Raw genomic sequence first — 57,309 nt, forward strand, 5'->3', positions numbered from 1 at the left:
CGCGCACCGCAGCCCAGGCGGACGCGCTCGACGCGATCCTCGCGCGCAACGACCGCTCGCTCGATCATGTCATCGAACTCGAAGTGAACGAAGACGCGCTGGTCGAACGCATTACGGGCCGTTTTTCCTGCGCCAAATGCGGCGCGCTTTACCACGATACCGCCAACCCGCCCCGCGTTTCGGGCGTGTGCGATGTATGTGGCAGCACCGAATTCAAGCGTCGTCCGGACGACAACGAGGAAACCGTGCGGATGCGGATGCAGGAATATCGCGCCAAGACTGCGCCAATCCTGCCCGGCTATGAAGCGCGCGGCATCGTCAGCCGTATCGACGGTATGGCCGCGATCGACACCGTGGCGAACGCGATCGACGCCATTCTGCGCAGCTGAGTTGTTCGCGGCGCTTTCACAGCATCGGTGTTTGGCCTAGAGCCTCTCTCACCTGAGGGAGGTTTCCGCGATGCCGAATTTCCGCCTATTCAATGTGCTTTGCGCGGCCCTGCTGCTGCCTACGGTTCCGGCTGCGGCTGAAATTAGCGGCACTGGCCCCAACGGTTTCGTCTCGCGCCACGAAGCGGTGGTGGAAGGCAGCCCGAGGGACGTGTGGCTTGCCCTGATCACCCCCTCTGGGTGGTGGGCTTCTGAGCATACCTGGTCGGGGGAAGCGGCCAATCTCACACTCACGCCTCAGGCGGGCGGATGCTTCTGCGAAAAAATTCCCGAGATGGAAGATGCCGGCCGGTTCACGCTGGAGGGCAGTGTAGAACACATGCGCGTGGTTCACGCCTATCCCGAACGGGCGCTCAGGATGCAGGGCGCACTCGGGCCGCTCCAGAGTGAGCCGGTGACCGGCATTCTCACCATCACCATCAGCAAGGTGGAGGGGGGCACGCGGATCGTGTGGGAATATAATGTCGGCGGAGCGATGCGTTATGAGGTGCCGGTGATCGCGCGGGCGGTCGATGGGGTCATGGGCATTCAATTGACTGCGCTCGCTGATTTGCTCGGTCCGGTCGAGACCGCGCCGCAGCCGCAACCCGCGCCTGCCGCCGTCAGCGACGAGACGGCGGGGTCCGATCAGGACGAGGTTCCACCAACGGATCGTGAAGCGCCGCCCGAGGGGGACGCGCCCGAAAGGAAAACTCCGTCAGTGAGCGACGTGTTCAGCGATCTCGCTGACGAAGACTAAGGGCGGACGTGCGATCATTTGTCCCACCCGGTAATTCTCCGGAACGAGCGCCATAATGCTGGCACGGCGGTTGACCCGCCGGCCGAATCATCCTATGCGCGCGTCTCATTCGACATGCTCGAACCAAGTTCGGCAGGCACAGCCCTCGCGCGTGCCGACCGGACTTTTTGCCGTTTCCTAACTTGCTTGTGTGCAGGGCGGTGCGGTGAGCGGGCAAATCGGTGAATGAGCGTTGAGATAGGGGGCTGGCCTTTTGGCTGTCAAACCCCTGTGGAGCATGGAGAAATAAGTGGCTCGTATTGCCGGGGTAAATATCCCCACCAACAAGCGCGTGATTATCGCGCTCACCTATATTCATGGGATCGGTCGCTCGAAGGCTGTCCAGATTGCTGACAAGCTCGGCATTGCGCATTCCGCGCGCGTGCAGGACCTCACCGATGAGGAAGTGCTGCGGATCCGTGAGACAATCGATGCCGATTTCACCGTGGAAGGCGACCTGCGTCGTCAGACCGCGATGAACATCAAGCGTCTGATGGACCTGCGCGCCTATCGCGGCCTGCGTCACCGTAACGGTCTGCCCGTCCGCGGCCAGCGCACCCACACCAATGCCCGTACCCGCAAGGGCAAGGCCAAGCCCATCGCGGGCAAGAAGAAGTAAGTCGGCATCTGCCTGCTTTTTCCTTCTGACGAGCTAAAGGACATATAACGATGGCACGCGAACCAGGCCGTATCCGGCGCCGTGACAAGAAAAATATCTCGAGCGGCGTTGCGCATATCAACGCCAGCTTCAACAACACCATGATCACCATCACCGACGCACAGGGCAATGCGATCAGCTGGTCCAGCGCCGGGGCGATGGGATTCAAGGGCAGCCGTAAATCGACTCCCTATGCCGCGCAGGTTGCCGCCGACGATGCCGGCAAGAAGGCAGCCGAGCACGGTGTGCGCACGCTCGAAGTCGAAGTGAAGGGCCCGGGTTCGGGTCGTGAAAGTGCGCTACGCGGTCTTGCCGCAGTGGGCTTCAATATCACTTCGATCCGTGATGTGACCCCGATCCCGCACAACGGGGTCCGTCCGTCCAAGCGTCGCCGCGTCTGATCCGCCGGGGTGCGGCGGCCAGTTTGCCGTCGCCACCCGAACGGGTCAGGTGCCGCGCCGCTTCGCAGAGCATCCGGCCCGCCCAAGTTTGAACCGCCCGCCCAGGGCGAATTAGGGGAAATCCATGTCCGTCAACACGAAGAACTGGCAGGAACTCAAGAAACCCAACACCCTCGAAATCAAGGATGGCGGCGATCGTCAGCGCAAGGTGACCTTCGTTGCCGAACCGCTCGAGCGCGGCTTTGGCCTCACGCTCGGCAATGCGCTGCGGCGGGTTTTGCTGTCCAGCCTGCAGGGTGCGGCGATCACCTCGATCAAGATCGAGAACGTGCTGCATGAATTCTCCTCGCTCGCGGGCGTGCGTGAAGACGTGACCGACATCGTCCTCAACGTGAAGCAGATCGCGCTGCGCATGGAAGGCGAAGGCCCCAAGCGTCTTCAGCTTTCGGCCACCGGCCCCGGTGCTGTCACCGCGGGCGATATTGCTGTTTCCGGCGATATCGAGGTGATGAACAAGGATCTGGTGATCTGCCAGCTCGATGAAGGCGCGACGCTCAACATGGAGCTGACGGCCGACACCGGGAAGGGCTACTCGCCCGCCGTGCAGAACCGTCCGATCGATGCACCGATTGGCCTGATCCCGGTCGACTCGCTCTATTCGCCTGTTCGTCAGGTGAGCTACAAGGTCGAGAACGCCCGTGTCGGGCAGGAACTCGATTACGACAAGCTCTCGCTGACCGTCGAAACCGATGGCACTGTAACCCCGGAAGATGCCGTGGCCTATGCCGCGCGCATCCTGCAGGATCAGCTGACGTTGTTCGTCCACTTCGAGGACGGCATCCCGCAGCCGCAAAGCGCGATGATCGGTCATGCCGTGCAGCCGGAAGAAAGCGACGCCAACCAGCTCAACCGTTACCTCCTCAAGAAGGTGGACGAGCTGGAACTGTCGGTGCGTTCGGCCAACTGCCTCAAGAACGACAACATCATCTATATCGGCGATCTGGTTCAGAAGACCGAAGCCGAGATGCTGCGCACGCCGAACTTCGGCCGCAAGTCGCTCAATGAGATCAAGGAAGTGCTCTCCAGCATGGGTCTGCGTCTCGGCATGGACATTCCGGGCTGGCCGCCCGAGAACATTGAGGAAATGGCCAAGAAGCTCGAACAAGAGCTTTTGGGCTGATGAGTTGGTGAGCCCCTGCGCAAGCGGGGGCTTACACATTGGGCGAAGGTGGCGGCCCGCAATGGCCACCGGGATGGAGCTACCTCGCACGGGCTCCTTACGAACGAAGGAAGTATACAATGCGTCATGGTATTTCGGGCCGTAAGCTTGGCCGCAAGACGGGTCACCGCAACGCCCTGTTCCGCAACATGGCCGCCGCGCTGATCAAGCACGAGCAGATCAAGACCACGCTGCCCAAGGCAAAGGAACTGCGCCCCTACATCGAAAAGCTGATCACGCTGGCGAAGCGCGGCGGGTTGTCGAACCGTCGTCTCGCCATGAGCCGCTTGGGTGACGAAGCGCAGCTGAAGAAGCTGTTCGAAGTTCTGGCCGAGCGTTATTCGGACCGCGAAGGTGGCTACACCCGCGTGCTGCGCGCCGGCGTGCGTGCTGGCGATGCCGTGCAGATGGCGATCATCGAACTGGTCGACCGTGACGAAAGCGCCCGCGGTCAGGACAGCGGCCCGGTGCAGTCGGAAGACGAATACGAAGACGCGTAAGCCGCGCTTCTCACAGGATCAAAAAGGGCCGGGGCGGAAACGCTTGCCGGCCCTTTCCTTTTGCGCGCCGCGGGGTAGTGTCGCTCGCATGATCCGCACCGCCATTGCAGCGACCGCGCTGCTTCTCGCCGCTCCCGCCGCATCGCCCGCCTTGGGCCAGAGCCAGCAGGAGGCGCTCGATGCCCGCTACGACCGCGCGCTCGCGGCAGGTTACAAGGCGCTGATGCTGTGCAGCGCGATTGTCAGTTCGGAGGCGACTGGCATGGGTGCGCGAACGCCCGAGAGCGTTCATGAGTGGGAGCTCGCCGGGATCCAGCAGCCGCTTAATGCCATCGTACGAGAGCTGCCCTATGAGATTGTACGGGAGGCGGAGGAAGTTGGTGCACGGATCAACCGGGTCGAGGTGACCTGGGCTGATGATATGCCGCCACGCGTTGCCAGGCATAATCCCGGCTCTGGCTGCGCGGTTTGGCCCATTGGCATGAAGCCGCTGGAGTGGGCTTCGCCGAACCTCCAGGATTACCGCTCTCCTGCCCTCGCATTTGCTCCGCCAGAACCGCGCGTGTCCACCGTGCGACCGATCCGGGAAGCGGCGTTCGATGGTACCTATGGTCAGGGCTCCCGCACCACTGTTGTCCTGATTAGCAAAGATGCGAAGTTCGTCGATTGGGGGGGCGCACCGGGCTTCGGCCCATTCACCCCGCAGCGCACATGGTCGGTGGCCAAAAGCATCGCTGCTACATTGGTCGGGGCCGCGGTACATAGGGGCGACGCCGATGTGCAGGGCAGCTTGGGGCTTGGCGGAGGCAACCTGGCAGATCCGCGCCATGCGATCACGATAGATCAAGCATTGCGGATGGCCTCTGGACGCTACTCGGACACGCCGGGCAACCGCACCGATCCCCTCTATTGGGGCGGAACCACTGTGGATGAGCGGGCGCAGAACTGGCCGCTGATCGCCCGGCCGGGCAGTGTCTATCGCTACGCCAACAATGACACGCTCGCTGCGGTGAAAGCAATCGAGGGCACTTTTGCAGCCAATGCGCCCAATGATGTGATTTTCGCCATGGGCATGGAGGACACGGTCGCAGAGACCGACTGGCAGGATAATTACATCTTATCTTCGCAGGTGTGGACCACTGCCAATGACCTCGCGAAGTTCGGACAGCTTTACCTCAACGACGGCAACCTTCCCTCAGGCGAGCGCATCCTGCCTGAAGGCTGGGTGCAATACGTCTCCAAGCCCAGCGGCCCGCAGCCTGACGGCCCGTTCGGCTATGGCGCGGGGTTCTGGCTGATGAACAAATCAGACGGCGTGCCGCCCGACACCTTCGCCGCCTTCGGCAATCGCGGGCAATATGTCGTGATCGTGCCGTCCCGCAACGTGGTGATCGTGCGCCGCGGCGAAGACCCGGTGGGGGCGCGGTTCGACATCGCTGCCTTTACCCGCGATGTGCTGGCGGCATTGGAGTCATAAGCGTTCCGTTCATCCCAGAGGCAATTTGGATTAACAATTCCTGTCAGCACAATTCAGCTTCGTCTCAGCGTAAATCGTCCACCTTGGCTTCAACACCGGCGCTATCCCGCATCGGTGCGAAGCGAGGATGAGACCCATGACGACCTTCACCACCAAATTCGGGCGGACCACGCTCGGCACGCTTGCGGCCGGTGCACTGGCCGTCGCTGCAACCCCTGCCATGGCTGACGACCACCGCGACCGCGGTATCGGCGCGGGCGAGATTATCGCCGGCGCGGTCGTGATCGGTGGCATCGCGGCGCTCGCCGGAGCCTTTGATGGCGACCGCGACCGCTGGGATCGCGGCGACCGCTGGGACCGGCGCGGCGACCGGCGCGGCGACCGGCGCGGCTATGACCGCGGCTTTCGCGGCGGTGCGCGCGGCGCGGTTGAGCGGTGTGTGCGGGCCGCTGAAAATCAGGCGCGACGTTATGGCGGCTACCGCTTTGCCGATGTCACCGACGTCCGCGATGTCGATCGCAAACGCTTCGGCTTCCGCGTTGAAGGCCGTATTCAGGTCGAAGGCCAGCGTGGATGGCGCGGACGTGGCCGCGATTTCGACCGCGGGCGGTTCACCTGCCGCCTGGACGGACGCGGCGCGCCGCTGATCGATTTCGACGGGATTCGCGGCCTGCGCTGATTGCCCGGCGCCGCACCCGGTCGCCCCGTTGCTTCGCAAGAAGCGGCGGGGCGATCCATGTCCGGCAACGCGGTTCATTGCAGCGCAAGCCTTGCACGGCTAGGCTGAAACCATCAGGGCGTTTGGTGGGCGCTCGACAATTTGAGGAGGGAGCATCAATGGCTCTGCGTATCCCCGCGCTCGCATTGGCTGGCGCATTCGCTGTAACCACCGCCCTTTCGTCTGCCCCTGCGCACGCGGCGGATCTGCCCGCCGCGCCTGCGTCTGCCAGCAGCTTTGCGGGGGCGTTCGATCACAGCCGGTTCGATCCTTCCGCCGCCACCGCCGATTGGCGCTGCCGTGGCTGGCGTTGCGGCCGCAGGGGCTGGGGTCGCCGCGGATGGGGTGGCGGTTGGCGCCGTAACCGGGTCGATGCCGGGGACGTGCTGATCGGTGCGGCAATCCTTGGCGGGGTTATCGCCATCGCGAATTCCAACAACCGCCGCGAACGCGATCGCGATCGCGATGTCGTGGTGATAGAGCGCGACCGTGATTTCCGCGACCCCGATCGCCGGTATGACGACCGCCGGGTCGAGCGGCGCAGCACAGGGTCTTCGGGTCTCGACAATGCGGTCGATCAGTGCCTTGCCCGGATCGAGCGCGATGTTCGCGTCGAAGGTGTCGACAATGTCCAGCGCACGGGTCGCGGTTGGTTGGTCAGTGGCTCGCTGTTCAATGGGTCGCCGTTCCTGTGCCGGATCGGCAATGACGGGCGCATCGATGGCGTCGATTTCGGCGGTGGCTTCTCCGGCGTTTCCGGAAACGGGGCAGTTGAAGGCGATTGGGGCGCGGCTCCGGCTAATTCCTATGACAACCGCGCCGAAGGGCAGTGGAACGATACGCGCTATGCCGATGCGCGGCTGGCGATGGGCGGCATGGCTCAACCCCAGGCGACCGCTCCGCAGAGCTTTGCGGCTGCTCCGACCCAGTCACCCGTGACGGATCGGATGCCGGCCTATCCCGGTGGGCCGATTCCCGGCGAGGTAATCCCCGAAACCATCGACGGCGATCTGTAATGCGGTAGGGTGAGGGGCTTACCTCTCAACCCTGCCTCCATAACTCGGCAGGCCCAATTCCCACCGGATTGCAGCGGAGCGCAGCGCGAAGCCGCAGGCGAACCCGGCGCCCCATGCCCATTCCTTGTCGATGCCCAGCAGCGGCGCGGCGAGCATTCCCGCAACTGTCAGCACGGCGGTGAGCGCCGCAGGCGTAACGTAAAGTTCGGGGCTCATGATGATCGAAGGGCGGCCCGCCACCACGTCGCGGATAATCCCGCCGACAGTGCCGGTGATGACGCCCATCAGCGCGGCAGGCACCGGCGGGACGCCGTAGGCCAGCGCTTTGGCGCTGCCCAGCACGGCATAAGCGGCAAGGCCCGCGCCATCGGCATAGGCGATCCCCTTGCCCTCCCACAGCCTGACCGGGGTGAACCACGCGATCAGCGCCGTGGCGAGGCACACCGCCGCCACCCAGCGATCGCCAATCCAGAAGACCGGCGCTCCGATCAGCAGATCGCGCACCGTGCCGCCGCCCACACCCGTCACCAGCGCGAAGAACGCCATGGTGACGAATGTCTGGTGCAACCGCGCCGCCAGCACCGCGCCTGACAACGCGAACACCGCGATGCCGGCGAGATCGAGCCAGTCGAGGATCGGGGTGAGAACGGTGGGGGTCATGCTGCGGGCGGCATCGCAGGCCGCGCACGGCGACGGCGGAACATCAGGACGCAGCCGATCAGCGCGCCTGTCAGCGACAATGCGGCAAACAGGATCAGCAGCGGGTGGCTAGTATCCTCGCGTTCAGAAAGATCCATGATGTGCAGCCCCCAGGCAATGTCGAATGCGCGCCACCATCGGGTGCGCACTGCCTCAATCGTGCCAGTATCGCGCCCGACATAGACACAGGTGCCGTCCGCCAGCGTAACCTGCCACACGGCCAGTGGACGGCGGAAATCGAAAGGCGTCCGATCCGCTTCGAACAAGGTGACGGCGGTGACATTATCGCCGCCCACGATAGTCTCGGCCACCAGCGTCCGCGCGGCGGCGGCATCGAGCGCCGGTAGCGACGCTCCGGTGGCGAAATCGACGCGGCGTACCTCACCACCGAGCGCGGTGAGGATCGCCACCGCGCGGCCTTGCTGCATGACAACGCGCATTTCCTTCAGGTTCGCCTCTGCTGCGGCAATCGTGCTACCTTCGAGCACCAGCGCCTCGGCTGGCATTTCGCGGCGAAGGTGGTCGCCGCGCACCTCCTCGATCGGGCGCAGGGTCATGAACAGGCCCGATGCGACCCAGATAACAATCGGCACGCCGACCAGCCAGCCGAGCCAGATGTGCCATTTGGCAAGTGCGCGCATGGTGAGGTTTCGGGCCATATTCCGCGCCATGGCGAAGCCGCGTCAGCCGTGCAAGATATTGCCGATGGCCTCGGCCGCGGCGATGCAATCCAGATCGCTCCAACGCGGACCGATCACCTGCATGCCGCAGGGCAGGTCTGCGCCCAGATAGGTGCCGCTGCCAATCGGCAGGACAGTGGCAGGCAGGTTCGGGAAGGTCGCCAACCCGGCCCAGGCGAGCGCATTGCCGCCGGGTTCCTCTGCGCCGTTGATGGTGATCGTGCCGCGAAATACCGCCATGTCGCTATGTGGTACCGCCAGCACCGGAGCGGGCGGGGCGAGGACGAAGTCGTAGGTTTCGAACAAGGCTGCCCACTGCGCCATGCACGCGGCCTGCGCATCGAGCAGGTCGAACCAGTCGGTCGCACTTGCATGCGTGCCGTCCGGCGCCGGGGCACCGCGCGCCATCACCACATTCATCATCTTGAGATAGTGGCGATATTGCCGCGTTTGATCGGGGATCAGATCGCTTGTCCGGTCGATCCGCACCCCGGCACGCGCGAGCGTTGCGATTGCCGCCTCGGTCGGCTCCAAGACGCTGGCGTCGACCGGCGCTTTGGGCAATTGCGTGATCGCCAGCAGGCGGCAATCCTTCAGCGGTCTGGCGCGGCGGCGCAGCGGCAGGTCCGCGCCCACTTCAGTCAGTACCGCCAGATCGGCGGCGTTCCGCGCCAGCGGTCCGGCAATGTTAAGCGGGCTATCATGCGCGGCGATGAACCCCTTGGCGCGCGACATGGCGGGGAAATCGTGGCCCTGCTTGGAAATCAGCCCCCAGGTGGTCTTGTGCCCCCAAACCCCGCAGAAATGTGCCGGCACGCGCACCGATCCGCCGATGTCCGTGCCGAAGTCGCACGGCACCATCCCGCTTGCCACCGCTGCCGCGCTGCCGCCGGACGATCCCCCGGGTGAGCGGTCAAGGTTGTGCGGGTTAGAGGTACGGCCATAGACCGGGTTGAAGCTTTGCCAGTCGGTGAGGTCGACCGGCACATTGGTCTTGCCGATGATCACCGCGCCTGCCGCCTTCAGTCGCCGCACCAGCGCTGCATCATGCGGCGCGATCTTCCCGCGATAGGCGGCGTGGCCGAAGGTGGTGGGCAGGCCTGCGACGTCGAAGCTTTCCTTGATCGTCATCGGCACGCCGAACAATGGCTGGCCGGCCCCTCCGTCCTTCGGCGGCCCTGCAGCGTCCATTGCCTTGGCCGTGCCAAAGGCGCGTTCGAAATCAGGAACGGCGAGCGCATCGATGCTGGAATCCAGCTTCTCGATTCGGACGATTGCCGCATCGACCGTTTCGGCAACACTGCGCCGCCCTTCGCGGATGGCTGCGGCTGTGGCGAGCACGCCGGGCTTGTCGGTCAGTTGCGGGTAAGTCATGCGTTAGTTCCCCCTCGGCCGCGAGGGTCTAGCCGGTCAGGGCGCGGCAAGAAAGCGGTCCTCCGCTGTCTTTTGCGGAGAATTCCACGGTCTTGTCCTTCAGCCTGCAGCTCGCTGCGCCATTTGCCGACCCGCATCCGCGGGATCGGAAACGCGCCAGAGATTAACCACGGCCTCACATATGGATCGGCTTGCCCGTCACCGCCATCGCCGCTTCCTTGAAGGCTTCGGCGTGCGTGGGGTGGGCGTGGCAGGTGTAGGCGATGTCTTCGCTGGTGGCGCCGAATTCCATCGCCTGCGCGGCCTGTGCGATCATCGTTCCGGCGAGGCTGTTGATCATCCACACCCCGACGACGCGGTCGGTTTCAGCGTCGGCGATGACCTTGACGAAGCCTTCGGTGTCGCGGTTCGCCTTGGCGCGGCTGTTGGCCATCATCGGGAACTTGCCGACCTTGACCGCGAGCCCGCGTTCCTTGGCCTGTTCCTCGGTCAGGCCCACGCCTGCGATTTCCGGCGCGGTGTAGACCACGTTGGGGATCACATCATGGTTCACGATGCCGGTCTGGCCTGCGATGTTCTCGGCCACGGCGATACCTTCATCCTCTGCCTTGTGCGCAAGCATAGGGCCGGGGACGACATCACCGATGCCCCAGATGTTCGGGACTTCAGTCCGGAAATCATGGCCGATCTCGATCTGCCCGCGATTGTTGACGCTGAGGCCCGCCTTGTCGAGCGCCAGACCTTCGGTGTTGGGACGGCGGCCGATGGAAACGAGCACGTGGCTGGCTTCCAGCGTCTGCTCATCGCCGCCTGCGGCTTTCTCGATGGTGAGCGTGACCTTCTTTCCGTCCACCTTCGCACCGGTGACCTTGTGGCCGAGCATCATTTCCATGCCCTGCTTCTTGAAGATCTTCTGCGCTTCCTTGCGCACTTCGCCGTCCATGCCGAGGAGCAGCTGGTCAAGGAATTCGACCACCGTGACCTTCGCGCCGAGACGCCGCCATACCGAGCCGAGTTCAAGCCCGATCACGCCGCCGCCGATCACCACTAGGTGTTCGGGAACTTCGTCGAGATCGAGCGCGCCGGTGCTGTCGACGATCCGCTTGCCCGCGTTGTCGACGTCAACGCCGGGGAGCGGGGTGACGCTTGACCCGGTGGCGATCACGATGTCCTTGGCGGTGACCTTGTCGCCGCCGACGGTGACGGTGTGCGCGTCTTCGAACGCGGCATGGCCCTTGAGCCAGGTCACCTTGTTCTTCTTGAACAGGAATTCGATCCCGCCGGTCAGTTCGCCGACCGCCTTGGTCTTTTCCTGCATCATCCGCCCGAGATCGAGCGTCGGGGTGGCAGTGATGCCCCAGGTCGCGAAATGGCCGTTGCGCGCTTCGTCGAACAGCTCCGAACCGTGCAGCAGCGCCTTCGACGGAATGCATCCGACATTGAGGCAGGTACCGCCGAGCGTCTCGCGGCTTTCGACGCAAGCTGTCTTCAACCCCAGCTGCGCCGCGCGGATCGCCGCGACATAGCCGCCGGGGCCGGCACCGATGATGAGGACGTCGTAATCGTAGGAATGGTCAGCCATTTCCAAAAAACTCCGTTCGCCCTGAGCTTGTCGAAGGGCTGTACTTTACTTGGGGTCCGTCGCTCCAAAAGTAAGAGCAGGGCTTCGACAAGCTCAGCCCGAACGGAGAAATGGTTACAAATCAATCAGCATCCGCGTCGGATCCTCGATCGCTTCCTTGATGATCTTGAGCGCGGTCACCGCCTCGCGCCCGTCGATCAGACGGTGGTCGTAGGACAGAGCGAGATACATCATCGGGCGGATGACGATCTGACCATTGCGCACGACCGCGCGATCCTCGATGCGGTGGAGGCCCAGCACCGCGCTCTGCGGCGGGTTGATGATCGGGGTCGACATCAGCGACCCGAACACCCCGCCATTGGAGATGGTGAAGGTGCCGCCGGTCATGTCTTCCATCTTGAGCGTGCCTTCCTTGGCGCGCTTGCCGAAGTCGGCGATGTCCTGTTCGATGCGGGCAAAGCCCTTCTTGTCGGCATCGCGGATCACGGGGACGACGAGGCCGTTGGGTGCAGACACTGCGACCGAAATATCGACATAGTCGTGATAGACGATTTCATCGCCCTCGATATAGGCGTTGACGCTCGGCACGTCCTTCAGCGCGAGGCAGGCGGCCTTGGCGAAGAAGCCCATGAAGCCAAGGCGAATGTCGTGCTTCTTGGCAAACAGGTCCTTGTACTTGTCGCGTGCTTCCATGACCGCGCTCATGTCGCAATCGTTGAAGGTGGTGAGCAGCGCGGCCTGATCCTGCGCGCCCTTCAGCCGCTTGGCGATGGTCTGGCGCATCCGGGTCATCTTGACGCGCTCTTCACCGCGCGCGCCGCCGGTTGCTGCCGGAGCAGCGCTCGGGGTCGGTGCAGGGGAGGGCGCTGGCGCCGCGCCGCCGGACTTCTTGGCTTCGGCCGCGGCCAGCACGTCTTCCTTGGTCAGGCGGCCATCCTTGCCGGTGCCCTTGATGGTCGAAGGATCGACCCCGTGTTCGAGAACCGCGCGGCGCACCGCGGGCGACAGCGTCTGCGCGGCGGCGAGCAGTTCCTCGGACGGACCCGAAGTGGGGGTAGGGGCGGGCGCGCTGGCCGCAGGTGCGGGCGTATCGGCCTTGGCAGCGGCGGGAGCGGGCGTAGCGGACGCGCTCGCGCCTTCTTCGATCACCGCGATCACTGCGCCGACTTCGACATTATCGCCCACCGCCACGCGGTGTTCGGACATTACGCCCGCAACCGGCGAGGGCACGTCGACCGCGACCTTGTCGGTTTCGAGGCTGCAGATCGGCTCGTCCGCGGCGACCGCTTCGCCGGGCTGCTTGAGCCATTCGGCGATGGTGCCTTCGGTAACGGATTCGCCGAGCGCGGGGACGGTGATTTCGGTGGCCATTTTTGCGGGTTCCTGAAACTTGGCTTATGCTCGTGTGAATGAAGGAGGGCCGTTACAGCCCCAGCGCGTCGGCGATCAGGGCTTCCTGCTGCGCCTTGTGGCGGCTGGCGAGCCCGGTCGCAGGCGAAGCGGCGGCATCGCGTCCGGCATAACGCGGGCGCTTGCCCTGATGCCCGGCGGCGGTCAGCGAATCCTCGATCTGGTTCTGGACGAAGAACCACGAACCATTGTTCTTCGGTTCTTCCTGACACCAGACCACGTCTTCGAGGTTGGTCATGCGGCCCAGCCGCAGCGCCAGCGGATCGCCGGGGAACGGATAAAGCTGTTCAACGCGGACGATCGACACGTCGTCGATCCCGGCGGCATCGCGCGCTTCCATCAGATCATAGGCAACCTTGCCCGAACACAGCACCACGCGCCGCACCTTCTCGTCGGGAATTGCCGTGGTGTCGGACAGGATGCGCTTGAACTGCGATTCGCCGAGGAAAGCGGCCCGGTCGCTCTTGGCCAACGGGTGGCGCAGCAGCGACTTGGGGCTCATGATGACGAGCGGCTTGCGGAACGGGCGCAGCATCTGACGGCGTAGCACATGGAAGTAATTGGCCGGCGTGGTGATGTTGCAGACCTGAATATTGTCGTTCGCGCACAATTGCAGGAAGCGTTCGAGCCGCGCCGAGGAGTGTTCCGGCCCCTGACCTTCATATCCGTGCGGTAGCAGCATCACGAGCCCGTTGGCGCGCAGCCACTTGGCCTCGCCCGAAGCGATGAACTGGTCGATCATGATCTGCGCGCCGTTGGCGAAATCCCCGAACTGCGCTTCCCACAGCACCAGAGTCTTGGGATCGGCCATGGCGAACCCGTATTCGAAGCCGAGCAGCGCATATTCGGACAGGGTGCTGTCATGCACTTCGAACTTGCCGTGGGGCAGGGTGTTCAAGGGCACGTATTTGCGCTCGGTCTTCTGGTCGACCCACACCGCATGGCGCTGGCTGAAGGTGCCGCGGCCGCTGTCCTGTCCCGACAGGCGCACGCCGTAGCCTTCCATCACGAGGCTGCCGAAGGCGAGCGCTTCGGCCGTCGCCCAGTCGAAGCCTTCACCGGCGCCGAACATTTCGCGCTTGGCGGCGAGCACGCGGTCGAGTGTCTTGTGAACATCGAGATCGCCCGGCACCTCGGTCAGCACGCGGCCGAGCGAATCGAACGCCTTGGGTTCGATCGCGGTGGCGACGTTGCGGCGCGATGTTTCCGGGTCGGCGGGCTTGTTCAGCCCCGCCCAGCGCCCGCCGAACCAGTCGGCCTCGTTGGGCTTGTAGCTTTTGCCCGCCTCGAACTCGTCTTCCAGCAGGCGCACGAAATCCTCGGCCATCGTCTCGCGGGTGCCGGGCTGGACCACGCCTTCATTGACCAGACGGCCTTCGTAGATCTTGGAGACCTTGGGGTGAGCGCGGATCTTGTCGTACATCAGCGGCTGGGTGAACTTGGGCTCGTCGCCCTCGTTGTGGCCGAAGCGGCGATAGCACCACATGTCGATCACCACATCGCGGTGGAAGGTCTGGCGATATTCGACCGCGAGCTTGCAAGCGAAGGTCACCGCTTCGGGATCGTCGCCGTTCACGTGCAGGATCGGCGCCATCACGCCCTTGGCGACATCGCTGGGATAGGGCGAGGACCGCGCGAATTTGGGGCTGGTGGTGAAGCCGATCTGGTTGTTGATGATGAAGTGGATACAGCCGCCGGTGTCGTAACCGGGGACGCCGGAGAGCGACAGGCTTTCCCACACCACGCCTTGCCCTGCGAAGGCGGCATCGCCGTGGATCAGCACCGGCAGCACCTGGTCCTTCTTCGCCAGGTCATCGCGGATCGCCTGCTGCGCGCGGCTCTTGCCGAGCACCACGGGGTTCACCGCTTCGAGGTGGCTGGGGTTGGGCACAAGGCTCATGTGCACCGAAATGCCGTCGAACTCGCGGTCGGTACTGGTGCCGAGGTGATATTTCACATCGCCCGATCCGCCGACATCATCGGGGTTGGCCGAGCCGCCGGAAAATTCGTGGAAGATAACGCGATAAGGCTTCGCCATCACGTTGGCGAGCACGTTCAACCGCCCGCGGTGAGCCATGCCGTAAATGATCTCGCGCACGCCCGAAGAACCACCATGCTTGATCACCGCTTCCAGCGCCGGGATCATTGATTCCCCGCCATCGAGGCCGAACCGCTTGGTGCCGACGTACTTCTTGCCGAGGAATTCCTCGTATTGCTCGCCGCGCAGCACGGCGGCGAGGATCGCCTTCTTGCCTTCGGGGGTGAACTGGATCGTCTCGCCCGGGCTTTCGAACTTGTCCTGCAGGAAGCGGCGTTCCTCGGTATCCGCGATGTGCATGTATTCGAGGCCTACCTTGCCGCAATAGACCTCGCAAAGCCGGTCGTGGAGCTTGCCCACGGTGGTCCACTCCATGCCGAGCACGCCGCCGACATAGACGTCCTCGTTCTCCTTGCCCGCCAGCCCGTGCCACGCCAGCGTCAGATCTTCCGGCCCTTCGCGGTTGCTGAGGCCGAGCGGATCGAGCTGCGCCGCCATGTGCCCGCGCACACGATACAGCCGCACCAGCGTCATCGCCGAAATCGAAAGGGCGGCGGCCTTCTCTATCGCCTTGGGATCGAGCGCCTTGCCCGCATCTTTCGCCGCCGCCTTGACCGCCAGCTTCATCTCGGTCGGGTCCATCGCCGCGACCAGATCGGAGGCGCTATCGCTCAGCGTATCGAGCCAGCCGCGCCGCTCCCACGAAGGGCCGGGCTGCGGGCCTTCCTGATCGGACAGTTGCGGGATGAGGCTATCGGTCTGCTTGTTCATATTGATTGCGAGTCCCCGCGCAGGCGGGGACCTCCCTCGTTTCAGAGCGACATCCCGCTCAGATAATATGCGGAATGGTTGAAGTCAGATCGTCCCACGTCGGATTGCGGTCCTCGATCCGTGTCACTTTCCATTCCCGGTTCCACTTCTTCATGCGCCGTTCGAAACGCTGCGCATCGTTCAGATCATCAAACCATTCAAACCAGACAGGGCGGTGGCAATTGTATGTCTTCGTAAAGCTTGAAACCTTGCCGAGGCGGTGTTGTTCAATCCTTGTCGCCAGATCGGTGGTAACCCCGATGTAGAGCACTCCGTCCGGCTTGTTGCTCAGGATGTAGACGAACCCGCCTTTCAATTGCCTGTCTCGTTTTCCTTCTTGTGAGTCCCCGCGAAGGCGGGGATCTCAGGCTGTGTTGCACTACCCCGACTGAGGTCCCCGCCTGCGCGGGGACTCACAATCGTTCAGGCCATTTCTTTCAGCATTGCCGCCAGCGTGGTGCCGAGTTCGGATGGCGAGGGGCTGACGCGGATGCCTGCATCCTCCATTGCCGAAATCTTGTCCTGCGCGCCGCCCTGACCGCCGCTGACGATCGCGCCCGCGTGGCCCATGCGGCGGCCCGGAGGGGCGGTGAGGCCGGCGATGAAGCCGACCATCGGCTTGGCGCGGCCCTTGGCGCGTTCGGCCTTGATGAAGGCGGCGGCTTCTTCTTCGGCCGATCCGCCGATTTCGCCGATCATGATGATGCTTTCCGTTTCCGGATCATCAAGGAACAGGTCGAGCATATCGATGAAGTTGGTGCCATTGACCGGATCGCCGCCGATGCCCACTGCCGTGGTCTGGCCGAGGCCCGCCATGGTGGTCTGGTGCACGGCTTCATAGGTGAGCGTGCCCGAACGCGAGACGATGCCGACGCTGCCCTTCTTGAAGATGTTGGCCGGCATGATGCCGATCTTGCATTCATTCGGGGTCAGCACGCCGGGGCAGTTGGGGCCGATCAGGCGCGACTTGGAACCCGAAAGCGCGCGCTTGGCGCGGACCATGTCGAGCACCGGGATGCCTTCGGTGATGCAGATGATCAGCTCGATCTCGGCATCGATCGCTTCGCAGATCGCGTCAGCAGCGAACGGCGGCGGGACGTAGATGCACGAGGCGGTCGCGCCGGTCGCGGCCTTGGCTTCGCGCACGGTGTCGAACTGCGGCAGGCCGATATGGGTGGTGCCGCCCTTGCCGGGGGTCACGCCCGCGACCATCTGCGTCCCGTAATCGAGCGCGGCCTGGGTGTGGAAGGTGCCGGTGTTGCCGGTCATCCCTTGGGTGATGACCTTGGTGTCTTTGTTTACGAGGATGCTCATTGATGGTCCTTTTCGTTCTCAGCCGCGTCAGGGTCTTCCCGCAGACCGGCAACAAATTCGTCGAATGAACTCGCGACAAGCTGGATATTTTCAGACGCACTCACGTCATCGGTCCAGTCGTCTTCATCGTATTCCAACTCGTGATCCCAGAAATAGACTTTGCCTGAGTGCCCGCCCTTGATGCCGAGGCAGATCTTGTTGCCAAATCCGTCTGACATAATCGGGACGAGAGCAGTCGGGATGCGTCCTTTGTAGAGATCGAAATAGTAAGGGAGCGAGCGGGTCACATCTTTGCGCGAGACCTGAAACCCCGCCACATCCTCCACGCCCACATTTTCGTTCAGCCAGAGCGCGTCCTTCAATCTTCCGCCGCCGCACCGCGCCAGGAACTGACGATAGTTTTGTGGCAGCGCGCTTCCGATCTTTGCTTCGAAGGCCGCAATCGCTTCCTCAGCCGGAGGCGGCGATTGCGGTTCGACCAAAGCAAGAAAATCGGCGACCGTCACGATTTACGCCAGCGAACTATCCAGCGCCTTGCAGGCTTCGAGCAGTTCCTTGACCGCATCGACGCTGACGCCGAGGTTCGCCTTTTCCTCGTCGGTCAGGCTGATCTCGATCACCTCTTCCGCGCCGCCTGCGCCGATCACCACCGGCACGCCGACATAAAGCCCGTCGACGCCGTACTTGCCGTCAACCTGCACCGCGCAAGGCAGGACGCGCTTCTGGTCGTAGAGATAGGCTTCGGCCATCGAAATGGCGCTGGTGGCAGGCGCATAATAGGCCGAGCCATTGCCGAGCAGTGCGACGATTTCGCCGCCGCCCGCGCGGGTGCGCTTGACGATTTCGCCGAGGCGGTCTTCGGAAATGCCCTTGATCTTGGCCATGTCCGCCACCGGAATACCGTTGATGGTCGAGTAGCTCAGCACCGGCACCATCGTGTCGCCGTGGCCGCCGAGCACAAAGGCGTTCACGTCCTTCACCGAAACGCCGAATTCCCAAGCGAGGAAGGTGGCGAACCGCGCCGAGTCCAGCACGCCCGCCATGCCGACGACCTTGTTGGCCGGAAGACCCGAAAATTCGCGCAGCGCCCACACCATCGCGTCGAGCGGGTTGGTGATGCAGATCACGAAAGCATCGGGGCAGTTGTTCTTGATGCCTTCGCCAACCGCCTTCATCACCTTCAGATTGATGCCGAGCAGATCATCGCGGCTCATGCCGGGCTTGCGCGCGACGCCTGCAGTGACGATCACGACGTCAGCGCCTGCGATATCGGCATAATCGTTCGATCCGGTGATCTTGGCGTCGAAGCCTTCGACCGGGCCGCACTGCGAAAGATCGAGCGCCTTGCCCTGCGGCATGCCTTCGGCCACGTCGAACAGCACGACGTCGCCGAGGCCTTTGGTTGCTGCGAGGTGGGCGAGTGTGCCGCCGATGTTCCCTGCGCCGATCAGCGCAATCTTGGTGCGGGCCATTATTTCGACTTCCTTCCCTGATCCATCGGGACGAAAATACGTTTGCGCGGCGCTATGACGCGGCGCTGGTGCCGACCCCCGTCCCAAGCGGCTTGGCACCCGTTACATAGGGCGCGGTAAGCGGCTGGGAATATGATTGCAACCGTCAAAAGGTCTGATGCGGCAACTATCTTTGCAATCAGTTCGCAATTGCATTAAGGGCTTCGAGTCAACCCCTCTGGGAAACACCCTATCCTGGATACAGGTGGATCAGGCGGATATCTGCTCCGCGCTTGCCGCTGCGGCAAGGCGGCGGTCGAACATACCGGTGATCGCGATCCAGTGCGCTGCGCCGGGCGCGTTGCCTTCACTTGCCGCCCGCTCGGCCTCGTCATAGGCGATGCGGGGCGCCTGCAGGCCGTGGCGGGCGAAGTGGCGCAGCGCCTCTACTAGCACCGGATCGAAGCCGCCCGGGGCGATTTCGGCCTCTGCGCTGCCGTCTGCCGCACCCTCGTTATCGTTGACCGCCATCACCTGCACCCGGGTCACCAATCCGCGCCCGGCTGCGTGCTTTCCAGCGATGCGGGCAGGGTCCTGGGCGGGGGCAAGGCGGATCGACATATGTGGGGGATTCCTGCTGCGAGCCGTTCGCCAAGGGGATTGGCGGAGCGTTATTGTTGTTGGCAGCAGGATTAGCAGCGCCAGACTAAACCTTGGTGTCCGGACAGGGTTTCGGAGAGCTTAACCTTGTGTGCGCAGCGGCGCGAGGCGGTTCACTGGTCCGCAGCGGGCGCAGGCGTTTCGCCGGGGCGGGCCTTCCACTGACCGGCGCGGGCATATTCCGCCTTGACCTGTCCGGCCCCGGCAAGTGCGGCATCGGCCACAGCAGGGAAGGAGCCTTCGGCCGCATTGGTTTGGTTGGTGGTTCTCTCTGGTGTCTCGCTGCCGGTGATCGGCGCGAGATCATAGGCGATGGTGGGGCGCGGCACTGGCGTCGCGGTCAACGTATCGGCGGCGGAACTGCGCTGGGTGGCGGGACCGCTCTCTAGCCCCGCATAAGCCATGGTGAAGGCGCTGCGCTCGCCCGCTCCGCCGCGTAAGCGGTAGAACCGGTGCGCGCCGATCGTGCCGATGTGATCGAGGCTGCCTGCCCAATAAGGATTGACCCAGAGGGTGTGGTAATGGGTCGCGTGCCCGACCGGCGCATAGACGCTGCCCGCCAGCGCCGCCTCAGCCACCCGCTGCGCGCGCGTCCAGCTTGTGCCGCTTGGTCGGCGGGCAAGGCTGCCGTCGCAGGTGAAGGAGAACTGGCACCCGGTCTTGCGCGCAGAGCCCTGATACACCACCCCGCACACGCTGGCGGGCCATGAAGGATGCGCCACCCGGTTGAGCACCACCTGCGCCACGGCGCGCTGTCCGGCTTCGGTTTCGCTGGCGGCTTCGTACCACACCGCCTGCGCAAGGCACTCAGCCGCCCGGGCATGGGTAAGGCCGACACCGGCAGAGAAGAACGGCTTCGCCGCCGCGCCGACATCGATGAGTGCACCCAGTTCGCGGCCGTCCTCTGCGCCCGACGACAGCGGATCGGCCTTGGGCAGTGCCACCAGCGCGGTGCCGGGGGGATCGGCGAGGTAGTAGAACGCCGATCCGGGAAAGGTCATGCCCGGCCGTTCGAACGGAAGCGCGGCATCGGCGGCTTGGCGAATGGCGAGCGCGGTGTGCGGTTCGATCGCCGCGCCGGGCAACGCCACAAGGCTTCCGGGAGCGGCGAGCGCGGGAATGGCGATCGCTGCTGCCAGCACCGCGAACCGCTTGCGCCAGGTGCCATGCGCCGGGGTGACGGCAGGACCGGCGAGGGAGGCGATCAACGCGAAGATGGCGGAACGGAGCGGCATTACGTCTCGCCCGCCCTAGCGAGCCTCCCCTTCGCCTGCGAGCGTCCCGCCACCCGGCGTCCCGAAACCGGACAGGCAGCGCCGCAGATATGACCGACCCATCGCGCAGGACGCACCTGCTTGCGCCGTAGGCAGGGCGGCCCTATCGCGGGCAGCGAACATGGCGCAGGATCGGGACACATCAGCGAGGGGCACGCGTGGTACCTTGGGCACGCTTTTGCTGTTGCTGACAGCCGCGTGCACGCCAGCGGACGTAACCGGCGGCAGCACCGATGGCCCTGCGATCGTCAGCCTCAACCCCTGCCTCGATGCGATCCTTGTCGAGGTGGCCGCGCCGGGTCAGGTGATGGCGCTGTCGCACTACAGCCGCGATCCCGGTTCAAGTTCGATTCCGCAGGACATCGCAGCCGGTTTCGCGATCACCGGCGGCACCGCGGAGGAGATCATCGCGCTCGCCCCCGATCTGGTGCTGGCATCCAGCTTCATTGCGCCCGCCACCCGCAGCGCGCTCGAAGACGCGGGCTTGCGGGTCGAAACTTTCGGAAGTCCGAGGTCTGTGAACGAAAGCATCGCGCAGGTCCGCGAAGTGGCGGCATTGGCCGGGCGCGAGCAGGCGGGCGAAGCGCTGGTGGATGCGATCACACAGGCCTCCGCACACGTCAGCGATGGCCGCGCCATAACCACCCTGCTGTGGCAGCCGGGCGAGATCGTGGCGGGCGAGGCAACGCTGGTGGCCGAGATGCTGCGTTCCAGAAACCTCGCCAGCCATGCCGCTGCGATGGGGCTGGCGCAGGCTGATTTCGTCGCGCTGGAAACGGTACTCGCGCATCCGCCCGAACTGTTGCTGGTCGCAGGCGACAGCGCCGGGCAGCGTCACCCCTTGCTGGCGCGGCTCACGCAAACGCGGGTTGAGCAACTGCCATCGCGCCTGCTGTTCTGCGGCGGGCCGACCGTGATCGATCTCGCGCAGCGGCTTGACGATGTCCGCGCAGGACTTCGCCCGTGAACCGCGCCGCGCTGGTGTTTGCGGCGCTGCTAGCGGCGCTGGTGCCGCTGTCGCTGCTGGCGGGGCGGGTGTGGATCGATCCGTTCGATGTCGCGGGCAGCGGGGCGGCCAATGCCGCGCTGATCCTTGCCGAACTGCGCCTGCCGCGTGCGGTGCTGGCGATCATCGTCGGCGCAGGGCTGGGCGCGGCTGGTGCGGCGATGCAGGGTTACTTGCGCAATCCGCTCGCCGATCCCGGACTGTTCGGTATCGCGCCGATGGCGGCATTGGGCGCGGTGGCGAGTTTCTGGCTCGGCGCAGCTGTGCCCGCTGCATGGGCTGCATGGAGCCTGCCGCTTCTGGCGCTGACCGGGGCAGGCACCGGCATGGCGCTGCTGGCGCTGATCGCCGGGCGCACGTCGTCGGATGCGCAGGGCGGCGCAGGCGGCGGGATCGCGCTGTTCACACTCGCCGGGTTGATGATCGCCAGCCTCGCGGGCGCGCTCACCGCGCTCGCCATCACGCTGGCACCCAATCCGTTCGCCCTGTCCGAGATCGTGATGTGGCTCAACGGCGCGCTCACCGACCGGTCGTGGCGCGAAGTGATGATCGCCGCGCCGCTGGTGGCTGCGGGAATTGCAGTGCTGGCGCTGGCGGCGCGCAGCCTCGATGCATTGACGCTGGGGGAGGAGGCGGCGCGCTCGATGGGGCTCGATCCGGCGTGGCTGCTGTGGTTGCTGGTGATCGGCGTGGGGCTGACCGTCGGCGCGGGAGTGGCGGTGGCCGGGATCATCGGCTTTGTCGGCCTTGTCGTGCCGCATCTGGTGCGCCCGCTGACCGACCGGCTGCCATCCAGCCTGATCCTGCCCAGTGCGCTGGCGGGAGCCTGTCTGGTGTTGGCTGCCGATTCCATCGTGCGGGTGTTGCCGCTGGTCACGGAACTGCGGCTCGGCATTGCGCTCTCGCTGATCGGCGCGCCGTTCTTCCTGTGGCTGCTGATCAAGATGCGGCGGGGGAGGTTATGATGCTGGCAGCACAGAACCTGTCGCTTGACCGGGGCGGCGTGCGGGTGGTGGATGGCCTGTCCGCCGCCCTGAAACCGGGCGCGATCACCGCGATCGTCGGCCCCAATGGCGCAGGCAAATCGAGCCTGCTGCTGGGACTGGCAGGTCTGCTTGATCCGGCAGACGGCGCCGTGCTGCTGGATGACAGGTCGCTGGGCGACATGCCGCCGCGCGAACGTGCGCAGGCCATCGGCTATCTGCCCCAAGCGCCGGAAATCGCCTGGGACGTGGCAGTAGAGAACCTTGTCGCGCTGGGCCGCCTGCCGTGGCGCGATCGCGGGGCGGATGCAGTCGAGGCGGCGCTCACCGCGCTGGCCTTGCAGGACTTGCGCACGCGCCCGGCCAGCCGCCTGTCGGGCGGAGAACGCGCGCGGGTGCTGTTGGCGCGGGTGCTGGCAGGGGAGCCGCGCTGGATATTGGCTGACGAGCCTCTCGCCGCGCTCGATCTGGCGCATCAGTTGCGGCTGATCGCGCATTTCCAATCCTGTGCGCAGGCCGGGCAGGGGGTGGTGGTGGTGCTGCACGATCTGGCGCTGGCGATGAACCATGCGGACCGGGTGCTGGTGCTGGATCGTGGGCAGCTGGTCGCCGATGGTCCGGCAGCCGACGCGCTGGCGCCCGCCATGATCGCGCAGGCCTGGGGCATTGATGCTCGCTGGCTGGGGGAGCCGGGGGCACGGGCGCTGGTGGCAGGCGAGCCATCGCCAGCACGCCTGTCCAACCCGTCGCCGGGACGCTGACCTGCGACCGCATGGTCATGCAGATCAGCGTGTCCCGGTTTCCTGTTGTCCTCTGACTTTAGCCAGGTTGCGACCCTGCAAGGGACCCGGCGGGGGAGAAGCAGAAGAGGACTGTGTCTTGGCTCAGTGCGGCAGGTCTGGCGACTATAGTTTTTCTGTAGGGCAGGGCTATTTACATCTAAAATTATAAAAAAGCAGATTAAAAAAATCAGAACAGCTTGATGCTCCGCACCCCGCTGCGCCCTGATCCGGAGCCGGAGCCTTCACCGCGCAACCGGTTTTTCGAAACTTCTTCGCACCTTCGCCGTTGCATCGGGGCAGGGGAGGGGCCATCTGCAAACCGCCTCAGGCCCCAGACGCAGCGCGGCCTTTACTTTAGCGAACATTTCCGGAACAAGCGACGCCCATGAGCCTTACGACGATTTCCGTGCGCGGCGCGCGCGAACATAACCTCAAGGGCATCGATATCGATCTGCCGCGCGATGCGCTGATCGTGGTAACGGGCCTTTCCGGCAGCGGCAAATCGAGCCTCGCGTTCGACACCATCTATGCCGAAGGGCAGCGGCGCTATGTCGAGAGCCTCAGCGCCTATGCGCGCCAGTTCCTCGAAATGATGCAGAAGCCCGATGTCGAGCATATCGACGGCCTCAGCCCCGCGATTTCGATCGAGCAAAAGACCACGAGCCGCAACCCGCGCTCGACCGTGGCGACCGTCACCGAAATCTACGACTACATGCGCCTGCTGTGGGCGCGGGTCGGTACGCCCTATTCGCCTGCGACCGGCCTGCCGATTTCGGCGCAGACGGTGAGCCAGATGGTCGACCGGGTGATGGCCCTGCCCGAAGGCACACGGCTGTTCCTGCTCGCCCCGGTGGTGCGCGGGCGCAAGGGCGAATACCGCAAGGAACTGGCGGAATGGCAGCGCAGCGGCTTCACCCGCGTGCGGATCGACGGCGAGATGTATCCCATCGAGGAAGCGCCCGCGCTCGACAAGAAATACAAGCACGACATCGAAGTGGTGGTTGACCGGATCGCGGTGAAGGAGGGCATCGAAACCCGCCTCGCCGACAGCTTCGAACAGGCGCTGAAGCTGGCCGAGGGGCTGGCCTATGTCGATCTGGCCGATACGACCGTTGCTGAACTCACAGCGAAAGCCAATGCGAGTCCCCGCGCAGGCGGGGACCTCCCGCAGGATGGCGCTTCCTCGACTGAGGTCCCCGCCTACGCGGGGACTCACGCGCAGGATGGCGGCAAGATGAAGGGCGCTGGTCTCGCCGCGAACCGCATCGTCTTCTCCGAGAAATTCGCCTGTCCGGTCTCCGGCTTCACACTGGAAGCGATCGAACCGCGCCTGTTCAGCTTCAACGCCCCGCAAGGCGCGTGTGCGGCGTGTGACGGGATCGGCGAAAAGCAGCTGTTCGATCCGCAACTGGTCGTCCCGAACGAGGCACTGACCCTGAAACAGGGCGCGGTGGTGCCGTGGGCCAAGTCCAACCCGCCGTCGCCCTATTACATGCAGGTGCTCGCCAGCCTCGCCAAGGCGTATGGCTTCAACCTCACGACGCCATGGGCCGATCTGGAGCCGGATCAGAAGCTGATCATCCTCCACGGCACAGGCGGGATGCCGGTGCCGCTGACCTTCAAGGACGGCCGCCGCGAATACACCGTCAACAAGGCGTTCGAAGGCGTGATCGGCAACCTGAACCGCCGCCTGCTCCAGACCGAAAGCACCTGGATGCGCGAGGAGCTGTCGAAGTATCAGACAGCCCAACCCTGCGAAGTGTGCGGCGGCAAGCGGCTCAATGAAAAGGCGCTGAGCGTCCGCATCGCCGATACCGACATCGCCACCCCCGTCGCGATGAGCGTGGCCGATGCGAAGGCGTGGTTCCTTGGCCTCGACGCGCAGCTGACCTCGCAGCAAAGCCAGATTGCCAAGGCGATCCTGAAGGAGATCAACGAGCGGCTGGGCTTCCTCGACAACGTGGGGCTCGACTACCTCAATCTCGACCGCACCAGCGGCACCCTCAGCGGCGGGGAAAGCCAGCGCATCCGCCTCGCCTCGCAGATCGGCTCCGGCTTGTCGGGCGTGCTGTATGTGCTCGACGAACCCAGCATCGGCCTCCACCAGCGCGACAACGACCGGCTGCTCGAAACGCTCAAACGCCTGCGCGATCTCGGCAATACGGTGATCGTGGTCGAGCATGACGAGGACGCCATCCGCACCGCCGACCACATCGTCGATCTCGGCCCGGGTGCAGGCGTGCATGGCGGCGAGATCGTCGCGCAAGGCACCCTCGAGGACATCCTCAAGGTCGAGGGATCGCTCACCGCCGATTACCTCACCGGGCGGCGCAAGATCGACATCCCCGCCAAACGCCGCAAGGGCAACGGCCACAAGATCGTGGTCAAGAACGCGCGCGCCAACAATCTCAAGGGCGTGACGGCCAAGATCCCGCTCGGCACCTTTACCTGCATCACCGGGGTCTCGGGATCGGGCAAATCCTCGCTCACCATCGACACGCTGCAGGCGGGCGCGGCGCGGGCCTTGAACGGCGCGCGGGTGATCGCGGGCGCGCACGATTCCATCACCGGCCTTGAGTACTGCGACAAGGTGATCGAGATCGACCAGTCCCCCATCGGCCGCACCCCGCGCTCCAACCCCGCCACCTACACCGGCGCCTTCACCCAGATCCGCGACTGGTTCGCCGGCCTGCCCGAAAGCCTCGCGCGCGGGTACAAGCCGGGGCGCTTCAGCTTCAACGTCAAGGGCGGCCGCTGCGAGAAGTGCCACGGCGACGGCCTCATCAAGATCGAGATGCACTTCCTCCCCGATGTCTACGTGACGTGCGAGGAATGCGGCGGCAAACGCTACAACCGGGAAACGCTGGAGGTGAAGTTCAAGGGCCTCAGCATCGCCGACGTGCTCGACATGACGATCGAGGATGCGGAAGGTTTCTTCAAGGCCGTGCCTTCGATCCGCGAGAAGATGCGGATGCTGAACGAGGTGGGGCTGGGCTACGTCAAGGTCGGCCAGCAGGCGACCACGCTATCGGGCGGCGAGGCGCAGCGGGTGAAACTCGCCAAGGAACTCGCGCGGCGCAGCACCGGACAGACGCTGTATATCCTCGACGAGCCGACCACCGGCCTGCATTTCGAGGATGTGCGCAAACTGCTCGAAGTGCTGCACCGGCTGGTGGAGGGCGGCAATTCGGTCGTCGTGATCGAACACAACCTCGACGTGATCAAGACCGCGGACTGGATCATCGACCTCGGGCCGGAAGGCGGCGTGCGGGGCGGGGAGATTGTCGCCGAGGGCACGCCCGAGAAGGTGGTGAAGGAGCCGCGGTCGTTTACGGGGCAGTATCTGGCGCCGTTGTTGGAGCGGTGAACCAGGAACGAACCTGCGCCCGACTTGATCCAAAGACTGAGATGGTGAAAGTGTATTGCAGCTTTACCGGACGGTATATTGTGCCCTTGTTGTGCTGCTAAAGTGATGATCAGCAAAATTTGGGCGACCTGGGGGAGTTAAATGAGGTGAAGTTCAAGTTAAGACCAGAAGTAAAGCGCAAGGTTATTCAGGAATTATCCGAGGGCTTTAAAAATCTGCTGGTGGAGAATGAAACTTTTCCACATTATCCGTCATTTTTTTTTGCGGGATATGCCGCTCAACAAAATTTACCAGAAAATGGCGTCAATAGAGAGTACATGGAGAGGTGCATTGGCGATCTGCCACTCATTGAGTTTATAACCGAAAAAATACGCTTGGAATTAATGGCTGATAGAGACTTTAACACAGAAGTTCCCAGAAGTCCTTTGATTGGCTCTCCCGGGTACAGGGACGCGACGGATCTAGCAGAACGGTTGGTTGAGGAATTTGAGAGCCTCCCTTGGACGTACCGCATCACTATAGAGCTTTCGCAAAAGCAAATTCAGCCCGAATTGTTCCAAACTGGCACAATTCCGATTGGCCGCGATGCATTTGTACTTATACCGGATCTTTTGTTTTCAGAGACATTTCCTTTAAACCATGAAAACGAACGTATAGCGAAGCGCATTCGATCTGTTAGGGGCTTAGGTGCCCTAATGCTGCTTGGCAGCAAGAAAGAAGAGTGGAAACCGGATGCGGTTTGTTTCACGCAGACTGTGCAGGGCTTTATCGGTGCATGGGGGACACAAGAGCCAGTAAGATTGGCGCAAAATCAACTTGAATCATTCATCGGCTTAGGATTGGCGAAAAAGTGCTTCACCTTTAAAAATGACTTCAAAGATCCTGTACCTCAATTCAGATGGATTGTTCATCAGGTTGACGAGAGTGGGCAGAATGTCCCTATGGCATCGGTGCTCGTCGATGACGAACTGTCGTCAACGCTTAAATCAATAAAATCGTTCGCTTTCGCGGAAAGCTATCCGCAGACCTCACAACTTCCTTGGCTGAACCGGCAGTTTAGCGAAATTTCCCAGCTCTTCGATGCGCCGAAGAAGGAAAATCTGCTTTTGGCGTCCAAGTGGTTTTTTGACAGCTTCAAGGGGAGTGACGAAGCTCTCCGTTATGTCCGTCGGATGACATGTTTAGAAATTTTGCTTGGATCATCAGTAAACACAGAAAAAGCGAGCCTAAGCGAAATAATGTCGAACAGACTGGCTTACATGATCGGAAAAAGTTACTCTGAGAGAGAAAAAATCATCGCGGAGTTTAAGTCAATTTACGGCCTTCGATCTCGAATTTTGCATCAAGGTAAGCATAGAATTGGATTTCGTGAGAGCCATCTGAGAGCCAGGCTTCAGGAGTTTTGTGAGAAAGCAATAGATGCAGAATGCAAACTGCTGATTGCCTCGTCAGAATAGTCAAATTTTGATTGAATATTAAACATCGTTTGAAGGTTTTAGTCTGAATTAGGCTGATCTGCGAAGTTTTCGGCTCCCGATCGTGTGCTGAATTGTACGTAAGTGACCCTTTCCTACACCCCCCACTCCCGCATAGCCTCCCGCGCGCGTTTGATTGCCTCAAGCGCCGGCGCGGGCGTCCGCCCGCTTGGCTATCCTCGGCCCTGACGGGCCTGCGGGCGGCCGGTCGGCCTTGCGGTCGCTGACGCGACCGAACTCCCTCCCGCCCAAGGAGCCGCGCCCGTCATGTCCTCCACGCCTCCCGCTGCCAGCACCGACACACCCTCCACCCAGCTCACCGCTGCGCCTGATCGCGCTTCGCCCGCCGCCCCGCTCGCGCCCGCGCCCGCACCCGCACCCGCTCCCGCGCATCTGCAGACCCTCGCGCCGGCCGAGCCGTTCGGCGGGCTTTCGCGCGAGGTGCAGGCCCATTTCCTCACCGCGCTGTCGCAGTGGGGCAATGTTCGGGCGGCGGCGGCGCAGGCGGGGGTCAGCCGCGCGCATTGTTACCGGATGCGGCGCGCCTCGGGCGAGTTTCGCGAATTGTGGGATGCCGCCCTGGTGCTCGCCCGCCCGCAGGTGGAAGAAGTGCTCGCCGACCGGGCGCTGAACGGGGTGACCGAAAGCGTGTTCTACCACGGCGAGGAAGTCGCCACCCGCACCCGCTATGACGCGCGGCTGCTGCTGGCGCATCTGGCGCGGCTCGACCGGCTGGAGAGCCGCTGCGGCGTCAACCGCGCCGGGCAGGAGTTCGATGCGCGGATCGACCGGCTGCTCAACCCCCCGGTGATCGAGGACTGGGACGAGGACGACGACGCGGACGACTACGGAGAGGACGACGACCTCTATGCGGACGACTTCGACGCCGATGATGGCGATGAAGACGATGACGGGGAGGACGATTACGCGGACGACGATCCGGGGGACGCGAGCGACTGACCGGTGCCCGCTCACAAGGGCGGTTTTTCGGTTCCTGGACAGTGTCTCATGTGTCTCCTACAGGCCCCGCCGCAAGCCCGTCACGCGCGGGTAGGGCGGCCACCACGGCGAAGGTGGCAAGCCCCGCGGCGACCATCCACAGGAACGCGCCCTCCACGCCCAGCACCCAGTCGAGCACGCCCAGCACCGCGACCTGCACGATGATCGCCGCCACAGCCGCAGGGGTGCCGCGCCCGCGTCCGGCCAGCCCCATGATGATCGGCACGGCCAGCACCGCCGCGATCGCTCCGGCATCGAGCACGAGATCGCGCAGGGACTCGCCCGAGGCCGCGACCAGCGCGGCGACGAGCCCGGCGATCACGGTCGCGCCTCTCGCCGCGCGCAGCATGGTGCGGGGGGAGGCGGCAGGGGCGATGCGGCGATACCCGCTCTCCGTCGCCACGGCGGACACGGCGAGCAGGGCGGAGTCGACCGAGGACAGGATCGCCGACAGCAGCGCGCCGGTGAAGACGATGTGCAGCCACGGCGGGAACAGCGCGGCGGCAAGGGTGGGGAGGAAGGCTTCGTCGGCGGGCAGCTCCACCCCCAGCACCGGGGCGAGGCCGGGGCCGAACAGGCCGAAGCTGACGGGGATCATGCCGACCACGAGGTAGATCCCGGCACCCGCCAGCGCGCCGGTGCGGGCGATCTCGGGCGAGCGGGCGGCGAGCGTGCGGGCAAGCGCCTCCTGACTGACCATGGTGCCGGCGATGGGGATCAGCCACAGCTCTGCCCGCTGCGTCCAGCTCTCGCCCGGCAGCGAGAACGACCACGCCTGCGCCGGAACGCTGGCCGCCGCCGCCGCGATGCCGCCGTGGGCGTCGACCATCAGGAACGCCAGCACCACCATTGCGGCGACCATGATCGCGCCCTGCACCATGTCGGTCAGCACATCGCCCGCCAGCCCGCCGAACAGGGTGTAGGTGAGCACCAGCAGGGTCGCTCCGGCCAGCGCGACGGGGAAGTCGAACGGGGATGCGGCGGCGATGATGGTGGCGAAGGCATAGAGCTGCGCCGCGGCCCAGGTGGTGGCGCTGAGCGCGATGACGCAGGCGGCCAGCATCTCGGTGCCCTGACCGAACCGGGAGCGCAGGAAGTCGGCGATGGTGATGTGGCTGCCGCTGCGCAGCCGGTGCGCGAAGAACAGCGCGATCGCGAGGATACCGAGGGCGTAGGCGAAGGGTTCTGTGCGGGCGCCTGCGAGCCCGTCACTGGCGACCTCGGAGGAGGTTGCGATCAGGCTTTCGGACGCGAACCAGGTGGCGAACAGGCTCATCGCCACCGCGAACGGACCGAGGCTGCGTCCGGCGACGAGGTAATCGGCATCCGAAGTCGCCCCGCGCCCGGCCCATGCGGCGAGCACAACCTGCGCGAGGACATAGAGCAGGATCAGCGTGAGTATGATGGCCGCATTCCCCCTTGCGCTGCGACGGTGCGGTTCCGGCGCGGCGTTGACTGCCGGTATGCCCTAAACGACATCCAGCGTGGCGCAAGACCTCGCGCCCGATCGCTGGCGCAGCATCGCATCGGGTCTGGCGGCGGAAGGCCCGGAGGCTCCGATGATGCGGGGGACTATCGCTGGCAGCGGATGCATGGATTGCCAGCGCCGGCGCGCCGCGACTAGCCCTCGATCAGTTCGAGTTCGACATCGGCATGTCCGCTTGCGACCAGCCCGAGTTCTTCGGCGGCTGCCCGGCTTACATCGATAACGCGGCCGCGGCTGAAGGGGCCGCGATCATTGATCCGCACCGTAACGCTCTCGCCGGTCGCGGGATTGGTGACGCGAACGAGGCTGCCGAACGGCAACGTGCGGTGCGCCGCTGTCATCGCGCCGTTGTCGAACGCCTCGCCGCTGGCGGTGCGGCGACCGTGGAACTTGCTGGCGTAATAGGAAGCGCTGCCGCTGCCGAGGCTGGTGGTGACGGGCTGATCGATCAACGCTTCGGCGGCCTCGGGCTCATGCGCTTGGGTCAGCGGCATGAGTTCCGTCGCGGTGGCGGCAGCTTCGAGTGATAAGGCATTCTCAGTCGGCGTGGTTGCCATCGACGCGGCCAGCGGCGTAAGCCCGATTGCCACGGCGATCAGCCCGATCGGCATGGCGCCGCGTCGTTTGAGGCCGGATTTGTATGTTCCTGTCCACATGAGGAGCGGCTCTAGGTGCCGAAACACACACAAGGCAACCACTGGCAACGGTTCGCCGACTGTGAGCTTCGGCTCATCGCCGAATTGCACGCAAAATGCGGCAGGACGCCCACAGCGCAACCGGTAAAGCAGCCGCGGAAACCGCACCGCAGGCGAGTCGCACGTTGCCGATGTTCAATGGCAGGGCAATGCAAATGGGGCCGGCATTGCTGCCGACCCCACTCTCACCAGCGCGTGGACACCCTTTGCTCTCATGACTTCCGGCGAACCTTCCGTCGTGTTTGCTGCGGGACGTACTTGGCGCCCGATGTCTGGCCCCAACCCGGTTGGTCTGGCGACCGCCCGTGCCGGGATTGCTCACCGGCGCTCGCACCGGCATCCGGCTTTCGCTTCTGCCCGGCTGCGTTCCTCGAAGCCCGAAGCCTCCGATATCCGCTGCCTTGCGCAGTCGCTTGGCCGAGACTGTGCAACTTGCCGATCCGGGCTTGCGGCGGATCAGGACTTGCGTCCGTCTCCATCACCCGATCCGGCCAGTTCCCCAGCCTGTCCGGTGGCTCAGCTTCGCTCCCGTCTCGAACGAGCCAGCTTGCATTTGGCCGAAGCCTTCTGCATGCCACCTCTCGACGAGCGCGTGGACAAGTGCCACCGCCATCCTTGGGATAAAAACCTCCAGAACTTCAAGGCCTTGCGGCTTTCCGTTCCGGTTGGTCTGTGCCCCGAAGACAAGTTGAAATTGCGCCTCAACCGGCAATCTGGCAAGATTTTCAGAGGCGAGTTATCCACTTTTGCCCGGATCGCCTGTGGACGAGAGTGGATAATTCAACGCTTCATCGCATTTCCAGCGTCCGCCATGGCGGCACGGCAAGAAAACCGCCTTCCGATTGTCATTTTTGGTGGTGCAACCCAAATCCGTCCTGCGGCGACTCGCCGATGCCGGCCTTTCAGGCGTCGCGATTGTGCCGGGCGAGCAGCCGCAACCGCAACCCGTTCAGCTTGATGAAGCCTTCCGCGTCCTTCTGATCGTAAGCGCCCGCGTCGTCCTCGAACGTCACATGCGCCTCGGAATAGAGGGAGTGCGGCGACTTGCGCCCGACCACGCTGGCTATCCCCTTGTACAACTTCAGCCGCACGGTGCCGGTCACCTTGCCCTGTGAATGGTCGATCGCCGCCTGCAACATCTCACGTTCGGGGCTGAACCAGAATCCGTTATAGATCAGTTCGGCATAGCGCGGCATCAGTTCGTCCTTGAGGTGCGCCGCGCCGCGATCCAGCGTGATCTGTTCGATGCCCCGGTGCGCGCGGGCATAGATTTCGCCGCCCGGCGTTTCATACATCCCGCGTGACTTCATCCCGACAAAGCGGTTCTCGACCAGATCGAGCCGCCCGATCCCGTGCCTGCGGCCGAGCTCGTTGAGCTCTGTCAGCAGCGTGGCGGGCGACATCGCCTCGCCATTCAGCGCGACGCCGTCACCGCATTCGAAATCGATCGTGATGTATTCCGGCACGTCCGGCGCGTCTTCGGGATTAACGGTGCGCGAATAGACGTAATCGGGGGTTTCCTCCCAGGGATCTTCCAGCACTTTGCCTTCCGACGAGGTGTGCAGCAGGTTCGCGTCGGTCGAAAACGGGCTGTCGCCGCGCTTGTCCTTGGGCACGTTGATCTGGTGCGCTTCGGCCCACGCGATCAGCGCGGTGCGGCTGGTCAGATCCCATTCGCGCCACGGGGCGATCACCTTGATGTCCGGATCGAGCGCATAGGCGCTGAGTTCGAACCGCACTTGATCATTGCCCTTGCCGGTCGCGCCGTGGGCGATGAAATCTGCGCTGGTTTCGTGTGCGATCTCGACCAGACGCTTGGAGATCAGCGGGCGGGCGATCGAGGTGCCGAGCAGATAGTCGCCTTCATACCGGGCATTGGCGCGCATCATCGGGAAGACGAAGTCGGCTACGAATTCCTCGCGCAGGTCTTCGATGAAGATGTGATTGTCAGGGATACCCATCGCTTTCGCCTTGGCGCGGGCGGGTTCGATTTCCTCACCCTGACCAAGATCGGCGGTGAAGGTCACCACTTCCAGCCCACGCTCCACGCTCAGCCATTTGGCGATGACGCTGGTATCGAGCCCGCCGGAATAGGCGAGGACGACGCGCTTGGGATCGGACATGGAGGAATTCCTTGATGGGTGAACGCGGCGCGCGTTAGCAGGCGGCTGGACGTGCATCAATGGTTTGGTCAGATGTCACTGCCAAGGTATTGCACTGCTGGCATTATTGTTGATGCGGGGGGATTCATGCTGACAATGTGGAGCAAGGCGCGCGAACTGGCAGAGCTGACTCCGGCCGAGCGGAACCGCTGGGTCGATTTCCTGCGTGCTGTATCCATCATGGCGGTGGTGATGGGCCACTGGCTAATGGCCGGGCTGTATGTCGACGAGGCTGGCGCGTTGCAACGCGGTGATCTGCTTAGTGTCGCTTCGTGGACGCATTGGCTGACCTGGGGTTTTCAGGTCATGCCGGTGTTTTTTCTGGTGGGCGGATATTCGAACAGCGTCAGTTGGCAGGTTACGACCCGCAATGCCGCGCCGGGGCAGGCGGGCGTCTATCGCGACTGGCTGGCCAACCGGGTGCAGCGCTTGATCACGCCGACGTTCCCGGTGTTGCTGCTGTGGACGGCGCTGGCGGTGGCGATGACCCAGATCGGGCTGCCGCGCGACCAAATCCGCATGGCGACCGAAGCGGCGCTGATCCCGGTGTGGTTCCTTGCGGTCTATCTGCTGGTCACCGCCTGCACTCCGCTGGCCCATCGCGCATGGCAGCGGTTCGGGTGGGCGAGCTTTGCGGCGTTCATCCCTGCCGCGATGCTGACCGATTGGCTGACCTTCACTGCCGGGGTACCCTACGTCAATTTCACCAATTTCCTGTGGGTGTTCCTCGCCATCCATCAACTCGGCTTCGCCTGGCGCGCAGGGCAGTTCGATAATCGCCTGTTCGCGCTTGCTTGGTTCGCCGTGTCGCTCGGCACCCTGATCGCGATCACCGTTTATGGCTTCTATCCGGTGTCGATGGTGTCCGCGCCGGGCGGCTTCTCAAACTCGCTGCCGCCGACGCTGGCGCTGTTCGCGCTCGGCATGGTGCAGGTCGGGCTGGTGCTGGCGCTGGAGCCGCTGGGACGCAGGATGCTGGACAATCTCGGCATTTGGACGGCGACTGTGCTGATGAACGGGATGATCATGACGATCTATCTGTGGCACCTCACCGCCTTCGTGCTGGTGATGACACTCGTTTGGCTGCTGCTGGGCGGCGCGGGGCTGGATTCGGTTCCCGGCACCGGCGCGTGGTGGGTATCGCGCCCGATGTGGATTGCGATCTATGTGCTGGCGCTGCTGCCGATGATCGCGATCTTCGCGCGGCATGAACGCAGCTTCGGCCTGATTCGCGGCGGGCGCACCGTGCCGCGGCTGCGGGTGGTGCTGGGCGTGGTGGCGATCTGCGCGGGGCTGGGGGCAACGGCGGGACTGACAATCGCCAGCCCGGACAGCATTTCCGGCATCCGCTGGTGGGTGGTGGCGCTGCCGCTGGTGGGCGCGGCGCTGATGGGGTTCGGCCCGGTATATCGCCCCCGCAATCGGACTGCGGCCTAGTCCCCCGCCAGCAGGTAATCGCGCGTGATCGGCAGCGAGTGGCGGCTGCGGATGTACTGGATCTGGTAATTGCACATGCTGCCGTGCTCGAACACTGTCGCCGCCCCGGCGAGGTAGAACGTCCACATTCGGAAGAAGCGTTCGTCATGCAGCGCGACGATCGCGTCGCGATTGGCCATGCAGTTGGCGTACCACTGGCGGATGGTACGGGCATAATGCAGCCGTAGCGTTTCGACATCGGCGGCGATCAGGCGGAATTTCTCGGACGCTGCCAGCGTCTCCGATAGCGCCGGGATATAGCCGCCGGGGAAGATGTATTTGCGGGTGAAGGCATCGGTGGTGCCGGGCCGCCCCATGCGCCCGATGGTGTGGAGCAGCATCACCCCGTCATCTTCCAGCAGGTTGGCGCAAGCTTCGAAGAAAGTTTCGAACTGCGCGCGTCCGACATGTTCGAACATCCCGACCGATACGATCCGGTCGAACTTGCGGCCCGAAGCGGCGGTGTCGCGGTAATCCTGCAGTACGATGTCGACTGTGTCCGCGACCCCGGCGGCAGCGACCCGCTCACGGGCGAGGGCAGCCTGTTCTTCCGACAGGGTGACGCCGGTGACACGCACATCGTGATGCTTTGCCAGATGGATCGCCATCCCGCCCCAGCCGCAGCCGATATCCAGCACAGTGTGCCCCGGCGACAGCGCCAGCTTGTTCGCGATATGCGCCAGCTTCGCGGCTTGCGCCTCGCCCAGCTTCATGTTCTCCTGCGGCCAATAGGCGCAGGAATACTGCCAGTGCTCGTCATCCAGCATCAGCGCGTACAGATCATTGCCGATGTCGTAATGATGCGCGACGTTCTGCTTCGCGCCGAGTCGGTTGTTGACCTGTTCCGCGGCAAAACTCGCCCGGTTGATCAGCCGCTTGAGCGGATTGGGTCGCCCGATATCTCCACCCTTGTCCCACGCATTGTTGGCGCGCAGCAGGGTGACGAGGCCCATCACGTCGCCCTCCGCGATCAGCAGGCGGCCATCGATAAACGCCTCGGCCGCGCCCAGTCGCGGGTCCATCACGATGTCGCGCGGAACGCGGTCGTCGGTGAAGCGCAGCACGATATCGGGAAAGCCTTGCGCGTCGGTGCCATAGGTATCGGCGCTGCCATCGGCGAAAACGATGCCGAGCCGCCCTTGCCGGACCGCGCGGGAGAGAAAGCGGTCGAGGAGTGCCTTGCTCATGGGTCTCCTTTCGTGATTTGCTGCCCGATGGTTAACCGGTGCCGCCCGCCCGGCAAAGTGGCAATCCGGCGCAGCGATCAGGGTGGCACAGCGGGAAAACCGGCTTCAACGCCCTGCGAGCCGCAGTGTTCCATGCCGCGGTCGACCCGGCCAAATGGCTTAAATTCCGGCATACCATTGATAGCCTGCGAAATCCTCCCAGAAGCCGCCTTTGCCCTGGCCGATATCGTCGAGGCTGGCGACCGCTTCTATGCCGGTGAGAAACTTTGCGTGCTTGTAGCCCAACTGCCGCTCGATCCGGGCGCGCAACGGGGCGCCGTTCTTCTCCGGTAGCGGCTCGCCGTTCAGCGCGTGGGCGATAATGGTCTGCGGGTGATAGGCATCGACCATGTCGATGCTCTCGTAATATTCGCGTCCATACAGCGTATCGGCGCAGCGCAGGACGATGAAGTTCGCCTGTTCGCGCACATTTGCCGCATCCAGCAGCGTGCCGAGTTGCGGGCCGGTCCATTCGCCGATCGCGCTCCAGCCTTCGACACAGTCGTGGCGCGTGATCTGGGTGCGCTGGGGAAGGGCGCGGATATCGGCGAGGCCGAGCGCCAGCGGTCGTTCCACCAGCCCGTCCACCATCAGCCGCCATTCGGGAAAGCCCTGGCCAAGTTGCGCGCGGTAGAAATCACTGTCGACCGTTAGCGATCCATTGCCGCGAAAGCTGGGCGAGCGGTCTTCGGGTGCGTATTCGGGCGCGAGCCTCTGCCTGCCCGCCAGTGTGCGGTGTGCGGCGCGGTGCCAGTCCTCGGCCGCGTTGAAGATGCTGCGCCCCGTGTCGCTGTCGGCCATTTTCGAGCAAGCGCCTGCGCCCAGCGCCGCGATCCCCGCAAGCAACCCGCGCCGTCCGATCTCAGCCATGGTCCGCTTCCTCCCGCCTGCGCCCGCCGGTGATCATCTCCCCTATCAGCCGCCATCCGGCCAGCGCCATAACGACGTGGATGACAAAAAAGCCGAAGATGCCCCAAGCGGCGATGAAATGCAGCGATCGCGCGCTTTGCCGCCCGCCGAGCCCCTCGACCAGCCATGGCATGGCAGGTTCAATGCCGGGGCTGATGGCAAGTCCGGTCAGCACCATCGCGGGCAGCAGCACGCCGAACACGAGGCCGTAGAGAACCTTCTGCACCGGATTGTAACCGCCCGCTGCAGGTTTGCCTCCGGCATGGGCGCGCAACGATGCGATGAACGCGCGCGGCGTCCAGTCGCGTCGTCCGGTGGCAAGGTCGCGCCGGAAATGCCCGTTCACCAGCATCGCGATCCAGATCAGCAGCAGCCCTACAGCAAAGGGCCACACGGCCAGATTGTGCCAGTCGCGCGCTTCGGCAAGGTCATAGCGTTGCGGGATCGTCGTCCACGCGGGAAAGCGGATCACTTTGGCCCATGCGTCCGCTGGATCGAAGCCGTAATTGCCCCAGTAGAGGTAGCGGTGGGCGTTGGAGATGTTCAGTCCGGACATGAACAGCACCACGATGGCGACCGCGTTCACCCAATGCCACAGGCGGGTCGAAAGCAGGTGCCTTCTCATGCGCTGTCCCCGGCAGCGGCGAGTTCGCGGGCGAGCCAGATCACGTCGCGCGGCTGGTCGAGCAGGTGCTGGCCGCTGTCGATGAACAACGTCTCGCCGCTTTGGAGCGCGCCGCCCGCAAGGAACAGCGCAGCGTTCGCAATCTCGTCTGCCCCGGTCTTGCGGCCGAGCAGGTTCATGCGGTGCGAAAGCTCGGTTTCCTCCTCGCGCTGGTCGTGGCTGGCGAGGATGGCTCCGGGCGCCAGGCCATAGATCCGGTCGTGCGACGAGCGTGCGCCCTTGGCCAGCATCGCAATGCTCGCCGCCAGCGCGTGCTTGGACATGGTGTAGCTGAAGAAATCGGGGTTGGGATTGGCCAGCTTCATGTCGGTGATCTGGATCACCGTGCGTGTAGCCGTGCTCGCCGCGAGGGCAAGGTATGTCTGGGCTATTCGGGCCGGGGCAAGGGCGTTGACCTGCATCGCCTCCCGGTACGTTGCCGGGTCGAGCGCGGTTACACTATCGTAATCGAACACCGAGGCCGAATTGACGAGGCAGCGCCAGTCGCCGAGCCGGTTGGCCAGATCGCGGATGGTTGCCACGGCTGCTTCATCGTCGGTGAGGTCGAAACTGATTGTCTCGGCCGAGGGCAGGCTGGCTGCAAGCTCCTCTGCCTCCGTTGCCGACGCACGGTAATGGATCACCACGTGCCATCCGGCGGCGGCAAAGGCGCGGGTAATAGCGCCGCCGATGCGGGTTGCCCCGCCGGTCACCAGGACTGCGGGGCGGGTCATGAGCTGAGGGCTGTGAGGGTCTGCATGACCCGATGGCTACCAGTGCGGGCCGCGCGCTTCAATCGGGGAAGCCAAACGCGCGGCCCTTTGGCGGCTTTATGACAGCCAAATGCGCCGCTGGCGGTGGGGCCAGCGACGCATCGGGACGAAAGTGTCAGAGGATCAGCGGCAGCGTGCCTCGCCCCGGTCAACCTCGCGGCCGAGCAGGCCGCCACCGATCGCACCGAGCAGGGTTCCAAGCGAACGATCACCGCGGGTGTCGACAGCACGGCCAGCCAATGCGCCGCCGATTGCGCCGATCACCAGGCCGGTGGTGCCGTCGTCGCGGCGGCAGCGATAGCGTCCGTCACGCCCGCGCCAGACCCGGTCGTTGCGGCCAAGACGGCGATCGTTTCGCCAGCCGCGATCATCGTCCCAGTCGCGGTCACGATCACGCCCGCGCCAGCGGCGACGGTCGCGGCGGTCGTCCCAGTCGTCGTCGCTGCCATAGGCGGCCACAGGCGCAAAGGGCTGGGCGCTGTCGTGGAAGCTGGCGAAGACCGGTGAAGGTGCGGCAGGCAGTTCGGCAGCCTGCGCAGGGGCAGCGAATGCTGCCAGCGACCCGGCTGCGGCGATGAGAGCAAGGTGTTTCATGATCGTATCCCTTGTGGCGACTCCCCGATGGAGCGACCCCCTTTTCGTTCAGCTTAGAGGAACCTAGGATGAACGGCGTTTTCAGCAAGCAGCAGGGTTTGTTCAGTTGCCTTCAGCGCGCGATGGATCGTTGACTAACCGCGCTTGGCTGCTGCCTTTTCGCGCAGCTTGGGGCTGAGCGGGGCGAGGTCGGCAAGCTGTGCCAGTTCATCCGGAGTGGCTGTTCCCGCTACCAGCGCACGAAACACCCGCGCAACGCTCCATTCGGCAGCGCCGGCTGCGACCCTTTCGAGCGAGTCGCCCGCCGCGACTTCCCCCGCTTCGATCACCCTGAAATACCAGCCGCAGCGTCCCGTCCTGATGATCGCCGCGACCATGCCCTTGTGGCTGAAGCGGTGTTCGATCTTCCAGCACGGCTGGCGCGGCTGGCTGACTTCGATCAGCGCGCCGCTCGTCTTGGAGCCAAGGCGAAAGCGATCGCCGATATGCACCATGTCTTCGGTAAGGCCGCTCACCGCAAGGTTCGAACCGAAGGCGCCCGGTTCCGCCAGCAGCGGGGAATCGCCGATTTGCTCACGCCAGAATGCATGATGATCGAGCGGATAGAGATGCAGCGCCATTTCCGGCCCGCCATGCACACGGCGGTCGGCCTGTTCGTCGGGTGCGAGACCATCGGCCAGCACCTGCACCGCGCCTTCGCGGGGGCGCTTCACGATCGCGCTGGTCTCCGCGCCGTTGAAAGGCCGGGCGGTGCCGGTGCAGACGGCTTCGATGGTCCAGTTCATGCTTTTCTCAAGGTGAGGTCGATCCAGTCGCGCTGGGTGCCGTCAGATGCTTTGCCAGCATAAACTTCGCGCGCTTCGATAACAAAGCCTGCCGCTTCATAGGCGGCAATTAGCCATTCGGCCGATGGGAAATTGTGCAACCGGCCCAGCAGGTCGCGTCCTTCTGCCTCGCCCAGCTTGTAGCTTGCGAAGTGCCAGCCGCCCGGCACCAGCGCGCGGTGGATCCGGATCAGCACATCGGGCAGCGCCGCGCGCTGGCAATGCAGCAGGCTGGCATGGGCCCAGACTGCATCATACGCCGCGTCTGCATCCAGTTCGTCGAACTCCATGACCCGCGCGGCCAGTCCAAAGCGTTCCTTGGCCTTTGCGACCATCGCGGGCGTTCCGTCCGTCGCATCCACCATGAAGCCGCGCGCGGCCATCCGCGCGGAATCCTGCCCGCCGCCGCAGCCGAGTTCCAGCACGCACGCTGCCGGTTTCAGCCGGTCGAGAAACGGATCGAGCTGGTGGCTGTGTCGCTGCGCCGACGTGAACGTGTAATGCGGCGCGCGCGCTTGATAAAAGGCGAGGGTCTGAGGGTCCACCGCGCCCTTATCGCTGTGATGAGGGCGCGGTGCAATGTCCGGTTTGCGATCGAGTGCGCGCCGGTTCAGGTCCGGTGGCGGCGTACCCGCACAGGCCCGCGCGGCATTTCGCGTTCGCGTTTGCGCGGGGTGAAATAACGGCTTTCCTCGACCGGATCGATGTAGGCGTCACCATCCCTGATCTCGATCTCGCTGACCGGCACGCCGCGTCCGTCGTCCAGCACCAGCGCGGCGACATGCTCCCGCTCGGGATCGACAAGCATCCGCGAAACCGTACCGAGCCGGGTGCCGTCATGGCTGTAAAGATGGTGCCCGCGCAGGTCCTGATTCCTGTGTTCCAGCTTGTAATCGTCCAGTTCGTCAAGGTCGACATAGTGGTCGGTCATCATGATTCTCCCGCTCTAACCGGTCGTCACGCTGCTTCGAGGATTTCGATATTTTCCTCGTTCACCACCAGCACAGCCTGCTGGCCCTGCATCGTCTGCATGGTGTCGTCGTCGAGCGTCACGCCGGGAATTCCGGCCGTATCGGACGGATTGCGCACGGTGCCGCCGGTGATCCGCAGGCGCTGGCCCGGGTTAAGGTCGATCGGCACTTCGCGCGGCTCATCGATCACCAGTGCAAACATGCGGTTGCCGGCATCGTCGGTGATCCAGAAACCGCGATCGGTAAGCGGCCCGTCCACGCCGACTTCCGCGGTAAAGCCATCGCGTCCGTAATAGGTCTGCGGGTTTTCCAGAATGGCGGCGATCGTCATGACACCGGCTGGTTCGGTCATCATCGGCTCGGTCTGCTCGATCGCGACCGGCTCGGTCGTTTCGATGGCCTCGTCGTCATCGGCAAGCAGCCACCAGATCAGCAGCGCAAGCAGCAGCAGCACCAAAAGCAACCACAGCCAGCTCTTGTTCGATTTATGCGTTACGGGAATTTCCGCCATGATCGCTCCTCATTGGCTTGTGCGGGCCAGCGGGAGAATCCGAAGCGCCCATGTCCAAATTACGGACAGAAAGCCGGAAAATTGCGACGAACGACGTAACCTGAGTGAGTGACCTGCCGATTGGCGGGGCAAGCTGTGCGAAAATCAGGCCGAGCTTAATTGCGCAGGGTGCAACCTTAGCCGAGCGCGGCGGCGGCGGCTTCGCGATCCCGCTCAGCGCGGCTTTTCTTTTCCGCCGCGGTTTTCAGCTGGCCGCAAGCCGCATCGATGTCGCGCCCGCGCGGGGTGCGCACCGGCGCGGAAATCCCGCCCTGAAACACGATTTCGGAAAAGGCGCGGATGCGATCCGGAGTGGAACATTCATAGCCGCTGCCGGGCCACGGGTTGAACGGGATCAGGTTGACCTTGGCCGGCAGGTTGTACTGCCGCAGCAGCCGCACCAGTTCACGCGCGTCATCGTCGCTGTCGTTCTTGTCCCGGATCATCACATATTCGAACGTGATGCGCCGCGCGTTGCTGGCACCGGGGTAATCGGCGCAGGCCTGCAACAGATCTTCGATGCCGTACTTCTTGTTGAGCGGCACCAACTCGTCGCGCACGTCCTTGCGCACGCCATGCAGGCTGACTGCGAGGTTGACGCCGATTTCCTCGCCGCAACGTTCCATCATTGGGATGACGCCGCTGGTCGACAGGGTAATCCGGCGCTTCGACAGCGAAAGCCCGTCGCCGTCCATCACAAGGATCAGCGCGTCGCGAACATGATCGAAATTGTACAGCGGCTCGCCCATGCCCATCATCACGATGTTGGTGAGCAGGCGGCCATCGGCGGTGTAGTGGCCGGCCTCGTCATCCTCGTCGACGATATCGGCCATGCTTGCCATGCTGCCCTTGGGCCATTCGCCCAGCGCATCGCGCGCCAGCATTACCTGACCGACGATCTCGCCGGGGGTGAGGTTGCGCACCAGCTTCATCGTGCCGGTGTGGCAGAAGGTGCAGTTGAGCGTGCAGCCGACCTGCGATGACACACACAGCGTGCCGCGCGTCTCGTCGGGGATGAACACCATCTCGTAATCGTGCCCGTCGGCGGTGCGCAGCAGCCATTTGCGGGTGCCATCGGTGGAGTGCTGCGCCTCGACGATTTCCGGACGTCCGATCACGAACCGCTCGCTGAGCCACGGGCGCATCGACTTGGCAATGTCGGTCATCGCCTCGAAATCGCTCACGCCGCGGTGGTAGAGCCAGTGGAACACCTGCTTGGCGCGCAGTTTGGCGGACTTGTCGTCCAGCCCGGCGGCGGCGAACAATTCGCGGATGCGCGGGCGGGGCAGGCCGATCAGGTCAATGCGTCCGTCGGCACGCGGCGTGATGTCGCGCGCGGCAGGCACCGGGTCGCTGAGGCCCGGAATGGTCATGAGTGCAGTATCGGCCATGGGTGGCCGCGCATATAGTCGTGCGTGCGCGGTTTGACCAGTCGTCTCGCGCTGCGCGCACGTAACGCCATTGCTAGGTCAGTTGCGCTGCGCACACCCTACCGTTGCCGCGTCCATCGCAGTGGCCACGCCTGCCAGATCATACCGGTCCGAGAAACCGCTCGCGCTGACACGCATCGCGCTGGCCGAGCGCAGGGCTGCAGCAATCGCGGCATCGGCGCGGGCGTCCTTGGCCCAGGCATCGCGGCCCTTTGCTGCAAGCGGGAACGTGGTGGAGCCGATCCTCAGGCGAACGGCGCTTTGCGCTGGAACCTCGCGGGACAAGCGGAAATGCACCTGATTTCGGATTTTTTGCGCTGGCCAGCTGCCGATGGACGCAAAGGCACCGTCCTTGTCCTGCCCACGCGCCTTGGCAATGGCATAGCAGCGCGGCGCATCGGCATCGCGGAACGCCGCCCAGTTCGCATAGACGCCGAGGCTGTCCTTTGCGGCGAGGGGCGCGGCGAAAGTGGCAAGGATGCAGACAATCGCGATCTTACGCATAGTCGATTCCCAGCACTTCCCATTCCCTGCTGCCCGAGGGAAGAGCGACGGTGCGCAGATCACCGACACTCGCCCCGCGCAGCGCCCGCGCAAGCGGAGAGTTCCAGCCGATCCGGCCCGCGCCCGCGTCCTGTTCGTCATCGCCGACAAGGGTGACTGTCTGCCGGTGGTCGTCCTCGTCGGCGATTTCCACGGTCGCGCCGAAGTACACGCGGGTCCGATCCACCTGCGCCGCCGGATCGACCACCCGCAGCAGCTTCATGCGCTTGATCAGGTGGGCCAGCTCGCGGTCGATCTCGCGCATCTTCTTGCGGCCGTAGAGGTAATCGCCGTTTTCGCTGCGATCGCCATTGCCCGCCGCCCAGCTGACGATCTCGACGATCGCGGGGCGTTCGGTGCCGAGCAGCAGGTCATACCGCGCCTTCAATGCGGCCATGCCCGCTGGCGTGATCGGCGGGCCCTGAGGCTTCATCGAAGATCAGCGCAGAAAGGTGCCGATCGGGCGCGGCAACCCGGCCTGATCGGGATACATGTGCGAATAGGTCACGGCATTGCCGATCACGCGCATGATGTAATAGCGCGTCTCGAAATTGGCCGGGATCTTCTCGACCCAGGTCACCCAGTCGATCTCACCCCGGCGCGGATCGCCGTTCAGCCGCAGCCATTGGTTCACGCGTCCTGGCCCGGCATTATACGCGCCCACGGCGAGCGGATAGGCGCCGCCGTAATAGCTCATCATCCGGGCGAAATAGGCGTCGCCCAGCTGGATATTGTAACTCGGCGAGCCGGTGAGGTTGGCGCTGAGATATTGCATCCCCAGCTTGCCCGCCTGCTCGCGCGCGGTGCCGGGCATCAACTGCATCACCCCGCGCGCGCCGGCGTGGGAAACGCGGGTGCGGTCGAATTCGCTTTCCTGCCGGCTGATCGCGTGGACCATGGTCCAGTCGTTGACCACAGGGGTTTCGATGGTGGGGAACCCGATCCGCTCGAAGCCTGCCAGCCCGTGCTCACCGGCCTTCATCCCGATCACCACCGCCATTTCACGCAAGCCGGTTTCGGCAGCGAGTTGTGCGGTCATGGTAAGTTCTGCGGGAGTGTCGGCCTCGTCGCCCAAGGCTTCGAAGAAACGCCGCTCGGTGCGCCAGTCGCGGCGGTTCACAGCCAGCGCGCGGATCGCCTGCACCAGCGGGCTGGCCTCGAATTGGGCGCGCGCTTCGGGTGTGATCGCGACAGCGGGCAGCGGATCGAAGGCGGGCATTGGCCGCCCCAGCGCGGCAATTGCCAGCTGGCCGTAATAATAATGCGGCCACTGGGCAGCGTTTTCGAAGTAGCCCCGCGCCGCCGCTTCGTTGCCGGATTGGCGTGCGGCGCGACCGGCCCAGTAATATCCCTTGGACTTGGTCAGCGGCGTACGCGCGGCATCGCCGTAACGCTGGAACAGCGGTGCGGCAGCCGCGCCGTCGCCAAGGTTCCAGAGCGCATTCGTCCCGCCCAGCCACATCAGATCGGTGTAGCGATCGCGCAGGACAAACGACATTTGCGAAATGTCGGTGCCGGGGGCGAACAGATCGTCCCCCCGCGCCGCAATCTGCGCGGCCTCGCGCGAGCCCGAAGCCTTGGCGACGGCGAGCATATCGCCGACGAAGTCCGCAGGATCGCGGGCCGGACGCACGAATGGCGGAGCGGTGACCAGCACGCGTGCCGCTTCGCCCATCTGGCGCGAGGCGCGCAGGTGGTTGACGAGGTTGAAGACATAGCCTGCATCGGCCAGCGCGCCTTGCGGCACCGTCAGTCCGGCCTGTTCGGGCATGGTCCCGCGCAGCAGCGCAAGCCGGGCAAGCGCCAGCGGGCGATCGGCCTGATCGAGGTTGACCAGCTGCCGCGCCGCCGCCTCGGCCTTGCCCTGCCACAGCAGCGAATCCATCCGCAGCGCGTGATCCTCTGGCGTGAACTCGCCGCCGTACAGGCCGACAAGATATAGCTCGGCCGGATCGCTCATGGTGCCGCCGCGCCATGCCTCGCGCGCGGCGGTGAAGGCCTCTGCCCGCTGCGCGCCGGCCAGCGCCAGCGCATAGCGCGCGCGCGCCGGATTGGTCAGCGGCGGATTGGCATCGAAATAGCGCAGTAGATCGGCCTGCGGGGGCGCTTCGCTTTCAAGCGCGGCCTCGGCGCGCAATCGCAGAATCTCACTGCGCGGGAAAGAGGGATAGGTCAGCACGAAACCGGCGTAGTCCATGAACCCTAGCTCACGACTGGCCTGCAGCACCTCCCACCGTGCCACCGCAGCGGCAATCGCACCGGGCTGGCGGGCGACAAGATCGCTTGTGCCTGCGGGCTGGGCGTAAGTCTGCGCCGCCAGCGGCATTGCCATGCCGCCAAGCGCGGCCAGTCCAGCAAGGGCGGCGCGGCGGGTCTTTTGCAAGGGAATGTGAACCATGCTGGACATAGTGCCGGTCGGCTCCTTAGTAGGCGCTTAACGAAGATGGAGCGGATGCGATTTTTCGCATCCTTGCCCCGTCTACTGGTCATGACAGGACAAAAGCAATGTTCAGCGGCTCGATACCCGCTTTGGTGACTCCTTTTCGCGGCGGAGCATTCGATGAGCCTGCGTTCCGGCGGCTGGTCGACTGGCAGATCGACAATGGCAGCGCCGCGCTGGTGCCGTGCGGGACGACGGGCGAAGCCTCGACCCTGTCGAATGCCGAACATCACCGCGTGATCGAAGTTTGTATCGAACAGGCTGCGGGCCGCGTGCCGGTGATTGCTGGCTGCGGTTCGAACGACACCCGCAACGCTGCGCTGCACATGAATTTCGCCAAGAAGGCCGGCGCGGCTGCAGGGCTGTGCGTCGCGCCCTATTACAACCGCCCCAGCCAGGCCGGATTGATCGCGCATTTCAGCTATCTGGCGGAAAACTGCGACCTGCCGATCGTGCTCTACAACGTGCCCGCGCGCACCGTGACCGACATTCTCGATGACACGGTGGTCGAACTGGTGCGGCGCTATCCGGACAAGATCATCGCTATCAAGGACGCCAGCGGCGATCTTTCGCGTGTGGCCGATCACCGCATGGGCATCGGGCGCGATTTCTGCCAGCTTTCGGGCAATGACGAGCTGTGGCTGCCGCATGCTGCTGCAGGCGGCAGGGGAGCGATTTCTGTAACCGCCAACGTCGCGCCTGCGCTGTGCGCCGAATTCCACGCCGCGATTGCCGCCAATGAATTGCAGCAGGCGCGGCAGCTGAACGACCGCCTGTTCCCGCTGCATTATGCAATGTTTTCCGACGCGTCGCCAGCGCCGGTGAAGTATGCCTTGAGCCGCGTGCACGACTGGCTCGAGCCCGAAGTGCGCCTGCCGCTGGTCGAATGCTCGGACGAAGCGAAGCGGGCGGTGGACGAAGCGCTGGTGTCGTCCGGAGTGCTGGCAGGATAGGATTTTCCTACGCGCCGCCATTACGGGTAGGCTGGCCTCCTATGCCTTGCCCGTCGATCCTGCGTAGCCGTTCTGTCCGTTCGCAAATCTGCATCCGGGGAAGGGTTTTCGCATTCTGGACAGTGTCTCATGTGTCTCAGGCATTCAGCTTCGATGATGCAAAGCTGAATTACACCACCTCGTCCTCGTCCAGCAGCGCTTCGGGTGGGCCTTCGGGCTCGCTCGCCAGAATCGCCTCGGTGATGCTTTCGATCCGTGCGCCGACGCGTTCTGGGTGGGGAATTTCGGCGATGTGGAACAAGGCATCGCCCTGGTGGACCACGGGCAGGGTGGCGTGGCCGATGATGATGCCATCGACCGGGCTGACCATGTCCTGTGCATCTTCGCCGAACAATCCTGTGACACAGCCCAGCACATCGCCCTTGCGCACCGGAGCGCCGGATTCGCGGGTGAAATGCGCCACCCCGCCGCGCGGGGACCGGACCCAGACCGATCGGTTGGCGCGCGCCGGTATGCCGACTTCGGTCAGGCCGTCATCCGCTTCGATCATGCCCAGATGCGCCAGCACCCGGCTAACCCCGGCAACGCCTGTCTCGACCGACAGACGGTCGAACCGCAGCGCCTCACCGGATTCCAGCAGCAGCATGTCGACCCCCTGCTTATGGGCCAGATCGCGCAAGCTGCCTTCGCGTAGCGGGCTTTCCATGATCACCGGCGCGCCGAACGCCATCGCCAGTTCGATCAGCCGCGTGTTGCCCGCCGCGATGCGGATTTGCGGAAGGTTGTAACGGTGGATTGCGGCTGAATGGATATCGATGCCGAGCGTGCAGCGCCCCACCACCTCGCGGTAGAAGATGTTGGCGAGTTGTCCGGCGAGCGAGCCATTGGCGCTACCGGGGAACGATCGGTTGAGATCGCGGCGATCGGGCAGGTAGCGCGACCGGGTCATGAAGCCGAAGATGTTGGCGACCGGCACCAGCAGGACCGTGCCGGCAAGCGTTTGCGGATCGCATTCCTGCGCCAGCCGCTGGATGATCGCGGTGCCGATGATCTCGTCGCCGTGGATCGCTGCGCTGACAAAGATGGCAGGGCCGGGCCTCGCGCCGTGCAGCACGCGGATCGCAAGCGCCGAAGGCGTGCCGGTCGCCAGCGTGGTGATCTGGAACGCGACATCGCGCGCGGTGCCTGGTGCGATTGCTGCCCCCGCAATGGCGAAAGCTTCCGGTTCCACACCTTGCATTGCTCGCCCCCCCGTCAGCTGCGCGCCTCTGCGCGATGCGCCAGAGCGCCCGTCTACTGCGCCCAGTGCCCGCACGCCAAGCAAATCCGCCCGAACCCTCTCGCTTTTTCCCGTTTACCCGCCTACATCGCGCGGCCTTATGGCACGCCCCAAACCCGTCACCTTCGACAAGCTCAAGACCGTCGCCGAAAACCGCCGTGCGCGGTTCGATTACTATATCGAGGACAAGTTCGAGGCCGGGCTCGCCTTGCAGGGTACCGAGGTGAAGGCATTGCGCGCAGGCGAGGCGAGCATCGCCGAAAGCTATGCCGAGGTGAAGAACGGTCAGGTGTGGCTGATCAACGCCAATATCCCCGAATACAGCCACGGCAATCGCCTGAACCACGAACCGCGCCGCCCGCGCAAACTGTTGCTGCACGAACGCGAAATTGAAAAGCTGTTCGGTGCGGTCGAACGCAAGGGCATGACGCTGGTGCCGCTGTCGGTTTACTTCAACAGTACCGGGCGGGCCAAGGTCGAACTCGCTCTCGCCAAGGGCAAGCAGAACCACGACAAGCGCGCCACGACCAAGGAGCGTGACTGGAAGCGCGACAAGGCGCGGCTGATGCGCGAGAAGGGCTGAAAAAATCCGGTCGCGGACGGATTCACCTACTGGTCAGAAACGTCCTGTTACCCATATTGCGCTATATGGTGCCCTTCATGAACCCTGCCGATTCAACCACTGGGATAGCTGCGAAGGACCGCAGGGAGGGCGGGTGCCCGTGAAGCCTTCCGATCCCGATCGGCCCGATACGCCAAAGCGCTCCAAAACGTGGGCGATGGACATGCTGCGCAAGTACATGCCCTCGCGCGAGGAGATGGCGCGCAACAAGTATCTGGCTCCGATCGCGCACCGGTTCCTGTCGCCCGAATTGTGGCGATTTACCCGCCGTTCGGTGCCGCGCGGGGTGGCGCTGGGACTGTTTGCCGCATTCATCATCCCGCTCGGGCAGGTTTTCCTCGCCGCATTTCTTGCCCTTCCTTCGCGGGCGAATGTTCCGGTCGCCGCGCTCGTGACCTTCGTCACAAATCCCTTCACCTTGCCGTTCTGGCTGGTGGTGGCAAACAAGGTTGGCAATTTCACCTTGCGGATCGATGCCGATGGCCCGGCTTTGGCTTCCACCGCGCTCGAAACAGGGGCGTGGAGTGCGGTTGCCGATTTTTTCCAGATGGCCGGAGCCACCGCGTTCGGATTTGCTGTGATGGCGGTTATTGCCCCGGCAGTCGGATATCTTGTCGCTGGCTGGATCTGGCGCGCTGTGGTGGCCCGTAAACGGGCCAAACGGTTGAAGGTGATGGAGGCCCGGCTCGACCAGCGGCTTGGCTCACACTAGGAACGGGCAGCCCGCTCGCCATGAGGGCGGGCATAAACGCAGCAACAGGAACACGCCGCTTGTCCAAGCCGAACAGCCGAGGTCAGAAACGCACCGCCGCCGCGATCGAAGAGCCGACCGCGGAAGTGGCGCATACCCCGTCATCATGGCTGCTGATGGTTCTGGCTGCGGCGCTGCTCTTCAGCACCGGCCTGCTGTATCTCGCCACGGCGAGCTGGCTGGTGGCGCTGGTGTTTGCGCTGGCAGTCGGCGTTCTGCTGGGCGGCGTGGTAATCATGGACAGGCTGCGCGCCGCTCCGGCTGAAAACCAGATTGCCTCGCCCGACTGGACGGTCACCGTCGCCGCGATCGAGCGCAGCGGAGAAGCCGTTGCCATCACCGATCGCGCCAACCGGATGGTGTGCGCCAACAGTCTGTTCGTCGAAAACTTCGGCGCTACCGCAGCGCCGCCCGCGCTGCCGTTCGACCGCGAGGCGCTGGAGGCACTGACCCGGCTGGCGCGCGACGCGTGGCGCGACGGGGCAGGGACGCTCGAATCGCTGCCAGCGCCCGACGGTGAGAGCGACTGGCAGGTATCCGCCACCCGCGCCGGACGCGGGGAAGATCATCTCGTCTGGCGGCTGCGCCAGCTTCCGCGCTCCAGCAGTGTGAGCCTCGGGGCGCTCGACCTGTCCGGACCCTTCGGCATGATGCTCAGCCGTGCCGGGATCGAGACCGCGATCACCACCGCCGACGGGGTGATCCGCATGGTCAGTTCCGGTTTCGCCGAACGTGCTGCGGGCGATGACAGCGCAACACTGGCCGGACAGGATTTCGTCAGCTTCCTGCGCACCGACGAACGCGACCGCATCTTCTTCGCCCGTGAGGGCAGGGGGGGGACGCCGCAGACGCTGGTCGACATTCCGCTGATCGATCCGGCGACGCAAGAGCGGCCTGCGGGGCCCGACGAAGCGACGTCGCTGATGCTGCTGATCGACAGCGGCGTCGGAATCGGCAGTGGCTGGGACGGGGCGGCGCAGGCCGGGGTGGCGCAGCTCGATGCGCTGCTTGGGCAGTTGCCGCTGGGCCTTGCCATGACCGACCGTGACGGGCGCTTCCTGTTCGGCAACGAGGCGTTCCTTCGCGCGGTCGATCGCGAAGGGCGGGGCCTTCCCTCCTTCCCGACCGATCTGGTGGTGCGCGAAGACAAGGCCGCGCTGTCCGATGCGGTGCGCCGCCATGGGCGCGGACCGGCGACCAGTGGCGATGTGGCGGTGCGACTGGTCAACAGCCCGGAAGAGCCGGTCTCGCTCGGGCTGGCTGGAGTGCGCGGGCTGGGCGAGGGCGCAGTGCTGCTGAGCCTTGCGGATTCGAGCCAGGAAAACCAGCTGCGCCGACAGGTCGCGCAAGCCACCAAGATGCAGGCGGTGGGCCAGCTTGCCGGAGGGGTCGCGCATGATTTCAACAATGTGCTGACCGCGATCATCGGCACCTGCGATCTGATGCTGCTGCGCCATATTCCAGGCGACAGCGACTACGACGACATTCAGCAAATTCGCGCCAATTCCAACCGCGCTGCCGCGCTCACCCGACAACTGCTGGCATTCTCGCGCCAGCAGACCTTGCGGCCCGAGGTGATCCAGCTGCCCGATGTCATCAGTGAGGTCAGCCCGCTGATCAAGCGGCTGCTCGGCGAAAAGATCACCTATTACGTCCAGCATGATCGCAATCTGGGGCCGGTGCGGGCCGATCCGCAGCAGATGGAACAGGTGATCATGAACCTGGCGGTGAACGCCCGCGACGCGATCCAGGGGAACGGGGGCCAGCCCCGCGGGAACGGTACCGGGCGGATATCGCTGTTCACGCGCCACTTGCACGCGACCGAGGTGGTGCAACTGGGCTCCGAAGTGCTGCCTGCCGCCGACTACACCGTGCTGATCGTGCAGGATACCGGCGGCGGCATTCCCCCGCATGTGCTGCCCAAGCTGTTCGAACCGTTCTTCACTACCAAGGAACAGGGCAAAGGCACCGGCCTCGGCCTGTCGACCGCCTACGGGATCGTCAAGCAATCGGGTGGGTTCATCTTTGCTGACAACGTCACCGACAAGGAAGGCCGCCCCACAGGCGCGCGCTTCACCGTCTATTTTCCCGTCCATCGCGGCGAGGCGCCGAAGAAGCGCGAGGCCAAGACGCAGCTCATCTCCTCCGAATGGTCGGCGGGCGGCAAGGTGCTGCTGGTGGAAGATGAGGACATGGTACGCGCGGTGGCCGAACGCGCACTGGCGCGGGCGGGCTATGATGTTACTGCTTGCGCCAGTGGCGAGGAAGGGCTCGCCGCGATCGCCGATCCGGCTGCCGGTTTCGATATCGTCGTCAGCGATGTGGTGATGCCCGGCATGGACGGCCCGGCCATGGTGCGCGCAATCCGCGCGAGGCTGCCGCAGATGCCGGTGCTGTTCATGTCCGGCTATGCCGAGGAACAGCTGCGCCGCGACATCGATATTCAGGATATGCACTTCATCGCCAAGCCGTTCAGCGTGGCGTCGATCGGCGACAAGGTGGGGGCCGTGCTGCGACACGCACGCTCCGAACAGGCAGAGGCCGAAGCGACAGCCAAGTGATCGGCGGCAAGCACTTGCGGGTGTTGTAGGAAATTATTTTCGTTCCCCACTTGTTCTATTGGAACAAACGCGATACACCGATGTCCAAGAACGATCGTCGAAAACCGGCGATCGCCTCTAGGCAAGCGAAGGAGCGCGTGCGATGGCTACGTCATTGAAGCTGGTACAGAAGGAAAAAGACGTGGACCGTCAAAAGGCGCTCGAAGCCGCTCTTGCCCAGATTGATCGTGCCTTCGGCAAGGGTTCGGCGATGAAGCTCGGCTCGAAGGAAACCATGCAGGTCGAATCCATTTCGACCGGGTCGCTCGGGCTCGATATCGCGCTCGGCATCGGCGGGTTGCCCAAGGGGCGCGTAATCGAGGTCTATGGGCCGGAAAGCTCGGGCAAGACGACGCTGGCCCTGCATGTAATTGCAGAGGCGCAGAAATCGGGCGGTACCGCGGCTTTCGTCGATGCCGAACACGCGCTCGATCCGGTCTATGCCAAGAAGCTCGGCGTCGACATCGACGAGCTGATCGTCTCGCAGCCGGATACCGGCGAACAGGCGCTCGAGATTGTCGATACGCTGGTGCGTTCCAACGCGATCGATGTGCTGGTGGTCGATTCGGTTGCGGCGCTTGTGCCGCGTGCTGAAATCGAGGGCGAAATGGGCGATTCGCATGTCGGCCTTCAGGCCCGCCTCATGAGCCAGAGCCTGCGGAAGCTGACCGGCTCGATCAACCGTTCGAAATGCATGGTGATCTTCATCAACCAGCTGCGCATGAAGATCGGAGTGATGTACGGCAATCCGGAAACCACCACCGGCGGCAATGCGCTCAAGTTCTACGCCTCGGTCCGGCTCGATATCCGCCGCACCGGACAGATCAAGGACCGCGACGAGATCACCGGCAACGCCACCCGCGTAAAGGTCGTCAAGAACAAGGTCGCCCCGCCGTTCAAGCAGGTCGAATTCGACATCATGTACGGCGAAGGCATCTCCAAGATCGGCGAGATCATCGATCTCGGCGTGAAGGCGGGCCTGGTGGAAAAGTCGGGTAGCTGGTTCTCCTATGACAGCATCCGCATCGGTCAGGGGCGTGAAAACGCCAAGACCTATCTCAAAGAGAACCCGGAAGTTTGCGACCGGTTGGAAGCTGCGATCCGCAGCCGGACCGACAAGGTCGCCGAGGAGATGATGACGGGGCCGGACGCGGACTCCGAAGACTGATCCTCAAGCGGGCGTGCCGGGAGTGTTATGCTCCCGGTATCTCCAAGCGTCCGGAAAACCGGAAAACCGGCGCAGACCTCCCCGCAGGTCTGGCGCCGGTTTTTCGTTGGGCGCGCTCATCCTGCCGCTGCCATCATCGCGAACCCGTCAATTGTGGATCGAAGGCAACACTTCTTGCGCCCGGTGCCGTCTTCCTAAAGCGCGCCGCATTGCCTAAATCGCGCGCAGTGCCTAACTGCACAACCATGAGCTCTACCAACGAAATCCGCCGGTCCTTCCTCGACTATTTCGGCAAGGCCGGGCACGCTGTGACACCGAGCGCCGCGCTTGTGCCTTACAATGATCCGACGTTGATGTTCGTCAACGCGGGCATGGTGCCGTTCAAGAACGTGTTCACCGGCCTGGAAACTCCGCCAGCGCAGCGCGCTACGTCCTCGCAGAAATGCGTGCGCGCCGGGGGAAAGCACAATGATCTCGACAACGTCGGCTACACCGCCCGGCACCACACCTTCTTCGAGATGCTCGGCAACTTCTCGTTCGGTGACTATTTCAAGGAACAGGCGATCGAACACGCCTGGACCTTGCTGACCCGCGAATGGGGGCTGCCCAAGGACAGGCTCACCGTCACGGTCTACCACACCGATGATGAGGCCCATGCGCTGTGGAAGCGCATTGCCAGCCTGCCCGACGAACGCATCATCCGTATCGCCACCAGCGACAACTTCTGGTCGATGGGTGACACCGGCCCGTGCGGCCCGTGTTCGGAAATCTTCTACGATCACGGCGATCACATTTTCGGCGGCCCTCCCGGCAGCCCTGACGAAGATGGGGACCGTTTCGTCGAGATCTGGAACCTCGTGTTCATGCAGTACGAGAGCCAGGCCGATGGCACTCGCCGCGATTTGCCCAAGCCGTCTATCGACACCGGCATGGGCATCGAACGCGTCGCCGCCGTGCTTCAGGGCGTGCACGACAATTATGACACCGACACCTTCAAGGCGCTGATCGCTGCTTCGGAAAACCTCACCAGTGTGGCGGCGCAAGGCGACCACGCCGCGTCGCACCGGGTTATTGCCGATCACCTGCGCTCAACCAGCTTTCTTATGGCCGACGGGGTGCTGCCGTCCAACGAGGGTCGCGGTTATGTGCTGCGCCGGATCATGCGCCGCGCCATGCGCCATGCGCATCTGCTGGGCAGCACCGAACCGCTGATGCATCGGCTCGTCCCCAGTCTGGTTGCCGAAATGGGTCAAGCTTACCCGGAACTTGCCCGCGGACAAGCATTGATCGAGGAGGTGCTCGAACGCGAGGAGACCCAGTTCCGCCGCACGCTCGACAAGGGGCTGAAGCTGCTCGATGAAGCAACCGGCACCATGGCGTCTGGCGGAGAGCTCGACGGCGAGATCGCCTTCCGCCTCTACGACACCTACGGCTTCCCCTATGATCTGACCGAAGACGCCCTGCGTGCGCGCGACATCGGGGTCGACCGTGCAGGGTTCGATGCGGCCATGGCGCGCCAGAAGGCAGCGGCGCGCGCGGCATGGAAAGGCTCGGGCGAAGCGGCCTCGGGAGAGGTCTGGTTCGACATCGCCGAACGCGAAGGCGCGAGCGAGTTTACCGGCTACGCCTCTACCGGGGGCGAGGGCAGGGTGGTGGCCATCGTCAAGGGCGGAGCCGAAGTGGCGCAAGCCGCAGCTGGCGATGAAGTGGTGGTGCTCACCAACCAGACTCCGTTCTATGGCGAAAGCGGCGGTCAGGCCGGCGATAGCGGCACCATGGCCAGCACTGGCGGGTTGCAGGCGACAGTCACTGACACCTCCAAGCCGCTGGGCCGCCTGCACGCGCACCACGTCCGCGTCGACGAGGGCCAGGTCGCGGTCGGCGACACGGTCGAACTCAAGGTCGATGCCGAGCGGCGCGACCGCGTGCGCGCGAACCATTCCGCCACGCACCTCGTCCACGCCGCTTTGCGCGGTCGTCTTGGCGAACATGTGACGCAGCGCGGTTCGCTGGTGGCAGAAGATCGCCTACGATTCGATTTCTCGCACCCGGCCCCGCTGACTCCGGAAGACATCGCCGCCATCGAAGCCGAGGTGAACGCCGAAATTCGCGCCAACGAGGAGGTGGGTACGCGCCTGATGAGCCCCGATGATGCCGTTGAGGCAGGTGCGCTGGCGCTGTTCGGCGAGAAATACGGTGACGAAGTGCGCGTGCTGTCGATGGGCCGTTCGGGCACCGGCGGGCGCCATTACTCGGTCGAACTGTGCGGCGGTACACACGTGCGCGCCACCGGCGACATCGGCGTGTTCCGGATCATCTCCGAAAGCGCGGTGTCTTCGGGCGTCCGCCGGATCGAGGCGCTGACCGGCGAGGCGGCGCGGCAATGGCTGGTGGCACGCGAAGATGCGCTGAAGGCAGCCGCTGGCGTGATCCGTGCTACCCCGGAAGAAGTACCCGTGAGGATTGCAGCGCTTATGGACGAGCGCAAGCGACTGGAAAAGGAACTGGCTGAGGCGAAGAAGGCGCTGGCGCTTGGCGGCGGCGGATCGACTGGCGGGGCGGCTGCTCCGACGGATGAAACCGTCGCAGGCGTCACGTTCAGCGGTCAGGTGCTCGAAGGGCTGGACCCGAAGGAACTGCGTCCGCTGCTCGATGCGGCCAAGCAGCGCATGGGATCGGGCGTGGCAGCGGTGATAGCGGTGAACGACGGCAAGGCCAGCATAGCGGCGGCGGTGACCGACGATCTGACGGGCCGCTTCAGCGCAGTCGATCTCGTGCGCGCCGGCGTGGAAGCGCTCGGCGGGAAGGGCGGCGGCGGGCGGCCGGACATGGCGCAGGGCGGCGGTCCGGACGGCACAAAGGCCGCCGAGGCGCTTTCGGCGGTCAAGGCGGCGCTGGCGGCTCAGCCCGCCTTGTAGATAACACCCTCAGTTGCCAGGCGTGCGCTTGGTCTGCGGGTCGCTGCCATGCGAGACGTCATAGCCCTCGGTATCACCCGGACTGCCGCGGCGATCAGTGGGGGCCTTGTCCTTGAGCGGGCCTTTCACGTTCTGCGGCTTGAACTTCTCGTCATTGGGGGTCGGCTTCGCCGGGTCGTTGTTGTCGCTCATTTTTGCTCTCCTTGCGGTACCAATGCGGCGGAGAGGAAAATGTTCGGTCCGGTGCGACGGATTGCCTTGGGCTATCGGTCGACGCTGGTCCGATGGCGCCGTTCAGGCTTCGGCGTTGGTTGTGCGCAACTTGGGCTTTTCGGTAAGCCCGCCTTCGCGTTCCAGCTGCTCGCGGAATTCGTCGCGCTTGGCGTGAATTGATGCGATCACCGGCCCCATTGCGATGCCGATATCGACCAGCACGGCCTCCGATAGCTGAAGCGAGCTTTCCAGCGTTTCCGGCACGGCATGGCTGGCCCCGGCGCGGTAGAGCGCGGCGGCATGGTCAGTATCGCGCGCACGGGCGACGATCAGAAGATCGGGATAGGTGCTGCGCAGTTTGGCAACGAGACGCTGGGCGAGCACGGGCTCGTCCATCGTCAGCACCACCGCCGGCGCGGTTTCGACGCCCAGGCGGGTGAGCGAATCGCCGCGTCCCGCATCACCGAACACGGCGCGGTAGCCGTCTCGCTGGGCACGTTCGATCAGGTCCGGATCGGAATCGAGCAAGACATGCGGCTGCCCGTGGGTCCGCAGCATGTCGGCGACCAATCGCCCCACGCGGCCGCAGCCGACGATGATGGTGCGGTCCTCGTTATCGTCCTCATCGGGAAGCTCGGGCGCGCCGTCGACCCGCCGCGCAATTATGCGGCCCAGCTTGGCCAGTAGCGGCGTTACAGTCAGGCCGATGGCGGTCACCGTCTGCCAGAATTGCGCGGTCTCGAAATCGACCACCATGGCGGCGGTCGCAGCGGCCAGCACGATCAACGTGGTCTCGCTGGGGCTCGCCATCATCACGCCGGTTTCGGTCGCGGTGCTGCGGCGCGCGCCCATCAGCCGCAGCAGAACGCCGGTGACGAAAGCCTTGAACACCAGCACGCCGACCACTGCGAGCGCGATCGAAGTGATGTCCGCGCTGATCGC

At 64.3% G+C, this 57,309-nt stretch carries 53 protein-coding genes (2 of these 53 cut by a window edge); 22 read left to right on the plus strand and 31 right to left on the minus strand.

Translation table 11 applies throughout. The features are described 5' to 3' along the window. From J3454_RS00320 to J3454_RS00360, 9 genes are all read left to right on the plus strand, one after another. Nucleotides 1-389: the 3' portion of an adenylate kinase gene (locus tag J3454_RS00320; protein ID WP_349511775.1), read on the plus strand. Its footprint begins 259 nt before the window's first position; only the last 389 of its 648 coding nucleotides appear in the window; its start codon lies beyond the left edge, outside the window; its stop codon occupies nt 387-389. A gap of 70 nt (nt 390-459) precedes the next feature. Next, complete coding sequence (locus tag J3454_RS00325) at nt 460-1,188, plus strand: SRPBCC family protein (protein ID WP_349511776.1); 729 nt, start codon at nt 460-462, stop codon at nt 1,186-1,188. Nucleotides 1,189-1,477: 289 nt separating this feature from the next. Then, nucleotides 1,478-1,846, plus strand: coding sequence for a 30S ribosomal protein S13 (rpsM, locus tag J3454_RS00330; protein WP_296716008.1), 369 nt, complete (start codon nt 1,478-1,480; stop codon nt 1,844-1,846). Nucleotides 1,847-1,896: 50 nt separating this feature from the next. Continuing rightward, nucleotides 1,897-2,286 (plus strand): 30S ribosomal protein S11, encoded by a 390-nt coding sequence (gene rpsK / locus J3454_RS00335; protein ID WP_054118179.1) that lies wholly within the window; start codon nt 1,897-1,899, stop codon nt 2,284-2,286. 124 nt (nt 2,287-2,410) lie between these two features. Further along, nucleotides 2,411-3,466: a DNA-directed RNA polymerase subunit alpha gene (locus tag J3454_RS00340; protein ID WP_296716011.1), complete on the plus strand. Its 1,056-nt coding sequence runs from the start codon at nt 2,411-2,413 to the stop codon at nt 3,464-3,466. A 119-nt stretch (nt 3,467-3,585) separates the two neighbouring features. Further along, nucleotides 3,586-4,005, plus strand: coding sequence for a 50S ribosomal protein L17 (gene rplQ / locus J3454_RS00345; protein ID WP_349511777.1), 420 nt, complete (start codon nt 3,586-3,588; stop codon nt 4,003-4,005). Nucleotides 4,006-4,093: 88 nt separating this feature from the next. After that, on the plus strand, nt 4,094-5,482 hold the full coding sequence (locus tag J3454_RS00350; RefSeq protein ID WP_349511778.1) for a serine hydrolase domain-containing protein: 1,389 nt from the start codon (nt 4,094-4,096) through the stop codon (nt 5,480-5,482). Between the two features lie 136 nt (nt 5,483-5,618). Beyond that, nucleotides 5,619-6,161 (plus strand): hypothetical protein, encoded by a 543-nt coding sequence (locus tag J3454_RS00355; RefSeq protein WP_349511779.1) that lies wholly within the window; start codon nt 5,619-5,621, stop codon nt 6,159-6,161. Between the two features lie 158 nt (nt 6,162-6,319). Beyond that, entirely contained in the window at nt 6,320-7,216 is an 897-nt protein-coding gene (locus J3454_RS00360; protein ID WP_349511780.1) for a hypothetical protein, read from the plus strand. Nucleotides 7,217-7,234: 18 nt separating this feature from the next. On the opposite strand, the gene J3454_RS00365 is transcribed toward J3454_RS00360, so the two are convergent. From J3454_RS00365 to J3454_RS00420, 12 genes are all read right to left on the minus strand, one after another. Beyond that, nucleotides 7,235-7,876: a trimeric intracellular cation channel family protein gene (locus tag J3454_RS00365; protein ID WP_349511781.1), complete on the minus strand. Its 642-nt coding sequence runs from the start codon at nt 7,874-7,876 to the stop codon at nt 7,235-7,237. Further along, nucleotides 7,873-8,574, minus strand: a complete 702-nt coding sequence (locus tag J3454_RS00370) for a hypothetical protein (RefSeq protein WP_349511782.1) — start codon at nt 8,572-8,574, stop codon at nt 7,873-7,875. Before J3454_RS00370 ends, J3454_RS00365 begins: the two co-directional genes overlap by 4 nt. Nucleotides 8,575-8,598: 24 nt before the next feature. Beyond that, complete coding sequence (locus J3454_RS00375) at nt 8,599-9,969, minus strand: amidase family protein (RefSeq protein WP_349511783.1); 1,371 nt, start codon at nt 9,967-9,969, stop codon at nt 8,599-8,601. Between the two features lie 175 nt (nt 9,970-10,144). Then, on the minus strand, nt 10,145-11,551 hold the full coding sequence (gene lpdA / locus J3454_RS00380) for a dihydrolipoyl dehydrogenase (protein WP_349511784.1): 1,407 nt from the start codon (nt 11,549-11,551) through the stop codon (nt 10,145-10,147). A 114-nt stretch (nt 11,552-11,665) separates the two neighbouring features. Continuing rightward, on the minus strand, nt 11,666-12,922 hold the full coding sequence (odhB, locus tag J3454_RS00385) for a 2-oxoglutarate dehydrogenase complex dihydrolipoyllysine-residue succinyltransferase (RefSeq protein WP_349511785.1): 1,257 nt from the start codon (nt 12,920-12,922) through the stop codon (nt 11,666-11,668). Between the two features lie 52 nt (nt 12,923-12,974). Then, on the minus strand, nt 12,975-15,770 hold the full coding sequence (locus J3454_RS00390) for a 2-oxoglutarate dehydrogenase E1 component (protein ID WP_349511786.1): 2,796 nt from the start codon (nt 15,768-15,770) through the stop codon (nt 12,975-12,977). Between the two features lie 58 nt (nt 15,771-15,828). Continuing rightward, complete coding sequence (locus tag J3454_RS00395; RefSeq protein WP_349511787.1) at nt 15,829-16,125, minus strand: GIY-YIG nuclease family protein; 297 nt, start codon at nt 16,123-16,125, stop codon at nt 15,829-15,831. A gap of 107 nt (nt 16,126-16,232) precedes the next feature. After that, nucleotides 16,233-17,123: a succinate--CoA ligase subunit alpha gene (gene sucD / locus J3454_RS00400; RefSeq protein WP_349511788.1), complete on the minus strand. Its 891-nt coding sequence runs from the start codon at nt 17,121-17,123 to the stop codon at nt 16,233-16,235. Next, on the minus strand, nt 17,120-17,629 hold the full coding sequence (locus J3454_RS00405; protein WP_349511789.1) for an SMI1/KNR4 family protein: 510 nt from the start codon (nt 17,627-17,629) through the stop codon (nt 17,120-17,122). Before J3454_RS00405 ends, sucD begins: the two co-directional genes overlap by 4 nt. Nucleotides 17,630-17,632: 3 nt before the next feature. After that, the gene (gene mdh / locus J3454_RS00410) at nt 17,633-18,595 is read right to left on the minus strand and encodes a malate dehydrogenase (RefSeq protein WP_349511790.1); all 963 of its coding nucleotides are present in this window, start codon (nt 18,593-18,595) and stop codon (nt 17,633-17,635) included. A 249-nt stretch (nt 18,596-18,844) separates the two neighbouring features. Beyond that, nucleotides 18,845-19,195 carry a hypothetical protein gene (locus J3454_RS00415; protein ID WP_349511791.1) on the minus strand — a complete coding sequence of 117 codons (351 nt, stop codon included), beginning with the start codon at nt 19,193-19,195 and terminating at the stop codon, nt 18,845-18,847. Between the two features lie 152 nt (nt 19,196-19,347). Further along, nucleotides 19,348-20,469 carry a cell wall hydrolase gene (locus J3454_RS00420; protein WP_349511792.1) on the minus strand — a complete coding sequence of 374 codons (1,122 nt, stop codon included), beginning with the start codon at nt 20,467-20,469 and terminating at the stop codon, nt 19,348-19,350. Nucleotides 20,470-20,674: 205 nt separating this feature from the next. Here J3454_RS00420 and J3454_RS00425 point away from each other — a divergent pair, with 205 nt between their 5' ends. From J3454_RS00425 to J3454_RS00450, 6 genes are all read left to right on the plus strand, one after another. After that, nucleotides 20,675-21,475, plus strand: a complete 801-nt coding sequence (locus J3454_RS00425; RefSeq protein WP_349511793.1) for an ABC transporter substrate-binding protein — start codon at nt 20,675-20,677, stop codon at nt 21,473-21,475. Further along, nucleotides 21,472-22,479: a FecCD family ABC transporter permease gene (locus J3454_RS00430; protein WP_349511794.1), complete on the plus strand. Its 1,008-nt coding sequence runs from the start codon at nt 21,472-21,474 to the stop codon at nt 22,477-22,479. Before J3454_RS00425 ends, J3454_RS00430 begins: the two co-directional genes overlap by 4 nt. Next, nucleotides 22,476-23,258 (plus strand): ABC transporter ATP-binding protein, encoded by a 783-nt coding sequence (locus tag J3454_RS00435; RefSeq protein WP_349511795.1) that lies wholly within the window; start codon nt 22,476-22,478, stop codon nt 23,256-23,258. The genes J3454_RS00430 and J3454_RS00435 overlap by 4 nt, the downstream gene beginning before the upstream one ends. 406 nt (nt 23,259-23,664) lie before the next feature. After that, complete coding sequence (uvrA, locus tag J3454_RS00440; protein WP_349511796.1) at nt 23,665-26,646, plus strand: excinuclease ABC subunit UvrA; 2,982 nt, start codon at nt 23,665-23,667, stop codon at nt 26,644-26,646. A 146-nt stretch (nt 26,647-26,792) separates the two neighbouring features. After that, the gene (locus J3454_RS00445; RefSeq protein ID WP_349511797.1) at nt 26,793-28,103 is read left to right on the plus strand and encodes a hypothetical protein; all 1,311 of its coding nucleotides are present in this window, start codon (nt 26,793-26,795) and stop codon (nt 28,101-28,103) included. A gap of 285 nt (nt 28,104-28,388) precedes the next feature. Then, complete coding sequence (locus J3454_RS00450; RefSeq protein ID WP_349511798.1) at nt 28,389-29,081, plus strand: hypothetical protein; 693 nt, start codon at nt 28,389-28,391, stop codon at nt 29,079-29,081. Nucleotides 29,082-29,127: 46 nt separating this feature from the next. Here the strand turns inward: J3454_RS00450 and J3454_RS00455 are convergent, their stop codons facing one another. From J3454_RS00455 to J3454_RS00465, 3 genes are all read right to left on the minus strand, one after another. Next, nucleotides 29,128-30,483 carry a sodium:solute symporter family transporter gene (locus J3454_RS00455; RefSeq protein ID WP_349511799.1) on the minus strand — a complete coding sequence of 452 codons (1,356 nt, stop codon included), beginning with the start codon at nt 30,481-30,483 and terminating at the stop codon, nt 29,128-29,130. A gap of 257 nt (nt 30,484-30,740) precedes the next feature. After that, nucleotides 30,741-31,262, minus strand: a complete 522-nt coding sequence (locus J3454_RS00460) for a septal ring lytic transglycosylase RlpA family protein (RefSeq protein ID WP_349511800.1) — start codon at nt 31,260-31,262, stop codon at nt 30,741-30,743. A 941-nt stretch (nt 31,263-32,203) separates the two neighbouring features. Beyond that, entirely contained in the window at nt 32,204-33,424 is a 1,221-nt protein-coding gene (locus J3454_RS00465; protein ID WP_349511801.1) for an argininosuccinate synthase, read from the minus strand. Between the two features lie 126 nt (nt 33,425-33,550). Here J3454_RS00465 and J3454_RS00470 point away from each other — a divergent pair, with 126 nt between their 5' ends. Beyond that, nucleotides 33,551-34,900 carry an acyltransferase family protein gene (locus tag J3454_RS00470; RefSeq protein ID WP_349511802.1) on the plus strand — a complete coding sequence of 450 codons (1,350 nt, stop codon included), beginning with the start codon at nt 33,551-33,553 and terminating at the stop codon, nt 34,898-34,900. Here J3454_RS00470 and J3454_RS00475 read toward each other — a convergent pair. The 13 genes from J3454_RS00475 to J3454_RS00535 all read right to left on the minus strand — a co-directional run bounded on the left by J3454_RS00475 (nt 34,897) and on the right by J3454_RS00535 (nt 45,830). Then, nucleotides 34,897-36,126 carry a class I SAM-dependent methyltransferase gene (locus J3454_RS00475; protein WP_349511803.1) on the minus strand — a complete coding sequence of 410 codons (1,230 nt, stop codon included), beginning with the start codon at nt 36,124-36,126 and terminating at the stop codon, nt 34,897-34,899. The genes J3454_RS00470 and J3454_RS00475 overlap by 4 nt on opposite strands. A 159-nt stretch (nt 36,127-36,285) precedes the next feature. Beyond that, complete coding sequence (locus J3454_RS00480) at nt 36,286-37,035, minus strand: molybdopterin-dependent oxidoreductase (RefSeq protein WP_349511804.1); 750 nt, start codon at nt 37,033-37,035, stop codon at nt 36,286-36,288. Further along, nucleotides 37,028-37,699: a cytochrome b/b6 domain-containing protein gene (locus J3454_RS00485; protein ID WP_349511805.1), complete on the minus strand. Its 672-nt coding sequence runs from the start codon at nt 37,697-37,699 to the stop codon at nt 37,028-37,030. The genes J3454_RS00480 and J3454_RS00485 overlap by 8 nt, the downstream gene beginning before the upstream one ends. Beyond that, the gene (locus J3454_RS00490; protein WP_349511806.1) at nt 37,696-38,472 is read right to left on the minus strand and encodes an SDR family oxidoreductase; all 777 of its coding nucleotides are present in this window, start codon (nt 38,470-38,472) and stop codon (nt 37,696-37,698) included. Before J3454_RS00490 ends, J3454_RS00485 begins: the two co-directional genes overlap by 4 nt. A 162-nt stretch (nt 38,473-38,634) precedes the next feature. Continuing rightward, complete coding sequence (locus J3454_RS00495; protein ID WP_349511807.1) at nt 38,635-39,105, minus strand: glycine zipper 2TM domain-containing protein; 471 nt, start codon at nt 39,103-39,105, stop codon at nt 38,635-38,637. A 134-nt stretch (nt 39,106-39,239) separates the two neighbouring features. After that, nucleotides 39,240-39,890 carry an MOSC domain-containing protein gene (locus J3454_RS00500; protein WP_349511808.1) on the minus strand — a complete coding sequence of 217 codons (651 nt, stop codon included), beginning with the start codon at nt 39,888-39,890 and terminating at the stop codon, nt 39,240-39,242. Beyond that, nucleotides 39,887-40,474 carry a class I SAM-dependent methyltransferase gene (locus J3454_RS00505; RefSeq protein ID WP_349511809.1) on the minus strand — a complete coding sequence of 196 codons (588 nt, stop codon included), beginning with the start codon at nt 40,472-40,474 and terminating at the stop codon, nt 39,887-39,889. Before J3454_RS00505 ends, J3454_RS00500 begins: the two co-directional genes overlap by 4 nt. A 65-nt stretch (nt 40,475-40,539) precedes the next feature. Beyond that, nucleotides 40,540-40,860, minus strand: a complete 321-nt coding sequence (locus J3454_RS00510; protein ID WP_349511810.1) for a PRC-barrel domain-containing protein — start codon at nt 40,858-40,860, stop codon at nt 40,540-40,542. 26 nt (nt 40,861-40,886) lie between these two features. Beyond that, nucleotides 40,887-41,411, minus strand: coding sequence for a hypothetical protein (locus J3454_RS00515; RefSeq protein WP_349511811.1), 525 nt, complete (start codon nt 41,409-41,411; stop codon nt 40,887-40,889). Between the two features lie 176 nt (nt 41,412-41,587). After that, on the minus strand, nt 41,588-42,841 hold the full coding sequence (rlmN, locus tag J3454_RS00520) for a dual-specificity RNA methyltransferase RlmN (protein ID WP_349511812.1): 1,254 nt from the start codon (nt 42,839-42,841) through the stop codon (nt 41,588-41,590). Between the two features lie 78 nt (nt 42,842-42,919). Next, entirely contained in the window at nt 42,920-43,384 is a 465-nt protein-coding gene (locus tag J3454_RS00525; RefSeq protein ID WP_349511813.1) for a hypothetical protein, read from the minus strand. Then, a complete protein-coding gene (locus J3454_RS00530; protein ID WP_349511814.1) occupies nt 43,377-43,856 on the minus strand; it encodes a GreA/GreB family elongation factor in 480 nt (159 codons plus the stop codon). The genes J3454_RS00525 and J3454_RS00530 overlap by 8 nt, the downstream gene beginning before the upstream one ends. Nucleotides 43,857-43,862: 6 nt before the next feature. After that, nucleotides 43,863-45,830 carry a lytic transglycosylase domain-containing protein gene (locus J3454_RS00535; protein ID WP_349511815.1) on the minus strand — a complete coding sequence of 656 codons (1,968 nt, stop codon included), beginning with the start codon at nt 45,828-45,830 and terminating at the stop codon, nt 43,863-43,865. A 98-nt stretch (nt 45,831-45,928) separates the two neighbouring features. On the opposite strand from J3454_RS00535, the gene dapA reads away from it, so the two are divergent. Beyond that, a complete protein-coding gene (dapA, locus tag J3454_RS00540; protein WP_349511816.1) occupies nt 45,929-46,816 on the plus strand; it encodes a 4-hydroxy-tetrahydrodipicolinate synthase in 888 nt (295 codons plus the stop codon). A gap of 169 nt (nt 46,817-46,985) precedes the next feature. On the opposite strand, the gene J3454_RS00545 is transcribed toward dapA, so the two are convergent. Continuing rightward, nucleotides 46,986-48,056 carry a succinylglutamate desuccinylase/aspartoacylase family protein gene (locus J3454_RS00545; protein WP_349511817.1) on the minus strand — a complete coding sequence of 357 codons (1,071 nt, stop codon included), beginning with the start codon at nt 48,054-48,056 and terminating at the stop codon, nt 46,986-46,988. 139 nt (nt 48,057-48,195) lie between these two features. On the opposite strand from J3454_RS00545, the gene smpB reads away from it, so the two are divergent. The 5 genes from smpB to alaS all read left to right on the plus strand — a co-directional run bounded on the left by smpB (nt 48,196) and on the right by alaS (nt 56,154). After that, nucleotides 48,196-48,678: an SsrA-binding protein SmpB gene (smpB, locus tag J3454_RS00550; protein ID WP_349511818.1), complete on the plus strand. Its 483-nt coding sequence runs from the start codon at nt 48,196-48,198 to the stop codon at nt 48,676-48,678. A gap of 217 nt (nt 48,679-48,895) precedes the next feature. Then, nucleotides 48,896-49,429, plus strand: coding sequence for a DUF2062 domain-containing protein (locus tag J3454_RS00555; protein WP_349513113.1), 534 nt, complete (start codon nt 48,896-48,898; stop codon nt 49,427-49,429). 155 nt (nt 49,430-49,584) lie between these two features. Further along, nucleotides 49,585-52,029, plus strand: a complete 2,445-nt coding sequence (locus tag J3454_RS00560; RefSeq protein ID WP_349513114.1) for a response regulator — start codon at nt 49,585-49,587, stop codon at nt 52,027-52,029. Nucleotides 52,030-52,171: 142 nt separating this feature from the next. Beyond that, a complete protein-coding gene (gene recA, locus J3454_RS00565) occupies nt 52,172-53,236 on the plus strand; it encodes a recombinase RecA (RefSeq protein ID WP_349511819.1) in 1,065 nt (354 codons plus the stop codon). 245 nt (nt 53,237-53,481) lie between these two features. Beyond that, entirely contained in the window at nt 53,482-56,154 is a 2,673-nt protein-coding gene (gene alaS, locus J3454_RS00570) for an alanine--tRNA ligase (RefSeq protein WP_349511820.1), read from the plus strand. A gap of 9 nt (nt 56,155-56,163) precedes the next feature. On the opposite strand, the gene J3454_RS00575 is transcribed toward alaS, so the two are convergent. Together J3454_RS00575 and J3454_RS00580 are read right to left on the minus strand one after the other, a co-directional pair. Further along, on the minus strand, nt 56,164-56,346 hold the full coding sequence (locus J3454_RS00575; RefSeq protein WP_296716093.1) for a hypothetical protein: 183 nt from the start codon (nt 56,344-56,346) through the stop codon (nt 56,164-56,166). 102 nt (nt 56,347-56,448) lie between these two features. Next, nucleotides 56,449-57,309 carry the end of a cation:proton antiporter domain-containing protein gene (locus J3454_RS00580; protein ID WP_349511821.1) on the minus strand. The gene runs 903 nt beyond the window's last position, so only the last 861 of its 1,764 coding nucleotides appear in the window; its start codon lies beyond the right edge, outside the window; it ends in the stop codon at nt 56,449-56,451.

The organism is Erythrobacter sp. NFXS35, assembly GCF_040148725.1.
Classification (GTDB): domain Bacteria; phylum Pseudomonadota; class Alphaproteobacteria; order Sphingomonadales; family Sphingomonadaceae; genus Erythrobacter.

Excerpts from the sequence above, each read along its gene's own strand:
- J3454_RS00325 (WP_349511776.1), top strand. The coding sequence starts at position 460 with ATGCCGAATTTCCGCCTATTCAATGTGCTTTGCGCGGCCCTGCTGCTG.
- rpsK (WP_054118179.1), top strand. The coding sequence starts at position 1,897 with ATGGCACGCGAACCAGGCCGTATCCGGCGCCGTGACAAGAAAAATATC.
- J3454_RS00340 (WP_296716011.1), top strand. The coding sequence starts at position 2,411 with ATGTCCGTCAACACGAAGAACTGGCAGGAACTCAAGAAACCCAACACC.
- rplQ (WP_349511777.1), top strand. The coding sequence starts at position 3,586 with ATGCGTCATGGTATTTCGGGCCGTAAGCTTGGCCGCAAGACGGGTCAC.
- J3454_RS00350 (WP_349511778.1), top strand. The coding sequence starts at position 4,094 with ATGATCCGCACCGCCATTGCAGCGACCGCGCTGCTTCTCGCCGCTCCC.
- J3454_RS00355 (WP_349511779.1), top strand. The coding sequence starts at position 5,619 with ATGACGACCTTCACCACCAAATTCGGGCGGACCACGCTCGGCACGCTT.
- J3454_RS00360 (WP_349511780.1), top strand. The coding sequence starts at position 6,320 with ATGGCTCTGCGTATCCCCGCGCTCGCATTGGCTGGCGCATTCGCTGTA.
- J3454_RS00365 (WP_349511781.1), bottom strand. The coding sequence starts at position 7,876 with ATGACCCCCACCGTTCTCACCCCGATCCTCGACTGGCTCGATCTCGCC.
- J3454_RS00370 (WP_349511782.1), bottom strand. The coding sequence starts at position 8,574 with ATGGCCCGAAACCTCACCATGCGCGCACTTGCCAAATGGCACATCTGG.
- J3454_RS00375 (WP_349511783.1), bottom strand. The coding sequence starts at position 9,969 with ATGACTTACCCGCAACTGACCGACAAGCCCGGCGTGCTCGCCACAGCC.
- lpdA (WP_349511784.1), bottom strand. The coding sequence starts at position 11,551 with ATGGCTGACCATTCCTACGATTACGACGTCCTCATCATCGGTGCCGGC.
- odhB (WP_349511785.1), bottom strand. The coding sequence starts at position 12,922 with ATGGCCACCGAAATCACCGTCCCCGCGCTCGGCGAATCCGTTACCGAA.
- J3454_RS00390 (WP_349511786.1), bottom strand. The coding sequence starts at position 15,770 with ATGAACAAGCAGACCGATAGCCTCATCCCGCAACTGTCCGATCAGGAA.
- sucD (WP_349511788.1), bottom strand. The coding sequence starts at position 17,123 with ATGAGCATCCTCGTAAACAAAGACACCAAGGTCATCACCCAAGGGATG.
- mdh (WP_349511790.1), bottom strand. The coding sequence starts at position 18,595 with ATGGCCCGCACCAAGATTGCGCTGATCGGCGCAGGGAACATCGGCGGC.
- J3454_RS00415 (WP_349511791.1), bottom strand. The coding sequence starts at position 19,195 with ATGTCGATCCGCCTTGCCCCCGCCCAGGACCCTGCCCGCATCGCTGGA.
- J3454_RS00420 (WP_349511792.1), bottom strand. The coding sequence starts at position 20,469 with ATGCCGCTCCGTTCCGCCATCTTCGCGTTGATCGCCTCCCTCGCCGGT.
- J3454_RS00435 (WP_349511795.1), top strand. The coding sequence starts at position 22,476 with ATGATGCTGGCAGCACAGAACCTGTCGCTTGACCGGGGCGGCGTGCGG.
- uvrA (WP_349511796.1), top strand. The coding sequence starts at position 23,665 with ATGAGCCTTACGACGATTTCCGTGCGCGGCGCGCGCGAACATAACCTC.
- J3454_RS00450 (WP_349511798.1), top strand. The coding sequence starts at position 28,389 with ATGTCCTCCACGCCTCCCGCTGCCAGCACCGACACACCCTCCACCCAG.
- J3454_RS00460 (WP_349511800.1), bottom strand. The coding sequence starts at position 31,262 with ATGTGGACAGGAACATACAAATCCGGCCTCAAACGACGCGGCGCCATG.
- J3454_RS00465 (WP_349511801.1), bottom strand. The coding sequence starts at position 33,424 with ATGTCCGATCCCAAGCGCGTCGTCCTCGCCTATTCCGGCGGGCTCGAT.
- J3454_RS00470 (WP_349511802.1), top strand. The coding sequence starts at position 33,551 with ATGCTGACAATGTGGAGCAAGGCGCGCGAACTGGCAGAGCTGACTCCG.
- J3454_RS00475 (WP_349511803.1), bottom strand. The coding sequence starts at position 36,126 with ATGAGCAAGGCACTCCTCGACCGCTTTCTCTCCCGCGCGGTCCGGCAA.
- J3454_RS00480 (WP_349511804.1), bottom strand. The coding sequence starts at position 37,035 with ATGGCTGAGATCGGACGGCGCGGGTTGCTTGCGGGGATCGCGGCGCTG.
- J3454_RS00485 (WP_349511805.1), bottom strand. The coding sequence starts at position 37,699 with ATGAGAAGGCACCTGCTTTCGACCCGCCTGTGGCATTGGGTGAACGCG.
- J3454_RS00490 (WP_349511806.1), bottom strand. The coding sequence starts at position 38,472 with ATGACCCGCCCCGCAGTCCTGGTGACCGGCGGGGCAACCCGCATCGGC.
- J3454_RS00495 (WP_349511807.1), bottom strand. The coding sequence starts at position 39,105 with ATGAAACACCTTGCTCTCATCGCCGCAGCCGGGTCGCTGGCAGCATTC.
- J3454_RS00500 (WP_349511808.1), bottom strand. The coding sequence starts at position 39,890 with ATGAACTGGACCATCGAAGCCGTCTGCACCGGCACCGCCCGGCCTTTC.
- J3454_RS00510 (WP_349511810.1), bottom strand. The coding sequence starts at position 40,860 with ATGACCGACCACTATGTCGACCTTGACGAACTGGACGATTACAAGCTG.
- J3454_RS00515 (WP_349511811.1), bottom strand. The coding sequence starts at position 41,411 with ATGGCGGAAATTCCCGTAACGCATAAATCGAACAAGAGCTGGCTGTGG.
- rlmN (WP_349511812.1), bottom strand. The coding sequence starts at position 42,841 with ATGGCCGATACTGCACTCATGACCATTCCGGGCCTCAGCGACCCGGTG.
- J3454_RS00525 (WP_349511813.1), bottom strand. The coding sequence starts at position 43,384 with ATGCGTAAGATCGCGATTGTCTGCATCCTTGCCACTTTCGCCGCGCCC.
- J3454_RS00530 (WP_349511814.1), bottom strand. The coding sequence starts at position 43,856 with ATGAAGCCTCAGGGCCCGCCGATCACGCCAGCGGGCATGGCCGCATTG.
- J3454_RS00535 (WP_349511815.1), bottom strand. The coding sequence starts at position 45,830 with ATGTCCAGCATGGTTCACATTCCCTTGCAAAAGACCCGCCGCGCCGCC.
- dapA (WP_349511816.1), top strand. The coding sequence starts at position 45,929 with ATGTTCAGCGGCTCGATACCCGCTTTGGTGACTCCTTTTCGCGGCGGA.
- J3454_RS00545 (WP_349511817.1), bottom strand. The coding sequence starts at position 48,056 with ATGCAAGGTGTGGAACCGGAAGCTTTCGCCATTGCGGGGGCAGCAATC.
- smpB (WP_349511818.1), top strand. The coding sequence starts at position 48,196 with ATGGCACGCCCCAAACCCGTCACCTTCGACAAGCTCAAGACCGTCGCC.
- J3454_RS00555 (WP_349513113.1), top strand. The coding sequence starts at position 48,896 with ATGCCCTCGCGCGAGGAGATGGCGCGCAACAAGTATCTGGCTCCGATC.
- J3454_RS00560 (WP_349513114.1), top strand. The coding sequence starts at position 49,585 with ATGGTTCTGGCTGCGGCGCTGCTCTTCAGCACCGGCCTGCTGTATCTC.
- recA (WP_349511819.1), top strand. The coding sequence starts at position 52,172 with ATGGCTACGTCATTGAAGCTGGTACAGAAGGAAAAAGACGTGGACCGT.
- alaS (WP_349511820.1), top strand. The coding sequence starts at position 53,482 with ATGAGCTCTACCAACGAAATCCGCCGGTCCTTCCTCGACTATTTCGGC.
- J3454_RS00575 (WP_296716093.1), bottom strand. The coding sequence starts at position 56,346 with ATGAGCGACAACAACGACCCGGCGAAGCCGACCCCCAATGACGAGAAG.